Here is a 54326-nt window from a genome sequence, read left to right as displayed (position 1 = left end):
CTGCGAGGACAACCCGGTGTACGAGGCCTGCGGCCGCCGGGTCGCGCTCGACGGCGGCTCCGTCCTCCTGATGGCCACCGGGCCGTTCACGGACGCCGATCTCGGCGTGGCCTGCTACCACTCCAAGGTCGGCGCGGTGGAACTGTGCCTGAACCACCTGGTCGACGGCCCGGACGAGTACGTGGTCGTCGACATGACGGCGGGTTCCGACTCCTTCGCCTCCGGCATGTTCACCCGCTTCGACATGACCTTCCTGGTCGCCGAGCCGACCCGCAAGGGCGTGTCCGTCTACCGCCAGTACAAGGAGTACGCGCGGGACTTCGGCGTCGCCCTGAAGGTCGTGGGGAACAAAGTGCAGGGCGAGGACGACCTCGAATTCCTGCGCGCGGAGGTCGGCGAGGACCTGCTGGTGACGGTCGGGCACTCCGACTGGGTGCGGGCGATGGAGAAGGGCCGGCCGGCCGACTTCGACCTGCTGGAGGCCGCCAACCGGCTCGCCCTCCAGACCCTCCAGGACACGGTGGACGACTCCCACGCGCGGCGCGACTGGGCCCGCTACACCGAGCAGATGGTGCACTTCCACCTCAGGAACGCGGAGAGCTGGGGGAACGCGAAGACCGGGGCCGACCTGGCGGGGCAGGTCGATCCCGGTTTCGTGCTGCACGAGGAGCTGGGAACGGTCAGCCCTCCTCGGTCTGCTCCCCGCTCTGCTCCGCGGACTGCTCCGACGCCTGCTCCTCAGCCTGCTTGACGGCCGCGGGGGCCGACGGCTGGACGGCGGGGCCCTTCGTCAGGAACTTCGCCCAGCCCTCCTTCGGCGCCTCGCCGACGTCGAGGGTGCGCATCCACGCCAGGACCTTCGGGTCCTGGACGTCCAGCCAGTCGGCCAGCTCCCGGAACGGCACGCAGCGCACGTCCTTCTGGGTGCAGACGCCCTTGATGGTCTCCTCGACGGCGCGCATGTAGGTGCCGCCGTTCCAGGACTCGAAGTGGTTGCCGATGATCAGGGGCGCGCGGTTGCCCTGGTAGGCCCGGTCGAAGGCCTTGAGCAGTCCGTCACGCATCTGGTCGCCCCAGTACCGGTGCTGCGAGGGGTCGCCCTGTGAGGTAGTCCCGGACTGGTTGACCATGTAGTTGTAGTCCATGCTCAGCGTTTCGAAGGCGCGCCCGGGCAGGGGGACGAGCTGCAGCGGCAGGTCCCACAGGCCGTCGGTCCGCTTCGGCCAGATCTGCTTGCTGATGCCGCTGGAGTCGTAGCGGAAGCCCATCTGCTTCGCGGCGAGCATGAAGTTCTTCTGGCCTTCGAGGCACGGGGTGCGGGCGCCGATGAGCTCCTTGTCGTAGTCGAAGGGCAGCGCCTTCTCCGTCTTGAGCCCGGAGTTGGTCTTCCAGTTCTTGACGAAGGACTTCGCCTGGATGATCTCGCTCTTCCACTCGTCGACGGACCAGGTCCCGACGCCGCCCTCGGGTCCGCAGAAGTGGCCGTTGAAGTGGGTGCCGACCTCGTTGCCGTCGAGCCAGGCGCCGCGCAGGTGGGCCGCGGTCTGCTTGATGCCTTCGAGGTCCCCGAAGCCGATGTCGGAGCGTCCGGCCGCGTGCTGGGGCGGGTCGTAGAGGTGCCGCTTCTCCTCGGGGAGCATGTACACGCCGCTGAGGAAGTACGTCATGCGGGCGTTGTACTTCTTGCCGACCTCGCGGAAGTGCGAGAAGAGCTGCTGGCTGTCCTCGCCGGCGCCGTCCCAGGAGAAGACGACGAACTGCGGCGGCTTCTCGCCGGGCGCGAGCTTCCTGACGGGTACGACGTTCGGCTGGGAGCCGGTGTACGAGGTCGAGCCGTCACCGATCAGCTGGAGCACGCTGCCGGGCGCGGGGGCGGCCGGGGCGCCCTTGAGCGGGGCATCGGGCTTCCCTGCACCGGGCCGCCCGCCGGGGGCCTCCTGACTCGAACAGCCCGCTGCGGCCATGACGAGTGCCGTGGCGACCAGGCCACCGGCGATCTTCTTCGAGGCGGCCATCATCCGCCCACCCTCTTCCTTGCAGGTCGTCCGCGTGAGTTCCGCCGGTCAGGCGGGCCGCTGCAACGTCGCACGAGGGTGCGATCGGAATTGGCATGACAAGCCGGAAAAGATGCTTATTCACACGCGAGGGTGACTATCTAAGCCATTTGCACGCTTTGTCCCACTACCGTCTTTACTCTGCATTACGATCCATTTACCGAGTGTTGAGAATCCCGCCGCTTCACCCCCTTCCCCGGAGGAGACGGGAACCATGTCCACACGCATCGACCGCTCGCCACGGGCCGCGGACCTCTCCGCGTCCATCGCCGTGTTCCTGATCGCGCTGCCACTGTCACTCGGCATCGCGCTGGCCACCGGAGCCCCGCTCCAGGCGGGGCTGGTGGCCGCGGCCGTCGGCGGAATCGTCGCCGGCCGGCTGGGCGGCGCACCGCTCCAGGTCAGCGGCCCGGCAGCCGGACTGACCGTCGTCACCGCCGAGTTGATCCAGCGGTACGGCTGGCGCACCACCTGCGCCATCACCGTGCTCGCCGGCGTCGCCCAGCTCGGCCTGGCCCTGCTGCGCACGGCCCGGTCCGCCCTGATGGTCAGCCCCGCGATCGTGCACGGAATGCTCGCGGGCATCGGCGTGACGATCGCCCTCGCCCAGCTGCACATCGTGCTCGGCGGCAACCCCCAGAGCTCCTCGATCGCCAACGTGATGGGCCTGCCGGCCCAGTTGGCCGACCTCCACCCGGTGGCGCTCGGCACCAGCCTGCTCACCCTTCTGGTGTTCCTGGCCTGGCCGCGGCTGCCCGGACGGGCCGGAGAGGCACTGCGCAAGATCCCCGCCGCGCTGGCCGCGGTGGCCTCCGCCACGGCCGTCGCCGCGCTCGCCGGACTCAGCCTGCCCCGGGTGGACCTGCCCTCCTGGAGCAGCCACGCCTTTCCGGAGATGCCCGAAGGCCCCGTGCTGGGCCTCATCGCCGCCGTACTGACCATCACCCTGGTCGGCAGCGTGGAGTCGCTGCTGTCCGCGGTCGCCACCGACAAGCTGATCGCCTCCGAGCGCGGCACCGACCGACCGCCGCGCGCCGACCTCAACCGCGAACTGCGCGGCCAGGGGGCGGCCAACATCGTCTCCGGCGCCCTCGGCGGGCTCCCGATCACCGGCGTCGCCGTGCGCAGCGTGGCGAACGTCAAGTCCGGTGCGGTCAGCCGCCGGTCGACGATGCTGCACGGCACATGGGTGCTGCTCGCAGCCGGACTGCTGGTGCCCGTACTGGACCTGATCCCGCTGGCCTCGCTCGCCGCGCTGGTGATGGCCGTGGGCGTGCAGATGGTGAACATCACCCACATGCGCAGCGTCACGCGCCACCGCGAGGTGCTGGTGTACGTGACGACCACGGTGGCCGTGGTGCTGGTGGGCGTCCTGGAAGGCGTGGCGGTCGGCATCGCGGTGGCGGTCGCGGTCGCCCTGCACCGGCTGACCCGGACCCGGATCACCGAGGAGGTCCACGACGGCGTCCACCACGTACACGTGCGCGGGCAGTTGACGTTCCTGGCGGTGCCCCGGCTGAGCCGGGCGCTGGGCCAGCTCCCGTCGGACGCGGCCGTGACGGTGGAGCTGGACGGCTCCTTCATGGACCACGCGGCGTTCGAGACGCTCCAGGACTGGCAGAACTCCCATACGGCGCAAGGCGGCACGGTCGAGGTCACCGGGCGTTCCGGGACGCGGCTGGCCGAGCCTGGCCGGGGGCCGCGCGGGGCCCATCCGTGCTGCCGGCCGTGGACGCCGTGGCAGAACCACTGCGACCACCGGCGGATTCCGGCGGCCGCCACCGCGCCGCGGCGCGGGGCGGGCCAACTGGCCAGCGGGATCAGCGCATTCCAGCGGGACACGGCGCCGCACGTGCGGGACGAGCTGGCCCGGCTGGCGCGCGATGGGCAGCGACCCTCGCAGCTCTTCCTGACCTGCGCCGATTCCCGGCTGGTCACCAGCATGATCACGGCGAGCGGGCCGGGGGACCTCTTCACGGTGCGCAACGTCGGCAATCTGGTGCCGCTGCCCGGCGCGGAGTCGACCGACGACTCGGTCGCGGCCGCGATCGAGTACGCCGTGGACGTCCTCCAGGTCGACAGCATCACGGTCTGCGGCCACTCCGGCTGCGGGGCGATGCAGGCGCTGCTGAACACCGTGCCCGGGCTGCCGACGACCCCGCTGCGCCGCTGGCTGCGGCACGGGCTGCCCAGCCTGGAGCGGATGGCCGGCGGGAAGCAGCCGTGGGCGCGGATCTCGGGACGGCTGCCGGCCGATGCGGTCGAGCAGCTCTGCCTGACCAACGTCGTCCAGCAGCTGGAGCACCTGAAGGCGCACGAGTCGGTGGCCAGGCGGCTCGCCGAGGGCACGCTCGAACTGCACGGGATGTACTTCCACGTCGGCGAGGCCCAGGCGTACCTGCTCACCGAAGGTGACGGCTTCTTCGACAACCACGTCTTCGCTCAGGTCCAGCCGGAGGCCGGGCACGCCGCGGCCGGTTCCGGCGCGGCCTCCGTCCTCAGCCGGCCGGAGCAGGCGGGACCGTCGGGATTGCGCCAATCTGAGCTGGAAGAAGCCCCTGCCTGAACCAGAGCCGCCCCCGGCTCGTGAGACCGTATGGCCCCTTCCCGCACCCTGCAGCGGGGAGGGGCCGTCCGCGTGTGCGGACTCCCGCCGGACCGCCCGCGGTCCACGCAGGACCACATAGGTCTAAACCAATTTCCGGTTACCCCTTGTCACCTGGGCATCTGACTGATGAGCTATGCCCGGGACACAACGGACACCCTGGGAAAGGGAGATGTCGTGAGCAACGAAAGCCTGGCCAATCTGCTCAAGGAAGAGCGGCGGTTCGCACCGCCCGCCGATCTGGCCGCCAACGCCAACGTGACGGCGGAGGCATACACCCAGGCCGAGGCGGACCGGCTGGGCTTCTGGGCCGAGCAGGCCCGACGGCTGACCTGGGCCACCGAGCCGACGGAGACGCTCGACTGGACCAACCCGCCCTTCGCGAAGTGGTTCGCGGACGGCAAGCTGAACGTCGCGTACAACTGCGTCGACCGCCACGTCGAGGCCGGCCACGGCGACCGCGTCGCCATCCACTTCGAGGGCGAGCCCGGCGACAGCCGCGCGATCACCTACGCCGAGCTCAAGGACGAGGTCTCCAAGGCCGCCAACGCCCTCACCGAGCTGGGCGTGCAGGCCGGCGACCGGGTCGCGGTCTACCTGCCGATGATCCCCGAGGCGGTCGTGGCCATGCTGGCTTGTGCCCGTGTGGGCGCCGCGCACTCCGTGGTCTTCGGCGGCTTCTCCGCCGACGCCGTCGCCTCCCGCATCCAGGACGCCGACGCCAAGCTCGTCATCACCGCCGACGGCGGCTACCGCCGCGGCAAGCCGAGCGCCCTCAAGCCCGCGATCGACGAGGCCGTGGCCAAGTGTCCGCAGGTCAAGAACGTCCTCGTGGTCCAGCGCACCGGCCAGGAAACGGCCTTCACCACCGGCCGCGACGTCTGGTGGCACGAGCTGGTCGGCCGCCAGTCCGCGGAGCACACCCCGCAGGCCTTCGACGCCGAGCACCCGCTGTTCATCCTGTACACCTCGGGGACGACGGGTAAGCCCAAGGGCATCCTGCACACCTCCGGCGGCTACCTCACCCAGGCCGCGTACACCCACCACGCGGTCTTCGACCTCAAGCCGGAGAGCGACGTCTACTGGTGCACCGCCGACATCGGCTGGGTCACCGGGCACTCGTACATCGTCTACGGACCGCTGGCCAACGGCGCCACGCAGGTCATGTACGAGGGCACCCCCGACACCCCGCACCAGGGCCGCTTCTGGGAGGTCGTGCAGAAGTACGGCGTCACGATCCTCTACACCGCGCCGACGGCCATCCGGACGTTCATGAAGTGGGGCGACGACATCCCCGCCAAGTTCGACCTGTCGAGCCTGCGCGTCCTCGGCTCGGTCGGCGAGCCCATCAACCCCGAGGCCTGGGTCTGGTACCGCGAGCACATCGGCGGCGGCCGCTGCCCGATCGTCGACACCTGGTGGCAGACCGAGACCGGGGCCATGATGATCTCCCCGCTGCCCGGCGTCACCGAGACCAAGCCGGGCTCGGCGCAGCGCGCGCTGCCGGGCATCTCCGCGACCGTCGTCGACGACGAGGCGCGCGAGGTCCCGGACGGCGGTGGCGGCTACCTCGTCCTCACCGAGCCGTGGCCCTCGATGCTGCGCACCATCTGGGGCGACGACCAGCGGTTCATCGACACGTACTGGTCCCGGTTCGAGGGCAAGTACTTCGCCGGCGACGGCGCGAAGAAGGACGACGACGGCGACATCTGGCTGCTCGGCCGCGTCGACGACGTGATGCTGGTGTCCGGCCACAACATCTCGACCACCGAGGTCGAGTCGGCGCTCGTCTCCCACCCGTCGGTGGCCGAGGCGGCCGTCGTCGGCGCCGCCGACGAGACCACCGGGCAGGCGATCGTCGCGTTCGTCATCCTGCGCGGTACGGCCAGCGAGACCGACGGCCTGGTCGCGGACCTGCGCAACCACGTGGGCGCCACGCTCGGCCCGATCGCCAAGCCCAAGCGGATCCTGCCGGTCCAGGAGCTCCCGAAGACCCGCTCCGGCAAGATCATGCGCCGCCTGCTGCGCGACGTCGCGGAGAACCGCGAGCTGGGCGACGTCACCACGCTCACCGACTCCTCGGTGATGGACCTGATCCAGACCAAGCTGCCGGCCGCCGCCAGCGAGGACTGACCGGCCCGGGCCCACGGCCCCGTCCACCCGTCGAGAAGGGCATCCGGCAAGCGCGCCGGATGCCCTTCTCGCGCATAAAGTGATGATCGCCGGATACATCCCTTGCGTGCACCCTGTAAAGTATTGAAAGCGTAAATAAATATCTCTGGGTGCGCCGGGAAGTCTGGTCGGCAACAGCTTTGCCATGCCATGCCGTCCAACCGCCCCGGAGGTGCCCTCACGTGGCCGCGCCCAGCCCCACCGACCCCCACGGCCGCAAGCTGCTCGGCAGGCTGTCCCTGCCGGAGCGCCGGTTCGTGGCCGATGCCCTGCGCACCGAGACCGTCGGCGGCGTCCTGCTCCTCGTGGCCGCGATCGCCGCCCTCCTGTGGGCCAACATCCCCGCGGTCTCCGACGGCTACAACACCGTCAAGGACTTCCACCTCGGGCCCGGCTTCCTCGGCCTGAACCTCTCGGTCCAGCACTGGGCGGCCGACGGCCTGCTCGCGATCTTCTTCTTCGTCGCCGGCATCGAGCTCAAGCGCGAGCTGGTCGCGGGCGACCTGCGCGACCGCAAGGCCGCCGCCCTCCCGGTCATCGCCGCCGTCTGCGGCATGGCCGTCCCCGCCCTCGTCTACGTGACCGTCAACTCGCTGGGCAACGGCTCGATGGACGGCTGGGCCGTCCCCACCGCCACCGACATCGCCTTCGCGCTCGCCGTCCTCGCGGTCATCGGGACCTCGCTGCCCTCCGCCCTGCGCGCCTTCCTGCTGACCCTCGCCGTGGTCGACGACCTCTTCGCGATCCTGATCATCGCGGTGTTCTTCACCAGCGAGATCCACTTCCCGCAGCTGGGCGGCGCGGTCCTCGGCCTGGTCCTCTTCTGGTTCCTGCTCCGCAAGGGCGTCCGCGGCTGGTACGTCTACGTCCCGCTCTCCCTGGTGATCTGGGGCCTGATGTACAACAGCGGCGTCCACGCCACCATCGCCGGCGTGGCCATGGGCCTGATGCTCCGCTGCACCCGCAGGGACGGCGAGGAGCACTCCCCCGGCGAGCACATCGAACACCTCGTACGGCCCGTCTCGGCAGCACTCGCCGTCCCGCTCTTCGCCCTCTTCTCCGCGGGGGTCCCGCTCTCCGGCGACGCCGTCGGACAGGTCTTCACCCGGCCCGAGACCCTCGGTGTCGTCCTCGGACTCGTCGTCGGCAAGACCCTGGGCATCTTCGGCGGCACCTGGCTGGCAGCCCGCTTCACCAAGGCTGAGCTGAACGAGGACCTCGCCTGGCCCGACGTACTGGCCGTCGCCTCCCTCGCCGGCATCGGCTTCACCGTCTCGCTGCTCATCGGCGAACTCGCCTTCGCCGAGGACCCGGTCCTGACCGGCGAGGTCAAGGCAGCCGTCCTGATCGGCTCGCTGATCGCCGCGATCGTCGCCTGCGTCATGCTCAAGCTCCGCGACCGCCGGTACCGGGCCCTCACCGAGGCCGAGGACCGCGACGACGACCGCGACGGCATTCCGGACATCTACGAGGAGCACAACCCCGAGTACCACCTCCGGATGGCCAGGATCCACGAGGAAAAGGCCGCGGAGCACCGCAGGAAGGCCGAAGTGGCGGCCGGGGCCAGCGGTGACGGCGACAGTCCGGCATGATCTGACGACAGGGGGTGCTCCCCCGGGTGAACGCCCGGCAGCACACCCGCCGACGTACCGACGGACTGACGGTCAGCCGAACAGAGGGAGAGAGCGATGAGCGCAGTGGACCAAGGGGTGCAAGGGGCCGAGCGAACCCTCGGCCAACTGGTCGCCTCGGCCACCGCCGAGATGTCCGCCCTGGTGCACGACGAAATCGCCCTGGCCAAGGCCGAGCTGCGGCAGGACGTCAAGCGCGTGGGCATCGGCGGCACCGCATTCGTCATCGCCGGCGTGCTCGCGCTCTTCTCCCTGCCCGTGCTGAGCTTCGCCGCCGCGTACGGCATCCACAACCTCGGGCTCGGGCTCGCCTGGTCCTTCCTGATCGTGGGCGTGGCGTTCCTGCTCATCGCCGGCCTGCTGGCGATGATCGCCGTGTCGAAGTTCAAGAAGGTCAAGCCGCCGGAGCGGTCGATCGCCTCGGTCAAGCAGACCGCGGCACTGGTCGGGACCGTCAAGCCGCACCCGCGGCCGGTCAGTGACAAGGCTGTGGGTGTGGCACGCTCGTCTTCATGACAGCGCCCACCCCGGAATCCGGTACTCCGCCCACCGCCGCCACCGCCGTACGGCTCGACGTCCCCGGCGGGAAAACGGTGACGCACCGGGACGTGGCGGCCAACGGCGCGCGCTTCCACGTGGCGGAGATGGGCGACGGTCCGCTGGTGCTGCTGCTGCACGGCTTCCCTCAGTTCTGGTGGACGTGGCGGCACCAGCTGACCGCCCTCGCCGACGCGGGCTACCGCGCGGTCGCCATGGACCTGCGCGGGGTCGGCGGCAGCGACCGCACCCCCCGCGGCTACGACCCGGCCAACCTGGCGCTCGACGTCACCGGTGTCATCCGCTCCCTCGGCGAGCCGGACGCCGCGCTCGTCGGCCACGACCTGGGTGGTTACCTCGCGTGGACCGCGGCCGTCATGCGGCCCAAGCTGGTCCGCCGCCTCGTGGTCTCGTCCATGCCGCACCCCCGCCGCTGGCGCTCGGCGATGCTGTCGGACTTCGCCCAGAGCCGGGCCGGATCGTACGTGTGGGGCTTCCAGCGGCCCTGGCTGCCCGAGCGGCGGCTGGTCGCGGACGACGGCGCCCTGGTCGGCGAGCTGATCCGCGAGTGGTCCGGCCCGCGGGCCCCGGAGGAGGACGACATCGACGTATACCGGCGCGCGATGTGCATCCCCTCCACGGCGCACTGCTCGATCGAGCCGTACCGCTGGATGGTGCGCTCCATGGCCCGCCCGGACGGCATGCAGTTCAACCGGCGGATGAAGCGGCCGGTCCGGGTGCCCACACTGCACCTGCACGGTTCACTGGATCCGGTGATGCGGACCCGCAGCGCGGCCGGCTCGGGCGAGTACGTCGAAGCGCCGTACCGCTGGCGCCTGTTCGACGGTCTGGGCCACTTCCCGCACGAGGAGGACCCGGTCGCGTTCTCGACCGAGCTCGTGAACTGGCTGAAGGACCCGGAACCCGACCGCTGAGCGGCCCCTGACGGAGCGTCGCCCCAGGAGAAGCTCCGGGAACGCTTGTCCTACGAACATTCAAATGCCTGGCGCATAGGCCAATTGGCCCGCTCCGGGGCGGTTACCGACCTTGGGGCACGGGCAGACGTCGGAGTATGGGCTGGACGCACGACTACGGTGACTCCGCACGCACTCCCCGCTCGACGGCTTCGCCGGGCGGCCACGAGAGGTCAGGCCGCTCGCACCACGGCGACGACCACCGACTCGGAATCCCGCACATCCTCCGCCGCAGGGCCCGCTGGGTCTCGGCCCGGCTGCGGCATCCGCGTACCTAGGCCCGCCACGCCGGACCGCACGCGGGGCGCGCCGCCCGTTCTAGAGGGCGCAGCCCTGCGTGTTGACCCGGCCCGTGGCGTCCTTGCCGATCCGGATGTCGTCGCGGACCTCGTCCACCGTCAGGGCGTACCCGGTGTTCGGGTCGTCCAGGGACTTGGCGAACACCACGCCGATGACCTTGCCGTCGGGCGTCAGCAGCGGGCCGCCGCTGTTGCCCTGGCGGACCGTCGCGAACAGGGAGTACACGTCCCTGCGCACGGTGCCGCGGTGGTAGATGTCCGGGCCGTTGGCGTTGATCCGGCCGCGCACGCGCGCGGCCCGTACGTCGTACGCGCCGTTCTCCGGGAAGCCGGCCACGATCGCGCCGCCGCCGCTGCGGGCGTCGTCCTGCGCGAACTGGAGCGCGGGTGCCTTGAGCTTGGGCACGTCCAGGACCGCGATGTCGCGCTCCCAGTCGTAGAGGACGACCTTGGCGTCGTAGAGCCTGCCCTCGCCGCCTATCTGGACGGTGGGCTCCTGCACGCCTCCGACGACGTGGGCGTTGGTCATGACCTTGCCCGGGGCGAAGACGAAGCCGGTGCCCTCCAGGACCTTGCTGCAGCTGGGGGCGGTGCCGACCACCTTCACGATGGAGCGTTTGGCGCGCTCGGCGACCGGGCTGGCGGCCAGAGCGGGGTCGGGCGGCTGGACCTCGGTGATGGGTTCGTTGGAGAACGGGCTGAAGACCTGCGGGAAGCCGTTCTGCGCCAGTACGGAACTGAAGTCCGCGAACCAGGTGTTGGCCTGGTCGGGCAGGACCCGCGACACGCCGAGGAGCACCTTGGAGTTGCGGACCTCCTTGCCCAGGGTGGGCAGGGACGTGCCGGCCAGTGCAGAACCGATCAGCCAGGCCACCAGCAGCATCGCGACGACGTTGACCAGGGCGCCGCCCGTGGCGTCGAGGGCGCGGGCGGGCGACCAGGTGATGTGCCGCCGCAGCTTGCTGCCGAGATGGGTGGTGAAGGCCTGGCCGACCGAGGCGCAGACGATGACGATGACCACCGCCACGACGATGGCCGTGGTGGACACGTCGGCCTTGTCGGTCAGCTGATCCCAGATCAGGGGGAGCAGGGACACGGCGATGAGGCCACCGCCCAGGAAGCCGATCACCGACAGGATGCCGACGACGAAGCCCTGGCGGTAGCCGACGATCGCAAACCAGACGGCGGCGACCAGCAACAGGATGTCCAGCACGTTCACGTGGGCCACCGTCTCATGCGCGCAGGTCGAGCGGGACCTGCCGGGCCCGGTCCCAGGGCCTCTCCCAGCCGGCGAAGTGCAGTAGCCGGTCGATCACTCCGGCCGTAAAACCCCAGACCAGAGCCGATTCGACCAGAAATGCGGGGCCTTGGTGGCCGCTCGGGTGGACGGCGGTGGCCCGGTGCGCGGGATCCGTGAGATCCGCCACGGGAACCGTGAAGACGCGGGCCGTCTCGGCGGGGTCGACTACCCCGATCGGGCTGGGCTCCCGCCACCAGCCCAGGACCGGGGTCACGACGAACTCGCTGACCGGGATGTAGAGCCGCGGCAGCACGCCGAAGAGCTGCACCCCGGCGGGGTCGAGCCCGGTCTCCTCCTCCGCCTCGCGCAGGGCGGCCCGCAGCGGGCCGGTGGTCTGCGGGTCCCCGTCCTCCGGGTCGAGCGCGCCGCCCGGGAACGACGGCTGGCCCGGATGCGAGCGCAGGGTCCCGGCCCGCTCCATCAGGAGCAGCTCGGGGCCCCGGGGGCCCTCGCCGAAGAGGATCAGCACGGCGGACTGGCGGCCGGCGCCGCTCTCGGGCGGCAGGAACCGGCTCAGCTGGCGCGGCTCGACCGTGCGGACGGCATGCACGACCGGGTCGAGCCACCGGGGCAGGCCGCGGGTGGTGACGGGGATCGCACCGTCCCCGGCTCCGGGCGAGTCGCAGGCCGCCGAGGACACGTCGTACGCGGCTTCGGGTACGACGTACGCGGCGACGGGCGCGGGGCCGTACGCGGCCTCGGGCGGGCCTTTCCGCGCCGTGTCGTCGGCGGCCGTGGTCTCGTCCGGCGTCGCCCGGGTCATACGCACCCCTGTTCCTGTCTCCCCCACACCGCCTCAACGCGGTCCGGGGCCGGATTCGTTCCTCCCGCGACCGCGCCTCAGCCGCCGCTCAGCGGAGACGCAGGCAGGCCGGGATAGTCGGCCGGCGGGCTCAGCCGCTGCCCCGGCTGGCCCCCCTTTTCGTACTTGAGCAGCTTCTGCGCCTTCTCGGGGTCCGTTTCGCCCTCGCCGTACGCGGGGCACAGCGGGGCGATGGGGCAGGCTCCGCAGGCGGGCTTGCGGGCGTGGCAGATCCGGCGGCCGTGGAAGACGACGCGGTGTGAGAGCATCGTCCACTCGCTCTTGGGGAAGATCGCGCAGATCTCCGCCTCGACCTTCTCGGGATCGTCCTGCTCGGTCCACTTCCAGCGGCGCACCAGGCGGCCGAAGTGGGTGTCGACGGTGATCCCCGGCACCCCGAACGCATTGCCGAGGACGACGTTGGCCGTCTTGCGGCCGACACCGGGCAGTGTGACCAGGTCCTCGATCCGGCCGGGGACGTTGCCTCCGAAGTTGTCCCTCAGGGCCGCGGAGAGGCCGAGGAGGGACTTCGCCTTCGCCCGGAAGAAGCCGGTCGGCCGGATGATCTCCTCGATGTCCTCGGGAGCCGCGGCGGCCATGTCCTCGGGGGTCGGATAGGCGGCGAAGAGGGCCGGGGTGGTCTGGTTCACCCGCAGGTCCGTGGTCTGGGCCGAAAGGACCGTGGCGACCAGGAGCTCGAAGGGGTTCCGGAAGTCCAGCTCCGGATGGGCGTACGGATAGACCTCAGCGAGCTCGCGGTTGATCCGGCGGGCGCGGCGGACCATCGCCACGCGAGACTCGGCCTTGGCGGCCTTGGCGGCCTTGGGGGCTTTTGCGGGCCCCGCCGACTTGGCCGAAGCTTTGCCAGCGGCCCCCACTGGGGCTTTTGCGGCTTTTGCGGCCTTCTTCGCGGGACGGGCGGAGGCGTCCGTCGACGCCTGTTCGCCCACAGCAGAATCGGGGGCCGCGGTCACTGTCGCGGGCCCTTTGGCCTGTGCTCTCACCGGCTTATTGGACACTCGGCCAGCCTAAGGGCACCCACTGACACGCTGCCCGGACCTCAGGTAACACCACCCCGATGGGCCCCGGACAGCACAGCACACCCGTACGTCCGGCATCCTTGTGACTGATCGCACTGTTTGTTGCGTCCGGCAAAATGGGGACTACGGTCCCCTGAGCAGGTCGACATAGGAGAGAGACTCGTGGACGACGTTCTGCGGCGCGCCCCGCTCTTCGCGGCGCTCGATGACGAGCAGGCCGCGGAGCTCCGCGCCTCCATGGGCGAGGTGACCCTCGCACGCGGTGACGCCCTGTTCCACGAGGGCGACCCCGGTGACCGGCTGTACGTCGTCACCGAGGGCAAGGTGAAGCTCCACCGCACCTCCCCCGACGGCCGCGAGAACATGCTCGCCGTCCTGGGCCCCGGTGAGCTGATCGGCGAGCTGTCGCTGTTCGACCCGGGTCCGCGCACCGCGACCGCCACCGCGCTGACCGAGGTCAAGCTGCTGGGGCTCGGCCACGGTGACCTCCAGCCGTGGCTGAACGCACGGCCCGAGGTGGCCACGGCCCTGCTGCGCGCCGTCGCCCGCCGCCTGCGCAAGACCAACGACCAGATGTCCGACCTGGTCTTCTCCGACGTGCCGGGCCGTGTCGCCCGCGCCCTCCTCGACCTGTCGCGCCGCTTCGGCGTGCAGTCCGAGGAAGGCATCCACGTCGTGCACGACCTCACGCAGGAAGAGCTGGCCCAGCTGGTCGGCGCCTCGCGCGAGACGGTGAACAAGGCCCTGGCCGACTTCGCCGGCCGCGGCTGGCTGCGACTCGAGGCCCGTGCGGTGATCCTGCTGGACGTCGAGCGGCTGGCCAAGCGCTCCCGCTGACGGCACCGCCGACGGCACCACAGCGTCGCGAAGGGGTTCCGCCCGCCCGGGGTGGGACCCCTTCGCCGTCCCGGACGCCCGGGCGGGCGTCCGCAGGCCGCCGGTCAGGCGACCGGACCGCGCGGGGCCGCGGGCAGCGCCCCCGCCCGGCCGCACAGTGGCCCCATGGATCACTCCGCAGGGCACCCGGGGTTCGTCGAGCGCGAAGGCGGCCTCGGGCGCCTGGCACCCGAGTCCCGGCCCGCGGTCGCCGCCGCCCGCACCCTGATCTCCGAGGCCTTCGGCGCCCGTCTGCACAGCGCGTACCTCTACGGCCCCGTCCCCCTCGGCCGGCCCGCCCCGCTCAGCCTGCTCCTCGCCCTCCGGGAGGAGCCCGGCCCGCAGGACCACGCGACCGGCCAGGCCCTGGCCGACACCCTCGGCGAGGGCGCCACCCCTGGTGAGGGCGCCACGCCCGGCGGGGGCACTACGCCCGGCGGTAGCGCGACCGTCCTGCTGCACGGCCGGCAGACCCTGCTCGACGAGGACGAGCGCGACGGGCTGGGCTGGTTCGTGGCCTGCCAGTGCACGCCCCTGCTCGGCTCCGACCTCGCCGAGGACCTCCCCCGCTACCGCGCCGACGCCGGACTCGGCCCGGCGGAAATGGCCCGCTGGCGCGAGCAGCCACCCACCCCCGAGCTGTCCCGCAGCTGCGCCCGCAGACTCGTCCGGGCGGCCTTCACGCTGGTCATGCCCCGCTGGGGCACGTGGACCGGGGACCTGTGGGAGGCCGCCGAGGCCTTCGCCCGCTTCCACCCCGAGCGGGCCGCGCAGGTACGTGCGGCGGCAGCCGTGGCACGGGACCCCGCGGGCGACCCGGCGGCCCTGCGCACGTACACCGAGGACCTCGGGCCCTGGCTCGCCGCCGCGCACGCCGCGCGCTACAGCTCCAGCGCCTCCACGGCCTTCTTGGCCTCGCTCAGGCCGGCCCCGGTCAGCCGCCGGTAGACCCGGATGGCCTCGATCTCCTTGCCCTGCCGGACCAGCTCCCGGACCTCCCCCAGGCCGGCCGGCTCGGGCTCCTCGATGCCGAAGTGGTCGAGCAGCAGGCCGAGGCGGCGGTCCAGGCGGTCCACTTTGCGCTCCACGGCGCGGATCTTGGTCGTGAAGGCGCCCGTGATCGAGCTGACCGCGATGACGACGACGAGAAGTCCGATAATCCCCATGGGGCGAGGGTAATCGCCGCTAGAACCCTTGATCACCAGGAATCAGGCCGTGCTCGCGCAGGTACTCCAGCTGAGCCCGCACCGACCACTCGGCGGCCGGCCACAGCGAGCGGTCCACGTCCGCGTACACGTGCGCCACGACCTCCTGCGGCGTCGCGAACCCGTTCTCCACCGCCGTCTCCACCTGGGCCAGCCGGTGCGCCCGGTGGGCGAGGTAGTACTCCACCGCGCCCTGCGCGTCGTCCAGCACCGGCCCGTGCCCCGGCAGCACCGTGTGGACCCCGTCGTCGACGGTCAGCGAGCGCAGCCGCCGCAGTGAGTCCAGGTAGTCGCCCAGCCGTCCGTCGGGGTGCGCGACGACCGTGGTGCCGCGACCCAGGATGGTGTCGCCCGTCAGCACGGCCCGGTCGGCGGGCACGTGGAAGCAGAGCGAGTCCGCGGTGTGGCCGGGGGTGGGGACCACCCGCATCTCGAGACCGCCGACCCGGATCACGTCGCCCGCGCCCAGGCCCTCGTCGCCGAGCCGCAGCGCCGGGTCGAGGGCCCGCACCTTGGTGCCGGTGAGCTCCGCGAAGCGGCCCGCCCCCTCGGCGTGGTCCGGGTGCCCGTGCGTCAGCAGGGTCAGCGCGACCCGCTTGCCGGCCTTCTCGGCCGTCGCCACGACCTCGCGCAGATGTACGTCGTCCAGCGGGCCCGGGTCGACGACCACCGCCAGCTCCGAGTCCGGCTCGGAGACGATCCAGGTGTTGGTGCCGTCCAGGGTCATCGCGGACGCGTTGGGGGCCAGGACGTTGACCGCACGGGCCGTCGCCGGGCCGGACGACACGACTCCGCGGGGCTGGCCGGGCAGGGCGGCTGCGTCGGTCATGACCGGCCTCCGTCGGTGTGGATCCGCTTGGTGAACTCGTCGTGGCCCGGCCAGCTGAGCACCAGCTCGCCGTCCTCCTTCAAGGTGGCCTGCGCGAGTACGGGGTCCAGGTCCTGCCGCTCCGCCGCGGCCAGCGCGTCGGCGGCGGTGGCGTACGGCTCGAGCGAGCGCAGGGTGGCGATGGTCGGCGGCATCATCAGCAGCTCGCCCTTGTCGTAGCCGTCGGCGGCGTCCGCGGGGCGGGTCCACACCGTGCGGTCGGCCTCGGTGGAGGCGTTCCGGGTGCGCTGGCCCTCGGGCAGGGCCGCGACGAAGAACCACGTGTCGTAGCGGCGCGGCTCGAACTCCGGCGTGATCCAGCGCGCCCACGCGCCGAGCAGGTCCGAGCGGAGCAGCAGCCCGCGCCGGTCGAGGAAGTCCGCGAAGGACAGGTCCCGGGCGACGAGCGCCTGCCGGTCGGCCTCCCAGTCGTCGCCGGTGGTGTCCCCGACGACGGCGTCCGCGGTGGGTCCGGCGAGCAGGACGCCCGCTTCCTCGTACGTCTCCCGTACGGCGGCGCACACGATGGCCTGGGCGGTCGCGGTGTCGGTGCCCAGCCGACCGGCCCAGGTCTCCAGGGGCGGACCGGCCCAGCCGACCAGGTGGTCGTCGTCGCGCGGGTCGACGCCGCCGCCCGGATACGCGTACGCGCCCCCGGCAAAAGCCATGGAGGCGCGTCTGCGCAGCATGTGGACGGCGGGACCCCCGGGGGTGTCGCGCAGCAGCATGACGGTGGCCGCCCGCTTCGCCGCCACGGGCGTGAGCGAGCCGTCCGCGAGGGCGCGGATCCGGTCGGGCCACTCCGGCGGATACCACTGGCCTCCGGGAGTGACCGCGCCCTGCCCCTGCGTGTGACCGTTCTGACCATTCGCCATGGCCGGATGCTACGGCCATCCGCCCCGATGTTCGAGGGGCCTCAGGAACCGGCCGCCACCTCGACCTGGAACTCGATCTCGACCGGCGCGTCCAGGGGCAGGACCGACACGCCCACGGCGCTGCGCGCGTGGACGCCCTTCTCGCCCAGGACCTCGCCGAGCAGCTCGCTCGCGCCGTTGACGACACCCGGCTGGCCGGTGAAGTCGGGGGCGGAGGCGACGAAGCCCACGACCTTGACGATCCGCTCGATCTTGTCGAGGTCGCCGATGACGGACTTGACGGCCGCCAGGGCGTTCAGCGCGCAGGTCGCGGCCAGCTTCTTGGCGTCTTCGGCCGAGACCTCGGCGCCGACCTTGCCGGTGAGCGGCAGCTTGCCCTGCACCATCGGCAGCTGGCCGGCGGTGAAGACGTAGGCGCCGGAGCGGACGGCCGGCTGGTACGTGGCCAGCGGCGGGACGACCGCCGGAAGGGTCAGCCCGAGCTCGGCGAGCCTGGCCTCTACGGCGCTCATGCCTTCTCCCGCTTCAGGTAGGCGACCAGCTGCTCGGGGTTGTTCGGGCCGGGCACGACCTGGACGAGCTCCCAGCCGTCCTCGCCCCAGGTGTCGAGGATCTGCTTCGTGGCGTGGACGAGCAGGGGGACAGTCGCGTATTCGAACTTCTTCATGCAGGCGAGCGTAGTACGTGCCGCACGCTCATCGAGACCTCGTGCACGCCCGGGAATCCGAGTGGTTAGGCTCGACGCGTGAGCAGGCTCCAGGTGGTCAGCGGCAAGGGCGGTACCGGTAAGACCACGGTCGCCGCAGCACTCGCGCTCGCCCTCGCGACCGAGGGCAGGCGGACCCTCCTCGTGGAGGTCGAGGGCAGGCAGGGGATCGCGCAGCTCTTCGGCGCGGAGGCGCTGCCGTACGAAGAGCGGAAGATCGCCGTGGCGCCCGGCGGCGGCGAGGTGTTCGCGCTGGCGATCGACGCCGAGCGCGCGCTGCTCGACTACCTCCAGATGTTCTACAAGCTCGGTTCGGCCGGCCGCGCCCTCAAGAAGCTCGGCGCCATCGACTTCGCCACCACCATCGCGCCGGGGCTGCGGGACGTCCTGCTGACCGGCAAGGCCTGCGAGGCCGTCCGCCGCAAGGACAAGTCGGGCGCCTTCGTCTACGACCACGTGGTGATGGACGCCCCGCCGACCGGCCGGATCACCCGGTTCCTCAATGTGAACGACGAGGTCGCGGGGCTGGCCCGGTTCGGGCCGATCCACAACCAGGCGCAGTCCGTGATGAAGGTGCTCAAGTCACCGGACTCGGCGGTGCACCTGGTGACGCTGCTGGAGGAGATGCCCGTCCAGGAGACCGCGGACGGGATCGCGGAGCTCGCGGAGGCGGGCCTTCCGGTCGGCCGGGTGATCGTCAACATGGTCCGCCCGCACCACCTCGACGAGAGCGCCCTGCAGGCGGTGGCCGGCGGGCAGCGGGCCGAGGTGGCCAAGGCGCTGTCCCGGGCCGGGCTCGGCGGCGCGCGGCGCGGCGGGCTCGCGGAGCGCCTGGTGGACCCGCTGCTGTCGGAGGCCGCCGAGCACGCGACGCGCGTCGGGCTGGAGCGCGAGCAGCGGGCCGTGCTGGAGCGGCTCGGCGTGGCCGCGTACGAACTGCCCCTGCTCGGCGGGGGCATGGACCTGGCCGGGCTCTACGAGCTGGCCACGGAGCTGCGGAAGCAGGTGGACGCCGCGTGAGCGAAGCCATGAAGGCGGTGCTGGGGCCGGACACCCCGCGGCGGCTGGAGGTGGACCGGCTGCTGGACGACCCGGCGACGCGGATCGTGGTCTGCTGCGGTTCGGGCGGGGTCGGGAAGACGACGACGGCGGCGGCGCTCGGGGTGCGGGCTGCCGAGCGCGGGCGCAGGGCGGTCGTCCTGACCATCGACCCTGCGCGGCGGCTCGCCCAGTCCATGGGCATCGACTCGCTGGACAACACCCCGCGGCGGGTCGAGGGCATCGACGGGCGCGGGGCCGGGGCCGGAGCCGGCGAGCTGCACGCCATGATGCTCGACATGAAGCGGACCTTCGACGAGATCGTCGAGGCGCACGCGGACCCCGAGCGGTCCCGGGCGATCCTGGAGAACCCGTTCTACCAGTCCCTGTCCGCCGGGTTCGCCGGCACGCAGGAGTACATGGCCATGGAGAAGCTGGGCCAGCTCCGGGCGAAGGACGACTGGGACCTGATCATCGTGGACACCCCGCCGAGCCGGTCCGCACTGGACTTCCTGGACGCGCCGAAGCGGCTGGGGTCGTTCCTGGACGGCAAGTTCATCCGGGTGCTGATGGCCCCGGCGAAGGTGGGCGGCCGGGCCGGGATGAAGTTCCTGAACGTCGGCATGTCCATGATGACGGGAACGCTGAGCAAGCTGATGGGCGGTCAGCTGCTGAAGGACGTGCAGACCTTCGTGGCCGCGATGGACACGATGTTCGGCGGGTTCCGGACCCGCGCGGACGCCACGTACCGACTGCTGCAGGCCCCGGGCACGGCGTTCCTGGTGGTGGCGGCGCCCGAGCCGGACGCGCTGCGGGAGGCCGCGTACTTCGTGGAGCGGCTGGCCGAGGAGGACATGCCGCTGGCGGGGCTCGTGCTCAACCGGGTGCACGGCAGTGGTGCCGCACATCTCTCGGCGGAGCGGGCACTGGCCGCCGCAGAGAATCTTGAAGACGGCGGCATTGTGGATCAGGAGCCCGGGAAAGCTGGACTTCGTGACTCCGCCGCTTCCGTCGCCTCCGATCCCACGGGTTCCGCAGGCGTGGAGGACGGCGCCCCTCCCGAGGACGGCTCCCCCGCCGCAGTGGACGAGCTCACGGCAGGACTGCTGCGTCTGCATGCCGAGCGCATGCAGGTGATCGCGCGCGAACAGCACACGCGGGACCGTTTCACCTCGCTGCACCCCGAGGTGGCGGTGACCGAGGTGGCCGCCCTGCCCGGCGATGTGCACGACCTCGCCGGGCTACGGGCCATCGGTGATCGACTCGCGACCGGGAGTCCGGCCGGAGTGTGAGCGGTGAGACGTGCGGTGCTGCCGCCTCCGCCTGCTGCGGCGGGCCTAGCCGACGGCGGCGTACGTCTCGTACGGAATGTCTGCGTCCGAGTCGACGTCGACGGTCAGGATGCCCGTACTGCGCTCGTACTCCGTGCGAGCGGTTTCGAGCAGCCTGCGCCAGGAGGTGACCGTGGGACGCCTGCGCAACAGCGCGCGCCGTTCCCGCTCGGTCATACCGCCCCACACGCCGAACTCGACGCGGTTGTCGAGTGCGTCGGCCAGGCATTCGGTCCGCACCGGGCAACCGGTGCACACCGCCTTGGCCCTGTTTTGCGCTGCACCTTGAACGAACAGTTCATCCGGATCGGTAGTGCGGCAGGCTGCCTGCGCACTCCAGTCGGTAACCCAGCCCATCTCGGCGCCGTCCTCTCCCGAATCGAGGCTCCCCCACGGCGGCAGCGGCATATTCACCGCTGCCAGTTGAGGACGTTACGGAAGGGATGCACAGCGCAACACCCCCGACGGGCCCAATCTTGAATGGCCCGAACGGACTATGCGTAAGCGGCAGATCACCCGACGGAGTGACCCGGCGACATGCCCGGCCTATCCGGCAATTTGGGGCATTCCACTCAACTCAGATCGGGCGCCGCATGACGGATGCGGGGGATTCGGACATGAGTCCACCCTCTTCGGGAAGGGTGAAAGTCGCATCGGGGGGTTGATGTCCGGCGGCACTGCTGTGACAGTTGAGAGCAGCTTAGGCCAAGGCATACACGTGTGTCCGGCGAATGAGAACGTAGGCTGCCCCCATGGCAAAGAAGCGCTCGGGCGGAGGGCTCACGGGGAGCCAGCAGGCCGCCAAGTTCCTCGGGGTCTCCGTTCTCTCCGGAGTCGTGCTCGCCGGCATCGCGATCCCCGGTGCGGGCGCGCTCGGCCTGGCGGCCAAGGGCACCGTCGAGGGATTCGACGAGATCCCCGCGAACCTCAAGACACCGCCGCTGAGTCAGCGCACCACCATCCTCGACGCCGAGGGCGGGCTGATCGCGACCGTCTACTCGCGCGACCGCAAGGTGGTCCCGCTCACGGCCATCTCCCCGTACATGCAGAAGGCGATCGTCGCGATCGAGGACTCGCGCTTCTACGAGCACGGCGCGATCGACCTCAAGGGCATCCTGCGCGCGGTCAACCGCAACGCGCAGGAGGGCGGCGCCGCCCAGGGCGCGTCGACGCTGACGCAGCAGTACGTGAAGAACGTCTTCGTGGAAGAGGCCGGCGACGATCCGGCCAAGGTGGCCGAAGCGCAGCAGAAGAGCCTCGGACGCAAGATCCGCGAGCTGAAGTACGCGATCCAGGTCGAGGAAGAGCTCGGCAAGAAGAAGATCCTCGAGAACTACCTCAACATCACCTTCTTCGGGCAGCAGGCGTACGGCATCGAGTCCGCGGCGCAGCGCTACTTCAGCAAGCCCGCCCGGGACCTGACCCTCGACGAGTCGGCGCTGCTCGCCGGCCTCGTCCAGTCGCCCAGCCGGTACGACCCCGTGAACGACACGGAAGAGGCCACCAAGCGACGCAACACCGTCCTGCAGCGCATGGCCGACATAAGGGACATCTCGCAGGCTGAGGCCGACAAGGCGAAGGCCGCGCCGATCAGGCTGAAGGTCACCAAGCCCAAGAACGGCTGCATCACGGCCGTCAGCGGGGCCGGCTTCTTCTGCGACTACGTCCGCGCGACCTTCCTCTCCAACCCCGTCTTCGGGAAGACGAAGGAGGAGCGGGCCAAGATCTGGAACCAGGGCGGCCTGACCATCCGGACCACCCTGGACCCGCAGTCGCAGGAATCCGTGAACGCGTCCATCAAGGACCACGTCAACCAGGACGACAAGGTCGCCACGGCCGTCACCCTGGTGCAGCCCGGCACCGGCCGGGTGATGGCGATGGGCCAGTCGCGCCCGTACGGCTTCGGCGCGAACGAAACCCAGATCAACTTCTCCGTCGACCGGAAGATGGGCGGTTCGAACTTCGGCTTCCCGACCGGTTCGACCTTCAAGCCCTTCGTGGCGGCCGCTGCCCTGGAGCGGGGCATGCCGGCGACGAAGATGTACGCGTCGCCGTTCGAGATGGACTACCCGAGCCCGGTGCAGACCTGCAGCGGCAACCCGTGGGTGAACACCAACGGCGAGCGGGTGCCCAACGAATCCGAGTCCGAGGTCGGCCCCTACGACCTGCGCGAGGCCATGGCCAAGTCGGTCAACACGTACTTCGTGGAGATGATCGGCGAGATGGGCCTGTGCCCCCTCAACGAGATGGCCAACAAGCTCCGGGTCATCCGTGCCGACGGCAAGAAGCTCCCCGAGAGCCCGGCCATCTCGCTCGGTACCGAGGGCATGTCCCCGCTGACCATGGCCAACGCCTACGCGACCTTCGCCAACCGCGGCACGTACTGCTCGCCCGTCGCCATCGAGTCGATCACCGACTCGCAGCGCAAGTCGCTCGAGGTCCCGAAGTCCACCTGCGAGCGGGTGATGTCGGAGAAGACCGCCGACACCGTGAACACGCTGCTGCTCGGCGTGGTCGACTCCGGTACCGGCCTCTCGGCCGGCCTGACCGACCGCGACAGCGCGGGCAAGACCGGAACCACCGACTCCCGCCACAACGCCTGGTACGTCGGCTACACCCCGAACATGGCGGGCGCGACCTGGGTCGGCTCCCCCGGCAACAACCAGGTCTCGATGGAGAACATCACCATCGGCGGCCAGTACTACGAGAAGGTCTACGGCGGCGGGCTGCCCGGCCCGATCTGGAAGGACGCCGTGTCCGGCGCCCTGGCCGGGCGCGAGGCGGCGGACTTCGTGACGGTCCACATCCCCAGCCCCCAGAAGCCGAACCCCGGCGGCAAGGGCAAGCCGAACAAGCGCAAGCCCGGCAAGGGCCGTGACGGGAAGCCGGGCGACGACGAGCCGGGCAACCCGGGCGGCCGCGCCGAGGGCATGACCAACGGCGGCGCGGGCGACGACCCGGAGATCCCGTTCCCGGGTCTGCCCATCGAGCCGGGGCTGCTGGGCGGCCAGGACGGCCGGTAGCCGGTAAGCCGGAAGACGGAAAGAGGGAGGGCCCCGGCCGTGTCGGCCGGGGCCCTCCCTCTTTCCGTCTTCCGGCTTACCGTGCGGCGCTACGCGAGCAGCTGCTTGACGACGGCGGCGACGCGGCCGCCCTCGGCGAGCCCGGCGACCTTCGGGTTCACGATCTTCATGACGGCGCCCATCGCCCGCGGCCCCTCGGCGCCCGCGGCCTTGGCCTCCTCGACGGCCTGCGCCACGATCGCGTGCAGCTCGTCGTCGGAGAGCTGCTTGGGCAGGTACTCGGCGAGCACCGCGCCCTCGGCGTTCTCACGCTCGGCCTGCTCGGGGCGGCCGCCCTGCGCGAAGGCGTCGGACGCCTCGCGGCGCTTCTTCGCCTCCTTGGCGATCACCTTGAGGACTTCGTCGTCGGAGAGTTCGCGGGCGGTCTTGCCGGCGACCTCCTCCTTGGTGATCGCGGCGAGGGTGAGCCGGAGCGTGGACGAGCGCAGCTCGTCGCGCGCCTTGATGGCGGTCGTGAGGTCTTCCTGGAGCTTGGCCTTGAGCGTGGTCATGCGGTCGAGTCTGCCACCTGCGGGGGCTGTGGCGCCCACCGGTTTTCGGCGTCTGCGACCATATGGGGATGCACGTGCGTTACGCAGTACCGCTGAAGGTCACCGCTGGAATCGCGGCGGCCGGGGCCGTCGGTGTGGCCTATGCCGCCGGGTTCGAGGCCCGGTCGTTCCGGCTGCGCCGGGTGACCGTACCGGTGCTGCCGCGCGGCATGCGGCCGCTGCGGGTGCTCCAGGTCTCCGACATCCACATGGTGCGCGGCCAGCACAAGAAGCGCCGCTGGCTCCAGTCGCTCGCCGGGCTGCGTCCCGATTTCGTGGTCAACACCGGGGACAACCTCTCCGACACCGAGGGCGTGCCGGACGTGCTCGACGCGCTCGGCCCGCTGATGGACTTCCCCGGTGTGTACGTCTTCGGGTCGAACGACTACTACGGCCCGCGGCTGCGCAACCCCGGCCGCTACCTGATCGAGAAGGTGCAGGGCCGGCACGGGCTGAACGGCAACAAGCCGGTCGTCGGCGCGGTGCACAACCCCTGGGAGCAGATGCGCGACGCGTTCGACGCGGCGGGCTGGCTGAACCTCACCAACACGCGCGGCCGGCTGAAGCTGCCGGGCGCCGAGCTGGCCTTCACCGGCCTGGACGACCCGCACATCAAGCGGGACCGGTTCGCCGAGGTCGCGGGCGGCCCGGAGCCGGACGCCGACTTCTCGCTCGCGGTGGTCCACGCGCCGTACCTGCGGGTCCTGGAGGCCTTCACCGCCGAGCGGTACCCGCTGATCCTCGCGGGCCACACGCACGGCGGCCAGCTGTGCATCCCCTTCTACGGGGCGCTCGTCACCAACTGCGACCTGGACACCGACCGGGTCAAGGGACTGTCCACCCACGAGGCGGCGGGATACCGCTCGTACCTGCACGTCTCGGCGGGCTGCGGCACCAACCGCTTCACCCCGGTGCGCTTCGCGTGCCCGCCGGAGGCGACCCTCCTCACCCTCGCCCCCGAGGCCTGAGCCCCGGCCCCGCCGAAAACCGGATTTCGTCTCAGCGCGAGGGTCCGCTAAAGTAATCGATGTCGCCAGGGCAGCAAGCTTCTGCAAGGGCGACATCGGGGTGTAGCGCAGCTTGGCAGCGCGCTTCGTTCGGGACGAAGAGGTCGTGGGTTCAAATCCCGCCACCCCGACTTCGTAAGACCAGGTTGGCCACCTACCGGTTTCGGTAGGTGGCCAACCTGTTTTGGTATGTGGTCCGGGCTCCTTCTGCGTACGGCGTCAGGCCGTCGTGGGGGCTATCAAGAGCTGGGTCGCCTGGGTGGCGTTTGCGGCGTCGACTGCGCGGGCCATCGCTTCGCGGGCCGCGTCCGGGGTCGTGTTCGGGGGGACCACCAGGAGTGCGAAGTGGTCCTGGTCGCCGCGGGTGATGAGGACGGTGTCGTCGCCGACCGGGTCGGAGTCGAGGTGCACGACGCGGTCTTCGACCATCAGACGGGTCGGGAGGCCGTTCCAGGCGGAGGCGTCCAGGGCGACCCGGGTGATGGGGCCGAGGTGCTTGGTCAGTGCGGTGATCAGGGCGGGAAGCTCGGTCGAGACATCGCGGGTCCGGGGCCACCACGCGCCGTCGAGCACCCCTGTGCGGGAGCGCGTGGTCTGCAGCCGCAGCAGGGCCGTGCCGGGCTTGACCGCGTGGTGGATCTCGTCCGGGAGGAGCCGGGACGGAGTGGGCTGCCTGTCGGGTTCGGACATGGTGATCCGCCCCTTCCGGGGTACGGCCGCCCGTACTGGGTACGGCGGTTGGCCGGCGCGACGCCGCCGACACCTCACGGTACTGCGCGAGGTGTCGCCCGCGCTCGCCGGAGCAGCCCCCGCCTATCTTCCGTACTGCGGAAAATACCTGGTCACAAAAGGATTCAGGGGCATTTCAGGCGTACAGTGGAAGGACCGGAAGCACTTCGCGCACCAGCGTCCACGCAGGTGTCGTTTCCGGGGAACACGAAAGCCGGGCTGCCGACGGGTGGCCCGGGGGCAGGTCCGCGTCATGACCACGACCCTTGACCGCACAGCGCCCCGCGACCTCGCCCACGAGTTTTCGGCTCGACTGTCACTGACTCCGAAGACCACGCTCGCCGGCCAGCTGGACGGCGCGTGGTGGCCCTACTCCAGGAATCTGGAAGCCGAACTTCCGCCGCTGGCAGCCGCACTCGACGAGGCCTGGGGACGCATCACACGCGTCACCGTCAACCCCACCCGCTGGCCCGCCATCCCGCACAAGGTGCCCGTAGGCGGGCACTCCGTGCACGTGGGGTGGTTCGCCGAGCAGGACCCCGACAAGCTGATCCTGCTGTCGCTCTCCGTCGGACGCTGGGACCTGCTCGTGGTTCCGCCCGAGACGGAGCCGGCCGCCGCCGCTCGGCTGATGGCTGCCGCAGCGGTGCCGGGCAGCGTCCTGACCGCCGGAGCCCTGATGGCCAACGAGACCGTGATCGGCCGCGGCATCCGGGACCGCCGGAGCCGTGAGGACACCTGGGAGACCGAAGGCGGGGCATGCATGTCGCCGTTCGGGCACCTGGTCGGGCGGCGGGCGCTGCCCGTGCCCGGGAACACCTGGAGGTGAGCAGGATGGAGACCATCGCCTTCATCGCCGTGATCGTGGTCATGATCGCCCTCGGGATGCGCCTGATCCATCTGCTCAACGCGCAGCACGATGCGCGGATCGCGGCCTACGACTTCAGCGACGCCCCTCCCTCACCGGTCGGCACCCGTCGTCGAGCCCACCGCAAGAGTGCCGACCGGTGACCTCCCCCGCTCCGAAGGGACACACCGTTGTGAAGCCCATCGAGATCCTGAACCTGCCGTCGGACGGGCACGCGGAGGTCAGGATCGTCGCGTCCTCCCCCGATGCCGCCCGCGCGGTCGCCGAGGTGCTGCGGCACTGTTTCGGCGGCACCGAGCAGCGCAGCTACCCGACCGCGGACGGCGGCACCCGGCTCCACCTCACGCTGGACACGGCCTCCGCCGCCGGACCCGCCCGCTCCTGGCTGGCTTCCAGCAGGTCTGCCGTCGGGACCGGCGTCCATGCCGACGAGGTCTGAGCCCGGCGGTCGTTCGGCCGGACGAGGAAGCGGGCCGCGGCGCAGACCGCGACGACCGGCGGATGGAGCGGACCGGGTCCCGGCGGCGACGCCTCAGGCGTCGAGCCGGTAGCCCATGCCCGGGGTGGTGATCAGGTAGCGGGGGTGGGACGGGTCCGCTTCCAGTTTGCGGCGGAGCTGGGCCATGTAGACCCGCAGGTAGTTGGTCTGGGTGCCGTACGACGCCCCCCACACCTCCTGGAGCAGGTGCTTCTGGCTCACCAGCTTTCCGCGGTTGCGGATCAGCACCTCCAGGAGGTGCCATTCGGTGGGGGTGAGGCGTACCTCGCGGTCCTGGCGGCGGGCCTTCTTGGCGCGGAGGTCGATGGTGAAGTCCTCCGTCTCCAGGACGGCCGGTTCCGCCACGGCGCTCTTCGCGGCGGCGGTCCGGCGGGAGCAGGCCCGCAGCCTGGCGAGGAGCTCGTTCATGCTGAACGGCTTGGTGATGTAGTCGTCGGCGCCCGCGTCGAGGGCTTCGACCTTCTCGTCGGAGCTGTGCCGGGCGGAGACCACCAGGATCGGCACCCGCGACCAGCCGCGCAGCCGCCGGATGGCGTCGATGCCGTCCATGTCGGGCAGCCCGAGGTCGAGCAGGATCACGTCGGGACGCCGGGCCGCCGCGGCTTCGAGCGCCGAGGCGCCGTCGTGGGCGGAGTCCACGTCGTACTGGCGGGCCTTCAGGTTGATCACCATGGCCCGTACGAGCTGCGGTTCGTCGTCGACCACCAGCACCCGGGTCATTTCGCGGTCAGCGCCTTGAGTGCGGTGTTGAGTTCGAGGACGTTGACGCGGGGCTCGCCGATGAAGCCGAGGGTGCGGCCGGTGGTGTGGTCGGCGACGAGCTTCTCGACCTGCTTGACGTCGAGGTCGTTCTTCTCGGCGACGCGGTGGACCTGGAGCTCGGCGTAGGCGGGGGAGATGTGCGGGTCGAGGCCGGAGCCGGAGGAGGTGACGGCGTCGGCGGGCACGTCCTGCGGCCTGACCTTGTAGGTGGCCGTGGAGTTGTCGGCGACGACGGCGGCCTTGGCGTCCTTGACCCAGGTGATCAGGTCGGCGTTGTCGCCGGAGCGGTTGGTGGCGCCGGAGAGGATCAGCGAGTACCGGGTGTTGACGCTGTTGGAGCCCAGGCCGTTGGAGGGGCGGGGCTGGAACCATGCGAGGTCCGGCTTCGCGGCCTCTTCCGGGTCGTTCGGGTCCTTCTTCGGCAGGTTGTAGGTCTGGCCGATGAGGGAGGAGCCGACGACCTGGCCGCTGCTGTCCTTGATCTCGGATCCGTTGGCCTTGTCGTGGAAGACGGCCTGGGCGATCCCCGTGACGGCCAGCGGGTAGAGGACCCCGCAGATCACGGTCAGAACGAGGAGGGCCCGGAGGCCCGCACCGATCAGGCGCGCGGTGTTGCCTACAGAGTTGTTCATGACGGTCAGCCGATTCCGGGGATGAGGGAGATGAGGAGGTCGATGAGCTTGATGCCGATGAACGGGGCGATGAGGCCGCCGAGTCCGTAGAGGCCGAGGTTGCGGCGGAGCATCTTGTCGGCGCTGGTGGGCTTGTACTGGACGCCCTTGAGGGCGAGCGGCACGAGCGCGATGATGATCAGCGCGTTGAAGATGACGGCGGAGAGGATCGCGGACTCCGGCGAGGCCAGGTTCATGATGTTGAGCTTGTCCAGGCCCGGGTAGACCACCGCGAACATCGCCGGGATGATCGCGAAGTACTTCGCGACGTCGTTGGCGATGGAGAACGTCGTCAGGGCTCCGCGGGTGATCAGGAGCTGCTTGCCGATCTCCACGATCTCGATGAGCTTGGTGGGGTTGGAGTCCAGGTCCACCATGTTCCCGGCCTCCTTGGCGGCCGAGGTGCCCGTGTTCATCGCCACGCCGACATCGGCCTGCGCCAGCGCCGGGGCGTCGTTCGTACCGTCACCGGTCATCGCGACCAGCTTCCCGCCCGCCTGCTCCCGCTTGATCAGGGCCATCTTGTCCTCGGGCGTGGCCTCCGCGAGGAAATCGTCCACGCCCGCCTCCTCGGCGATGGCCTTCGCGGTGAGCGGGTTGTCACCCGTGATCATGACGGTCTTGATGCCCATCCGGCGCAGCTCGTCGAACCGCTCCCGCATGCCCTCCTTGACCACGTCCTTGAGGTGGATGACACCGAGGACGCGGGCGCCCCGATCGTCATGGACGGCGACGAGGAGAGGCGTGCCACCGGCCTGGGAGATGGCATCGGCAAGGGTGCCGGCGTCGTCGGCGACCCGGCCGCCCTGTTCCCTGACCCAGGCGATGACGGAGCCGGCTGCGCCCTTGCGGGTCTTCTTGCCGTCCACGTCGACGCCGGACATGCGGGTCTGCGCGGTGAACGGGATCCACTCGGCGTGGGCGAGTTCGCCCTGGTGGCGCTCCCGCAGCCCGTACTTCTCCTTCGCCAGGACCACGATCGAGCGGCCCTCGGGGGTCTCGTCCGCGAGCGAGGACAGCTGGGCGGCGTCCGCCAGCTCGGCCTCCGTGGTGCCCTTGACCGGCACGAACTCCGATGCCTGGCGGTTGCCGAGGGTGATCGTGCCGGTCTTGTCCAGCAGCAGCGTCGAGACGTCGCCGGCCGCTTCGACCGCACGGCCCGACATGGCCAGGACGTTGCGCTGGACCAGGCGGTCCATGCCCGCGATGCCGATCGCCGAGAGCAGGGCGCCGATGGTGGTGGGGATCAGGCAGACCAGCAGCGCGGTCAGCACGATCATCGACTGCTTGGCGCCCGCGTAGATCGCGAACGGCTGGAGCGTGACCACGGCCAGAAGGAAGACGATCGTCAGCGAGGCGAGCAGGATGTTCAGCGCGATCTCGTTGGGCGTCTTCTGCCGGGCCGCGCCCTCGACCAACGCGATCATCCGGTCGATGAAGGTCTCACCGGGCTTCGTCGTGATCTTGACGACGATCCGGTCGGAGAGCACCTTCGTGCCGCCCGTGACCGCGCTGCGGTCGCCGCCGGACTCGCGGATGACGGGGGCGGACTCGCCGGTGATCGCGGACTCGTCGACCGATGCGACGCCTTCGACCACGTCGCCGTCGCCGGGGATCACGTCGCCGGCCTCGCAGACCACCAGGTCGCCGATCTTCAGCTCGGTGCCCGGTACGCGTTCCTCGCTCGTGCCGTCCTCGGTGAGGCGGCGGGCGACGGAGTCGGTCTTGGCCTTGCGCAGGGTGTCGGCCTGGGCCTTGCCGCGGCCCTCGGCCACGGCCTCCGCGAGGTTCGCGAAGATCGTGGTCAGCCACAGCCACGCCGTGATGGCCCAGCCGAACCAGTCCGACGGGTCCTTGACCGCCAGGACGGTGGTGACGACCGAGCCGATCAGCACCACGAACATGACCGGCGACTTGATCATGATGCGCGGGTCGAGCTTGCGTATGGCGTCCGGGAAGGACTTCACCAGCTGCTTGGGGTCGAAGAGACCACCGCCGACCCGGCCGCCGTCGCCGGGCTTCTGGCCGGTCGGGAGGTCCTGGTGGGGGGCTCGGGTGGGAGTTGCGGTGCTCATGATGCGAGCCCTTCGGCAAGCGGACCCAGCGCGAGGGCCGGGAAGTAGGTGAGGCCGGTGACGATCAGGATGGTTCCGACCAGCAGGCCGGTGAACAGGGGCTTCTCGGTCCGCAGGGTGCCCGCCGTCTCCGGGACGGGCTTCTGCTCGGCGAGCGAGCCGGCCAGCGCCAGGACGAACACCATGGGCAGGAAGCGGCCCAGCAGCATGGCGATGCCGATGGTCGAGTTGAACCACTGGGTGTCGGCGTTGAGGCCCGCGAAGGCCGAGCCGTTGTTGTTCGCGCCCGAGGTGTAGGCGTAGAGGATCTCGGAGAAACCGTGCGCGCCGGTGTTCGTCATCGAGTGGCCCGGGGTGTCCAGGGCCATCGCCACGGCGGTGAAACCGAGCACCAGCGCAGGGGTGATCAGGATGTAGCAGGCCGCGAACTTGATCTCACGGGTGCCGATCTTCTTGCCCAGGTACTCCGGCGTCCGGCCGACCATCAGCCCCGCGATGAACACCGCGATGATCGCCATGATCAGCATGCCGTAGAGGCCGGAGCCGACACCGCCGGGCGCGATCTCGCCCAACTGCATGCCCAGCAGCTGGATACCGCCGCCCAGGCCCGTGTACGAGGAGTGGAAGGAGTTCACCGCGCCCGTGGAAGTGAGCGTGGTGGCCACGGCGAAGATCGACGAGCCGCCGATGCCGAAGCGGGTCTCCTTGCCCTCCATCGCGCCGCCCGCGATCTCGAACGCCGGGCCGTTGTGGGCGAATTCGGTCCACATCATCAGCGCGGTGAAGCCCAGCCAGATCGTGGCCATCGTCGCCAGGATCGCGTAGCCCTGCTTGACGCTGCCGACCATCCGGCCGAAGGTGCGGGTCAGGGCGAAGGGGATCACCAGGATCAGGAAGATCTCGAACAGGTTCGAGACCGGATTCGGATTCTCGAAGGGGTGCGCGGAGTTGGCGTTGAAGTAGCCGCCACCGTTGGTGCCGAGCTCCTTGATGACCTCCTGCGAGGCCACCGCCCCGCCGTTCCACTGCTGCGAGCCCCCCATGAACTGGCCGACCTCGTGGATCCCGGCGAAGTTCTGGATCGCCCCGCACGCCACCAGAACGACCGCGCCGACCACCGAGAGCGGCAGCAGGATCCGGACGGTGCCGCGCACCAGGTCGGACCAGAAGTTCCCCAGCTCACCGGTACGGGAGCGCGCGAAGCCCCGTACGAGCGCCACCGCCACCGCCATGCCGACCGCCGCCGAGACGAAGTTCTGCACCGCCAGGCCACCGGTCTGCACGACGTGGCCCATGGCCTGCTCACCGGCGTACGACTGCCAGTTGGTGTTCGCCACGAACGACGCAGCAGTATTGAAGGCCTGGTCCGGGTCGATCGACGCGAAGCCCAGCGAGCCGGGCAGACTGCCCTGCAGCCGCTGCAAGCCGTACAGGAACAGCACGCCCACGGCCGAGAACGCGAGCACCCCGCGCAGGTACGCGGGCCAGCGCATCTCGGCATCCGGGTTCGCACCGATGGCCTTGTAGATCCACTTCTCCGGCCGGTAATGCCTCTCGGAGGAGTAGACCCGGGCCATGTAGTCGCCCAGCGGACGGTAAACCAGCGCCAGCACCGCCACGAGGGCGAGCAGCTGGAGCACACCGGAAAGTACGGGACTCATCGAGGCTCAGAACCTCTCCGGGTACACGAGGGCCAGCACGAGGTAGCCCAGCAGAGCGACGGCGACGACGAGGCCGACGATGTTCTCGGCAGTCACAGCTTCGCCACCCCCTTGGCGACGAGAGCCACCAGCGCGAAGACCGCGAGCGTAGTGACGACGAAGGCCAGATCGGCCATCGCGAACTCCTGAAGAGGATCAGAGGATTTTCGGACTCTTAGAGAGAACCGCCTCTTTCAGGCGTCAAGAGCGTCCTTGACGGGCCCCATACGGCCGCGGACGTGTCCTTGACGGATCCCTAACGCGATCAGAGCCAGCCGTTGCGCCGGAAGCCCCGGTAGATGACGATGCAGGCCGTCGCGATCACCGCGAGCACCGCCGGGTAGCCGTACGTCCACTTCAGCTCGGGCATGTGCTCGAAGTTCATGCCGTAGACCCCGCAGACCATGGTCGGCACGGCGACGATGGCCGCCCAGGCCGTGATCTTGCGCATGTCCTCGTTCTGCGCGACGGTCACCTGCGCCAGGTGCGCCTGGAGGATGGAGTCGAGCAGCGCGTCGTACGACGCGATCTGCTCCGTGGTGCGGGTCAGGTGGTCGGCGACGTCGCGGAAGTACGCGCGGATGTCCGGACCGATCGACGGCATGGGCTGGGTCGCCAGCTGCTGCAGGGGCCGGTCCAGCGGGGCGACCGCCCGGCGCAGCTCCAGCAGCTCGCGCTTGAGCTGGTAGATCCGGCCCGCGTCGCCGCGGCTGCCCTCCTCGCTGAAGACGGCCGTCTCGACGGCCTCCAGGTCGTTCTGCACGGCGTCCGTGACGGCGAGGTACTCGTCGACCACGTGGTCCGCTATGGCGTGCAGCACCACGGCAGGGCCCTTGGCGAGCTGCTCCGGGTCGGTCTCCAGGACCTCCCGGAGCGGGCCGAGCGAGCCGTGGCCGCCGTGCCGGATGGTGATCACGAAGTCGGCGCCGGTGAAGACCATCAGCTCGCCGGTGTCCACGACCTCGCTGGTGGCCGTCAGCTCCTCGTGCTCGACGTAGCGGACGGTCTTGAACACCGAGAAGAGCGTGTCGCCGTACCGCTCCACCTTGGGGCGCTGGTGGGCGTGGACCGCGTCCTCCACGGCCAGCGGGTGCAGGTCGAAGAGCTTCGCCAGCCCGGCGAACTCCTCCTGCGAGGGTTCGTGCAGGCCGATCCAGACGAAGCCGTCGCCCTCGCGGCGGACCCGTCGCAGCGCCTCTTCGGTCTCCTGGCAGCCGTCCTGCCGTACGCCGTCCAGATAGACCACGCAGTTGACCACGGCCGAGCCGAGCGGCGAGCGGGCCGGGTGGCTGAGGTCGACGGCCCGCCGGTAGCTGCGGCGGACCGCTTGGCGGAGGTGGCTGAACATCGACACTGCGGGGCTCCTTCGGCAGGTCGAGGCCAGTGTGCCAGCCCCGGCCGCCGTGACACTGTGGCCTGCACCCCATCAGCGCCCGCCGGCGCCCGCCGGCACCCGTCAACAACACCCACCCGAAAGCCGAAGCCCATGCTGGTCGCCCGTTCCGTCGCCCTGTTCGCCGTCGCCGCCCTCTTCGAGATCGGAGGCGCCTGGCTGGTGTGGCAGGGCGTCCGCGAGCACCGCGGCTGGGTGTGGATCGGCGCGGGCGTGATCGCCCTGGGCCTCTACGGCGTCGTGGCGACGTTCCAGAGCGACGAGAACTTCGGCCGGATCCTCGCCGCGTACGGCGGGGTGTTCGTGGCGGGCTCGATCGCCTGGGGCATGGTCGCCGACGGCTACCGGCCCGACCGGTACGACGTGCTCGGCGCGCTCGTGTGCCTGGCCGGCATGGCCGTGATCATGTACGCCCCGCGCGGCCACTGAGCGGCCGGGGAGCCTCCTGTCGGCGCTGCGCCGTTCAGCGGTGCTCCGGGTTCGGGAAGTCGAAGCGGCAGCCCGCGTCCCACAGCGAGCGCTGGTTGCCGTGGGCGGGGATGCCGCCGGTGCGCCGGAGCAGGGCCGCCAGGTGCATGAGGTTCCAGCTCATGAAGGCGGTGTTGCGGTTGGTGAAGTCGTTCTCCGGTCCGCCCGAGCCCTCGTCGAGGTACGACGGACCGGGCCCGGCCTCGCCGATCCAGCCCGCATCGGCCTGCGGCGGGATGACGTACCCCAGGTGCTGGAGGCTGTAGAGGACGTTCATCGCGCAGTGCTTGACGCCGTCCTCGTTGCCCGTGATCAGGCAGCCGCCGACCCGGCCGTAGTACGCGTACTGGCCCTGCTCGTTGAGGATGCTGGAGCAGGCGTACAGCCGCTCGATGACCGTCTTCATCACCGAGCTGTTGTCGCCGAGCCAGATCGGGCCGCACAGGACCAGGATGTCCGCCGCCATGATCTGCGAGTACAGCACCGGCCAGTCGTCGCTCTCCCAGCCGTGCTCGGTCATGTCCGGCCAGACGCCGGTGGCGATGTCACGGTCGACCGCGCGGACCAGCTCGGTCGCGACGCCGTTCGCCTCCATGACGGCACGGCTCTTGTCGATCAGGCCGTCGGTGTTGCTGACCTCCGGCGAGCGCTTGAGGGTGCAGTTCACGTAGACCGCGCGCAGGCGCAGGTCCTCGTACCGGTACTCCGGGGGCGTGGCGGGTGTCGGGGGCACGCGACCAGCGTGCGGGCCACCGGGGGGCGCCGCCACCCCGGTGGCCCGTCCGGGCCGGTTACGCGTCCGCAGCCGCGCCGGACTCCGCGTCCGCCTGCGCCGACAGCTCCTGCGCGATGGCCGCCAGCAGCTGCCGGGCGGTGCCGGACTGCGCCTCGTCCGGGGTGAAGCCCTCGGCGCGGATGCCCGGGACCGACAGCGTGGGCTCGACGGTCTTCAGGCCCAGGCGGTCCACGACCGGCCGCAGCATCTCGATGGCCGGGGCGCCGCCGGTCGGGCCGGCGGTGTAGCTGACCAGGCCGAGCGGCTTGCCCTTCCACTCGTGGTAGAGCGTGTCGAGGGCGTTCTTGACGGGCGCGGTGAAGCCGCCGTTGTACATCGGCATGACGATGACGATCGCCTCGGCCGAGGAGATCAGCGCGCTCCAGTCCTTGGTGTGCTGGTGCACGTAGGTGCCGGTCGCGGGCAGTTCGGGCTCGTCCTGCAGCGGAAGGCCGATCTTGCCGAGGTCGGCCTCGGTCACGTCGAAGCCGCCTGCCTCCTGCGCGAGTTCGGCGATCCACCGGGCGACGGGACGGCCGGCCGTGGTGGGGCGGGTGCTGGCGGCGATGACAAGCAGGCGGCGCATCGGTGAGTACCTTCCGCAAATGAGCTGGTAGTTGACGTCCCGCACATTCAACACGAGCCGGGCGAAAGACTGTCGGCCGCCCTCGGGTGCGGCGGAGGGGGCTACTTCAGGCGCCAGTGGGCGCCTTCCCGGGCGTCGCGCGCGCGGACGAAGTCCACCTGCTCGGGCGGCTCTCCGGGCCAGTCCAGCCGGGTGGCCGGGTACGGCGTCTCGGCGAGCACCCGGCCGCGCGCGACCACGTACCGCGGGCGCACCTGGCGCCGGACCGCGTCGAAGGGCGAGTCGGCGGGCAGCAGGACGAAGTCGGCGGGGCGGCCGGGTGCGATCCCGTACTCCTCCCCCAGGCCCAGCACCCGCGCGGCCCGGTCCGTGACCATCGAGAACGCGGTGGCGACCTCGTCCGCCCCGGTCAGCTGGGCGGCGTAGACGCCGGTCAGTGCGGTCTGGAGCGGGTTGCCGGTGCCGAGGGCGTTCCACGGGTCCATCACATCGTCGTGCCCGAAGGCGACGTTGACCCCGGCGGCCAGCATCTCCTTGACCTGGGTGAGCCCGCGCCGCCGCGGATAGGCGTCGAAGCGGCCCTGGAGGTTGAGGTTCGCGAAGGGGTTGCAGACCAGGTGGATCCCCGAACGCGCCAGCAGCCGCTGGAGTTTGAAGCTGTACGCGCCGTTGTACGAGCCCATGGCGGTGGTGTGCGAGGCGGTGACCCGCTCCCCCAGGCCCGAGCGCAGCGCCAGCGCCGCCACGACCTCCACGAACCGCGACTGCTCGTCGTCGATCTCGTCGCAGTGCGCGTCGATCCGCAGCCCGTGCCGCTCGGCCAGCTCGAAGGCCGTGTGCAGGGAGGCCACGCCGTCCTCGCGGGTGTCCTCGAAGTGCGGGATGGCGCCCACCACGTCGGCACCCCGGGCCACCGCTTCGGCCAGCAGCCGCGCCCCCTCCGGGAAGGAGTGGATCCCCTCCTGGGGGAAGGCCACGATCTGGAGGCCGACGACGTCGCGGACCCGTTCGCGGACCTCGACCAGCGCGTGGAGGGCGGTGAGCCGGCTGTCGGTGACGTCGCAGTGCGTGCGGACGTGCAGAACGCCCTGTGCGGCCTGCCAGCGCAGCACTTCCGTGGCGCGGCCGATCACGTCCTCGCGGGTCAGGGTCTGTTTGCGCTCGCTCCAGCAGGCGATGCCCTCCCAGAGGGTGCCGGAGGCGTTCCAGCGGGGTTCGCCCGCGGTCAGCGCGGTGTCGAGGTGGATGTGCGGCTCGACGAAGGGCGCGGTGAGCAGGGCTCCGTGCGCATCGATGACCGTGCCCGTCTCCGGGGGCTCCTTCTGGTCGTCGTACGGGAGTACGCGCGAGATCCGGCCGTTCTCGCACTCCACGTCGGACAGTCCGCTCGCCACCCGGCCGTCGCCGGTGTACAGCCGGGCCCCGCGCACGATCATCTGCATGCCGTTCAGCCTACGGAGCACACCCGGTCGGCTGTTTCACGTGAAACAGCCGACCGGGTGACCGGTGAAGAGATCCCGCCACGGCCCTGGCCGTGCGCTCCCTAGCCGCGCTTGGCCTGGGCCTTCTGCTGCATGCCCCGCGTCTTCGCCGCGGACGAGTGCGGGTCCTTGAATGCCGCCTTGGCGTGGGCCTCGGCCGCAGCGTTCTTGGCGCGCGCTGCTTCGTCGCCGGACTTGCCGGTACGGGCTTTCTTGGCCATGACACTCCTCCTTGGAGCTTCCGGAGAGGCATACGCCCTCCACTGTCACCCCGGATGGCCCAATCGGCATCCGGAAGGCGGACAGAATGGGCACATGACCGATGACACCAGCCAGTCCGGGACGCCCGGGATGCCCGACTGGGAGAAGCGCTTCCGGGCCCCGCGGGTCGGCCTGCCGGAGTGGGCCGAGGACGCCCCGGACCGCTCCCTCTTCGTCTCGAACGCCACCGGCACCTACGAGCTCTACGCCTGGGACCGGACCACCGGCGAGCGCCGCCAGGCCACCGACCGGCCCAACGGCACCACCGACGGAACCCTCTCCCCCGACGGCGAGTGGATCTGGTGGTTCTCCGACACCGACGGCGACGAGTTCGGTGTCTGGGTGCGCCAGCCGTTCGCGGGCGGCGACGACGTGCCCGCCGCCCCGGGCCTCGAGGCGTCGTACCCGGCCGGTCTGGCCATCGGCCGGGACGGTACGGCCGTGGTGGGCCGGTCCACGGACGAGGACGGCTCGACCGTGCACGTGGTCCGTCCCGGCGCCGCGCCCGTGGAGATCTACCGGCACCGCGAGTCCGCGGGCGTCGGCGACCTCTCCCACGACGGCACCCTCCTCGCCATCGAGCACACCGAGCACGGGGACGCGATGCACTCCGCGCTGCGGGTGCTGTCGCTGGACGGCTCGACCGTCGCCGAGCTCGACGACACCAAGGGCGGCACGGTCGAGCTGGGCCTCGAGGTGCTGGGCTTCGCTCCCGTGGCCGGGGACACCCGCCTGCTGATCGGACACCAGCGGCGCGGCCGCTGGGAGCCGATGATCTGGGACGTGGCGACGGGCACGGAGAGCGACCTCGCCGTCGGGCTGCCGGGCGACGTCGCCGCCGAGTGGTATCCGGACGGCTCCGCCCTGCTGATCGAGCACAGCTTCGAGGCCCGCAGCGAGCTGTGGCGCCACGACCTGGCGACGCGCGAGCTGGTCCGGGTCGACACACCGCCCGGCACGGTCTCGGGGGCCACGGCCCGCCCCGACGGGACGGTGGAGTACCTGTGGTCCTCCGCCGCCGAGCCGTCCTCCGTGCGCTCGACCGCGGGCGGGGTGGTGCTGGAGGCACCCGGCATGAAGGCGCCGGGCTCGGTGCCCGTCGAGGACGTCTGGGTGGAGGGCCCCGGCGGCCGCATCCACGCGCTGGCGCAGCGCCCGGCGACGGGCGAGGGCCCCTTCCCGACGGTCTTCGAGATCCACGGCGGGCCGGCCTGGCACGACAGCGATGCGTTCGCGGCGGCTCCGGCGGCCTGGCTGGACCACGGCTTCGCGGTGGTCCGGGTCAACTACCGCGGCTCCACCGGCTACGGCCGGGAGTGGACGGACGCCCTCAAGCACCGGGTCGGCCTGATCGAGCTGGAGGACATCGCGGCCGTACGCGAATGGGCCGTGTCCTCGGGTCTCTCCGACCCCGCCCGCCTGGTGCTCTCGGGCGGCTCGTGGGGCGGGTACCTCACCCTCCTCGGCCTGGGCACCCAGCCGGACGTGTGGGCGGCCGGCCTGGCCGCGGTGCCCGTCGCCGACTACGTGACGGCGTACCACGACGAGATGGAGGCGCTGAAGGCGCTGGACCGGACGCTGTTCGGCGGCACCCCGGAGGAGGTCCCGGAGCGTTTCGAGGCCTCGTCGCCGCTGACGTACGTCGACGCCGTGCGCGCTCCGGTGCACATCGCCGCCGGCCTCAACGACCCGCGGTGCCCGATCCGCCAGATCGACAACTACGTCGACCGGCTGGCCGCGCGCGGAGCGGTCCACGACGTCTACCGCTACGACGCCGGGCACGGCTCACTGGTGGTGGAGGAGCGGATCAAGCAGGTCCGGATGGAGCTGGAGTTCGTGCTCAGGCACGTGCGGCCGTAGCGGGCTCGGGCTCGGCGTCCGGGACGAGGCCCAGCTCCGCGTCCCGGATCGCCTCCGCCTCGCGGCGGTAGAGCCGGTACCACATGAAGATCACGAAAGCGGCGAAGACGAACCACTCGCCGGTGTAGCCGAGGTTCTGGAAGGCCTTCAGGTCGAGGCCGGTGTTCGTGGGCGCCGCCGCGGGCACCGGCTGCATCCCGGCGACGCCCGCCGGCGCCTCCGGCAGCGTCAGCCACGCGTCGTACAGCGGGTACGGGACCAGGTTGACCAAGGAGGCCGCGCCGATCACGCCGAGCTGTCCGGCGGGCAGGCCGCCCTGGGAGTGCACGCCCTTGGTGGAGGAGTTCTCGGAGGCCTGGAGCGCGCCGGTGACCTCGACCCGCCCGGCCGGCGGCGCGGGGGCCTTCGCCTGGTCCGGGGTGCCGGGGAGCCAGCCGCGGACCACCGGGACGGCCTTGCCGCCGTCGGTCTTCAGCAGCGTCAGGACGTAGTACCCGGCCCGGCCGTCGAGCGTGCGCTCGGGCACCAGCAGCTGGTCGGCGTAGGTGCCGGAGACCTTCGCGAGCCGTCCCGAGGTCTTCTTGTCGACCGGCAGCAGCGCCTCCAGCGGCTGCGCCGAGCGCTCCGACACGGGCCGCTCCGCCGTGGCCTCGCGGTGGGTGTCGACGCGGTCCTCGAACCGGCCGAGCTGCCACGACCCCATGAAAAGACAGAAGGGGACGGCCAGCACGACGAAGACGTTGATCCCCCACCACCGCGGGGTCAGCAGGAAGCGGTGCACCCCTCCACGGTACGGGCCCCGCCCCCGGCCCCGGGACGCGGCCCCGTCGGGGACCGCGGGCACCGGCCCGCGGGCGGCCCGGGACCTCCCCGGGACCTCCCCGACTTCCTAGACGACGGGCCCGGTCGGGAGCAGTCCGGTGCGGTAGAGCGTGCCGGAGCAGGCGTTCGGGATGACGGTGTGGGCCGTCGGCGCGCCCGGCTGCGCGGTGTGCGTGATCTCGATGCTCGCGCCGTCGGCGGCCGAGCCCTCCTCGGTGGTGTCGCCGCCCGTGTCGGAGCCGCCGCCGAGCGGGTCGGAGCCGTCCAGGCCGCCGTCGCCGTCGGCGCCGCCCGGGCCCGGCTCGCCGGTGGCCGTGCCCGCGTCGGTGCCGGCGCTCGTACTACCGCCCTGGGAGCCGTCCTGCGAGGGCGTGGGGCCCGGGTCGGTCGCGGTGGGGCAGGCCTGCGCAGGGACCCAGGCGAACTGGATCTCGTAGGCCTCGTTCGGCTGGAGGACCAGGCTGGTCGGCTCGGTGCCGCCGGGGAGGCCGGTCGCCGGGTCGCCCGCCGCGTGGTCGGCCACGGTGATCTTCGCCGGGTCGGCCCCCTCGCCGGACGGGGTGGCCGTCATGCTGCCCTTGCCGGAGACGGTGCACTCGCCCTGCGAGACGTTGGTGATCCGGAAGGTGCCGTAGACCTTGCCGTCGGCGTCCGGGGTACGGGTGTCCTGGAGCGCGACGCCGAGCTGGTCGGCGTGGCAGGCGGGCGCGTCCGCGGCCGTGGCGGGCGGGTTGGGGCCCGTGCCCCCGCCGGTCTCGCCGGTGCCGCCGCTGGTCTCCCGCTGCTTGCCGCCGCCCTTGCCCTGCGGGTCGCCCTTGTCGCCCTTGCCGCGGTCCTTGCCGCCCCCGGCCGTGGGGCGCGCAGCGGGGGTCGGCAGACCGGGCCAGGTGAGGTCCGGGTCGCTGACGCCGCTGACGCCTCCCTGGGCCTGCTCGCCGTGGCCGGCGATGGCGGGCCGGTCGGTCGAGCCGTCGGGGCTCTTGGCGACCTTCACGAACGCCGGGATGGAGATGCCGATCAGCAGGGCCGCCGCGACCGCGCCCACCATGGCCTGGCGCTTGCGGGCCCGGCGGGCGGGTACGGCGTACCGCAACCGCTCCAGCGCGCCGTCGGAGGGTTCGAGGTCCGCGACCGCGCCCTGGAGCAGGCTCCTCAGGGCCAGTTCGCCGTCAGGACCGGGACTGCTGTTCACGGCGCTGCTTTCGCTCGGGTTCGGTTCGTCGCGGTGGTCGCGTCCGTCGCGGTGACCGCGTCCGTCGCGTTCACCCCGTGCGTGTGTGTCGCTCATCGCCCCGCCTCCATGGCCTTCCGCAGCGCCGCGATCCCGCGGGATCCGTACGCCTTCACCGACCCCAGCGATATCCCGAGCGTCTCGGCCACCTGGGCCTCCGTCATGTCGGCGAAGTAGCGCAGCACCAGGACCTCCCGCTGCCGGCGCTGGATGCCCTTCATCGCCTTGATGAGGTCGTCCCGCTCCAGCTGGTCGTAAGCGCCTTCCTCGGCACTCGCCATGTCCGGCATCGGCTTCGAGAGGAGCTTGAGGCTCAGGATGCGCCGACGCAGCGCGGAGCGGGAGAGGTTGACCACGGTCTGGCGCAGGTACGCGAGGGTCTTCTCGGGGTCGCGGACCCGGCTGCGCGCCGAGTGGACCCGGATGAACGCCTCCTGGACGACGTCCTCGCAGGAGGCCGTGTCGTCGAGGAGCAGCGCGGCGAGACCGAGGAGCGAGCGGTAGTGCGCCCGGTAGGTCTCGGTGAGGTGGTCGACGGTGGTACCCGCGGCGATGGCGTCGTCGGCGCTGCCTCGCGGAGCGGGGACGCGGCCGGTGCGGGTGGAGCCCAGCGGAGCGATCACCGGCATACCGCCGGTGTTGCGGGGACGCCTGCGGGGCGGCGCGATCGCTGCGCGCGCCGGCAGGACTGCGATGTCGAGAACCTGTGCCACGCCAGTTGGACACGCGTCCCCCCGGCATGGTTGTACGCGCGGGGCATCCAGATCAATGCCGCGTCAAATACCCTCATGCGCACCCGTTCTTCCCAGTCGCCCCATTTGTCCAGGCGGCAGTCGGGCCATCACCTTGATCTCGGGATCAGACAAGATCCTACAAAGGGATGCGCGGTGGGGACTCGCCCAGGGCCACCACTCAAGCGGACGCGAACTCGCCGGCGACCAGTTCCGCGATCTGAGCGGTATTCAGGGCGGCGCCCTTGCGGAGGTTGTCGGCGCAGACGAAGAACTCCAGGGCCCGCGGATCGTCCAGCGACCGGCGCACCCGCCCCACCCAGGCGGGGTCGGTGCCGACCGCATCGGCGGGTGTGGGGAACTCCCCCTTGGCCGGGTCGTCGACGAGGACGATGCCGGGGGCGGCGGCCAGGGTCTCGTGGGCGCCCGCGACGCTGACCTCGTTCTCGAAGCGCGCCCGTACGGTCATCGAGTGCCCGGTGATCACCGGGACCCGGACACAGGTGACGGACACCGGCAGCGACGCCAGGCCCAGCACCTTGCGGGCCTCGGCCCTGATCAGCAGCTCTTCGGAGGACCAGCCGTCCTCGTGCAGCTCACCCGACCAGGGGACGACGTTGAGCGCCAGCGGCGCCGGGAAGGGGCCCGTGTCCTCGCCCACGGCCCGCCGTACGTCGCCGGGCTGCTCGCCCAGGCCGGTGCCCGCGACCAGCGACAGCTGGCGGCGCAGCGCCTCCGCCCCGGCCCGCCCGGCGCCGCCGGCGGCCTGGTACGTGGAGACCTGGAGCTCGCTGAGCCCGTACTCGGCGTGCAGCGCACCCACGGCCACGATCATCGCGAGCGTGACGGCGTCGGGGCCCGCGACGATCCCGCGCGGGCGGATCCGGGCGGCGTGCCCGTTGATCTCGGGGACGACGAGCGGGACCTCGGGGTCCATCCGGAAGGCCGCGGACCGGTCGACGACGACCGTGCCGCGCGCGGTGACGACCGGCGCCCAGTGGGCCGCGACCTGCTCGGGGGTGAGGAAGACGGCGACGTCGCGCGGTCCGAGGCCGTCGAAGGCGTCCTCGGTGAGCGCGAACACCTCGGCCTCCTCCCCGCGCACGGACAGCCTGCGGCCGGCCGAGCGCGAGGAGGCGATCAGGCGTATCTCGCCCCAGACGTCCGCCCGCTGGGACAGGATCTGGAGCAGGACCGAACCGACCGCTCCGGTCGCCCCGACCACGGCGAGCGCCGGGGCGGACCGGGTGGCGGTCATCGTCCGGTGCCTCCGTAGACGACGGCCTCGTCGCTGTCGGAGTCCAGGCCGAAGGCCGTGTGCACGGCGCGGACGGCCTCGTTGACGTCGTCCTGGCGGGTGACCACGGAGATGCGGATCTCGGAGGTGGAGATCAGCTCGATGTTCACGCCCGCGTCGGACAGCGCCTGGAAGAAGGACGCGGTGACGCCCGGGTTGGTCTTCATGCCCGCGCCGACCAGGGAGATCTTGCCGATCTGGTCGTCGTAGCGCAGCGACTCGAAGCCGATCGCGGCCTTCGCCTTCTCCAGGGCGGCGGTGGCCTTGTGGCCCTCGGCCTTGGGGAGCGTGAAGGAGATGTCCGTCAGGCCCGTGGCCGCGGCGGACACGTTCTGCACGATCATGTCGATGTTGATCTCGGCGTCCGCGATGGCGCGGAAGATCGCCGCGGCCTCGCCCGGCTTGTCCGGGACGCCGACGACGGTGATCTTCGCTTCGGAGACGTCATGAGCGACTCCGGAGATGATGGCGTGCTCCACCTGCTCGTCCCCTTGCGGCTTCTCGTTGCTGACCCAGGTGCCGCGCAGTCCGGAGAAGGACGAGCGGACGTGGATCGGGATGTTGTAACGGCGTGCGTACTCCACACAGCGGTGGAGCAGCACCTTGGAGCCGGACGCGGCCAGCTCCAGCATGTCCTCGGAGGAGATCCAGTCGATCTTCCGGGCCTTCTTCACCACGCGCGGGTCGGCGGTGAACACACCGTCGACGTCCGTGTAGATCTCGCAGACCTCCGCGTCCAGCGCGGCCGCGAGCGCGACGGCGGTGGTGTCGGACCCGCCGCGCCCCAGCGTGGTGATGTCCTTGGAGTCGGCGGAGACGCCCTGGAAACCGGCGACGATGGCGATGTTGCCCTCGTCCAGTGCGGTGCGGATCCGGCCCGGCGTGACATCGATGATGCGCGCTTTGTTGTGGACCGAGTCGGTGATGACGCCCGCCTGGCTGCCGGTGAACGACTGGGCTTTGTGCCCCAGGTTTTTGATCGCCATGGCCAGCAGGGCCATGGAGATCCGCTCTCCCGCTGTCAGCAGCATGTCGAATTCCCGGCCGGTAGGCATCGGAGACACCTGCTCGGCGAGATCGATCAGCTCGTCCGTCGTGTCGCCCATCGCGGAAACCACGACGACCACCTGGTGGCCGTTCTTCTTGGCATCGACGATCCGCTTGGCGACGCGCTTGATGCCCTCGGCATCGGCTACGGAGGAGCCTCCGTACTTCTGCACGACAAGGCCCACGTGCGCTCCTCGCTCAGTCCATTACTGCGGTCAGCTCCGCAGTCTAACGAGCGACCGCAATCCGACCTTCGCGTACCACATCATGAGACATGACCGTCATACAAAGAGACGCCGGGGCGCGCGGGGAGGTTCCCCCCGACCCCGTCAGTCGGCGAAGTCCTTCAGCTTGTCGGTCTCCAGGATGATCCCCACCGGGTCCGGGAGCTCGATCACGGCGCCGAAGGGGCGCGTGGTGATCGCCCGGTAGCGGCCGCCTTCGGGCTCGGCGTGCACGACCACGGACCCCTTCTCCCGGTCGACGAGGAGGCACACGGGGATTCGGGCGCTCGCGTAGCCCGCCGGCTTCTCCACCCGGTCACGGGCGTTGGTGTCCCGGTCGCGAGACGTGACCTCGACGGCCATGAGCACACCAGCGGGATCGGCCCATTCCCCCTGGCCCGCCAGATGCTCGGCGGGGACGAGCACGGCGTCGGCGCGCGCCCGGCCCTTCCGGTACCGCTCGGCCTTGATCCCCTGCTCCGGGTACAGCTCAAGGTCTGGCCTCTGCTGCATGCACTGCTTGAGCAGCCACATCACGATGGTCTGGTGGTTCCCGTCCGGCACCGGCTTGACCTGGACCTTTCCCTGGATGAACTCCAGGCGCACGAGCTCGGGCGCGTTGCGCGCCAGCTCCTCGAACTCGTCGATGGACATCTGCGCCGGGGCACCGGTGGGGGTCATGGCCTCGCCTCCTCCCCTCCATGGTGCCCCGGTGGGCACCTCCTGGACGCTCATACGCGCAGCTTCGGGAGGAAGCCGGCGGCCTCGCGGGCGATGTCGGCGAGGCGGTGCACCTCGTGGGGCGTGGGCGCGGCGGGCCGGAAGGTCTGGAGCCGCCTGGCCTCCTCCGTCCCGGCGTGCAGGACCTCGCAGTCCGGGCAGCCGAGTTCGGGCAGGCAGGCGGGGCAGGCGTCGCGCAGGATCGACGCGGTCAGCCCGTCCGCGTCGCAGTGCAGGCAGGCCCGGACCCTGCGGCCGACGGCGGCGGCCGCCGACGGAGCGTGGGGCTCGTCCACGCGCTCGGGCGGCATCTTGGTCTCCAGCCGGATGCGGACGAGGGCCGCGGGGTTGTGCACGGGCCGCGGCAGCCCGGCCGTGAGGGCCTGGGTGAGCTGCCGTACGTCGTACCCGCGCTCCAGCCACGCGTCGGCGAGCGGGGCGAGCCGCTCGCAGTCGTCGGCGGACAGCGCGAGCCCGGGGTCGGCGTCGCGCAGCTGCGCCAGCGCCCGGCGGCCCGCGTCCGCGGCCGGAGGCCGCTCCGGCTCGGCCTCGGGCGCGTCGCAGAACGCCTGCCACCAGTCGTCGTCCCGCGGCGTGCGCGAGAAGTAGGTACGGGTCACCCAGCGGGCGCCGCTCGGCGAGACCAGGTGCTCCTTGAACTGGCGCGCGTGCCCGGCGTCGGCCAGCCGGTGCAGCAGCCTGCGGCAGGAGATCTGCCCGAAGCCGGGCAGGACGGCGGCCAGGGTCTTGTGGTCGACCGCCGCACCCTCGGGCAGCCGGTCGAGGTACCAGGCGAGCGCCGCCTCATCCTTGCTCAGGTGTGCGAATTGCTCTGCCGTCCGGGGGAGTTGCTCGGGCGCATCGCGCTTGCCGAATCCGGGGCGCGCCATCGGATGGGCTGCGGGAGCGGGCAGGGCGGAGCCAAAATCGGCGTACGCCACGAGATCCTCCTTGGGGATCTTGCTGGTGAGACCCCGGCCGATGTCTCAACCATCGCGCCGGGGTTGTTTCGTTGCGGCGAACGCTAGAGCGCTGCGACGCAGCGTCGTGACGGCGATGCCCCGACGCCGCAGCAGATGCCGGATCGCTCGGCTGGAGTAGGCCTTGTCGCCCAGGACTCGGGTCGGTTTCGTGCGTGGGCGGCCGGTGTCGGCTCGCGGAACGCGGATCCCGTCGAGGACCTGACCGAATGCGGTGGCGTCGTTGACGTTGCCGGGCGTGAGCACGATGGACAGCGGCAGTCCCCGGCCGTCGACAGCGAGGTGGACCTTGGTGGTCAGCCCGCCTCGGGACCGGCCGAGGGCCTGGCGCGTCTGCGAGCCGACCGGATCTTCCAGTTCGTCCCCGTCCGCAGCCCCCTTTTACGTGCGCCGGCGGCGTGCTGGTGAGCACGGTTGATCGTGGAGTCGACGGCGACGGTCCACTCCACCCGGCCCTCCGTGGCGTCGCGGACCTGCACATGCTCCAACAGCCTTGCCCACGTGCCGTCCGCCTCCCAGCGGGAAACCGCTCATGGACGGTCTGCCACGGCCCAGACCGCTCGGGCAGGTCACGCCACGGAGCCCCGGTCCGCAACCGCCACAGCACACCATTGACCACCTGCCGGTGATCACGCCACGGCCGACCACGCCCATCCACCTGCGGCAACAAGGGCTCTATCCACCCCCACGCCGCCTCCGTCAACTCACCTCGACCTGCCACAAGATCAATTGTCAGACCAGGCCTTAGCATGGGCACGCCATCCCCCGTGCCGTGTCCAGCCGACGGAAGACACCCATGCGCCTCCAGCGGATATCCGCCGCGACCGCGACCCTCGCCGCGCTCACCACCCTCGCCACCGCCTGCGAGGACCCCCAGAAGAACGGCACGCCGGCCCAGAGCCCCGCCGCGGCCGCCACGGCCTCCGGCCAGGCCTCCCCGCCGGCCGCCGGCCCCGCGCCCGCCACGCTGGCCGGGGCGCAGGCCCACGTACAGAAGTACACGTCCTGCGAGAACCTGAGCACCGACCCGAACGACCGCCGGGTGCCGCTCAGCGGGTTCATCGGCGCCGGGGACTGGAGCATCACGGAACGCGGTGTCTGCACGGACAAGAAGGCGCGGGGCGAGATCGTCCTCTTCCTGACGCCGGACATGAAGGCCTTCCAGCAGGCCGCCAAGGACAACGCCGCGAAGCTGATCGCCGAGGGCCGCGTCGAAACCGACCGCGCCAGCCGCACGGTCGTGGGCCCGACCTTCGCGCTGACCGCGCTCAAGACCGCCACCGCCGTGTCCCTGGTCGACCCGCCCAACTCCGACCTGCGCATCCTGAGCTGCAACCCCGACCTCTACGTACCGGAGGGCTTCAAGAAGGAGAAGGCCCTGGTCGAGGGGTGCTTCCTCACCGACTACGTCAACAGCCCCGACGGCCAGGGCAGCCCCCACCGCGGGGCGGTCCGCGACCCCTCCACCGAGGGCAGCGCGGAGCCGGGCCGGCCGGGCGCCGGGAGCCAGGGGCTGCCGAGCGCGGGCAGCCTCGACGAGCTGAAGAAGATGGTCAGCCCGCACACGGTCGACTGCACGAAGATGACCGTCACCGACGAACCGGTCCAGTCGATCGACTACATGCCGGTCGTCGACGGCAGCCCGCGCTCCTGGGGCGTCAAGCAGCGGGCCGTCTGCGGCGAGCTCGGCGGGGAGCGGCGCGCGCACAACCTGAACTGGCTGGACACCGTCTCCGACATGAAGACCCTCCAGATCAAGGCCAAGGCGGCGCAGCTGGCCGACCTGAAGGACGACGGACGGCTCAAGGCCACCGCGAGCAAGCTGCTGGTCGGCACGAACATCGCCGTCGAGACCAACAACGAGAGCATCCGCCGCGGGCTGTACCAGCTCCAGTTCCTCTACCTGAACTGCGAGACCGGTTTCACCGCGCCGGCCGGCTACCGGCTGGAGAAGGCCCAGGTCGAGGGCTGCGTCCTGACCAACTACGAGCGCCCGAGCTGACACACGGCCGTCCGGGGCGTGCGCGGCGCGCCCTGGGGGTATCGACTGGTGTGTTCCGCCATCCGCGCACCAGAAGCACCAGGAGCACCAAGAGCCGCCACGTCACTCTTCATCCCGGATTCGACGACTCCGTGGTCGTCCGCGGCGGCGTACGACCAGACGGTCTGCCACGGCCCATACCGCTCGGGCAGGTCACGCCACGGAGCCCCGGTCCGCAACCGCCACAGCACACCATTGACCACCTGCCGGTGATCACGCCACGGCCGACCACGCCCATCCACCTGCGGCAACAAGGGCTCTATCCACCCCCACGCCGCCTCCGTCAACTCACCTCGACCTGCCACAAGATCAATTATCAGACAGGCCTTAGCAGACAGCGGCCTGCGCTGCCAGTGAGGTCGGCTCGTAGGCGGTGATGATTCCTTGGGGATTCACCGACGGCCTCGCACCGAGGGGACCCGGGTTGGTCACCACCTTGAACTCGGACTTCGGAGGACAGGCGGGACGGATGTCTTGGTAAATGCGCTCCCCGGGGAAGTTGGACGTGACCGTGCCGCCCCAGATGGTGCGGTTTATCTTCTTGTCGAAGGTGGCGTTCCAGCGTCCTCGCTCGACCAAGTGCCGGAAGCCCCCCCGTTCTTCGTCCCGCAGCGCAGGTAGACCTTGGCCGGGCCGCGGTAATAGGTCTTGGCGATGGTGGCTTGGCTCTTGTTCCTGCAGTTAGCGGCCGCTGCAGCGAGGGTCTCGGGCGGCTCCACGCCTGCCGAAGCGGGCGGTAGGAGCGGCTCCTGCCCCGTCAGCCCGAGCTCCTCGGGAGACTCGTCCCCGGACAGGACGGGGGCTCCGGCTCGTGGCCACCATCGGCGACTGCAAGCGTCTCGACGTGAGGCGTCTGCGCTACCGCGGAAGGCACGAGCACAGACACGGCCAGGGCGCCGGCGAAGGCGGCGAAGCCCAAACGGGATGATCTCAAGGTGCCTCCTGCTGTCGAGTGCGGGAAGCGAACAACACCGCCTAAGCCCCAGCGCCCGATAGCGATCACCCGTAAGCACACACATCGACCCGAACACAAATCCGAATTGGCGTGATCCGATCACCGAGGGACAGCGCAAGCGCATCCGTCCGTGGGGACGGATGCAGAGAGGACTCGCAGCTTGCTTAGAGCGCGGCCACGAAATCCGCCCAGGCTGACGCCTCGACCACGATTTCGGGCCCACCGGGCGCCTTGGAATCGCGGACGTGAACCGCCGCGGGGGCGGTGGCGACCTCGACGCAGGCATCGCCCTCCGGGCCGCTAAAGCTGGATTTGAACCACCGCAGTTCACCGCTCATCGGTCATCCACCATCCGCGTGAGGAATCGGGCGGACTCCTCGGTGCCGAGGGCCTCCATACGGATCATGCTAAGTCGCTCCGCTGCCGCGTCGACTGCTTCGGGGGCAGCGGACAGATGGCTCGCAAACTGGCCGTCTTCATAAGCGAGACGCTCCGATTCTGCGGTCCGGAGGAGGACCATCGAACCAATCAGCGCGGCTGGGACCGCTCGACTGAAAGGGAGCACCTGCAACGACACGTTGCGCAGGCGCCCCACCTCAAGGAGACGGCGCAACTGCTCCGGGTCCACGTGGGGACCACGCAGCGCAGCCTCGTAGATGACGAAGCTGAGTGTCACGGGCGGGTTTCTCGTCAGCAAGGCCTGACGCTCCATGCGCGCCTGCACCCGCGCTTCCACGGTGTCGTCGTCAAGCGGTGGAAGGAAGTTGCCGATCAAGGCTCGCGCGTACGCCTCGGTCTGGAGCAGGCCGGGAATCAGCGCCACCTCGTACCACCACAGGCTCCGCGCCTCGCGTTCGTGCGCCATGTAATCCACGGCCCGCGCGGGGAACTTCTCCCGCCTCAGGTACTCCTTCGCGGAGCTGAGCATGTCGTCAGCCTTGAACAACACATCGGCGGCGTCCAACAGTTGCGGCGTCGGCATGCGGACGCCCTGTTCCATGGCCTTGATGGTGTCCGGGGAGTAGCGGGATGCCGCCGCCAGCTCCTCGCGGGTGACACCCGCCTTCAGGCGCCACCGCTTGAGCTGGTCGCCCGCGTACCGCCAAGTCGGCGGAGGTACAGAAAGGTTCGGCACTGACACAGGGGCCACCTCCGACGGGTACACCACACCGCGTATCCGGTCAGTCACTCCCCACGGTAGCTCCGCAGGAGGAGGCTGTGCTGCATGAACAGCACAGTGCGGCCCGAATGGGTCCCCCTCCTCGGGCACCAACTGCACAGGACCGGCGTGTACTTCGACGTCGTCCGGATGCCCGGCGTGCGCGGGGAGGCCGTCGCCGAGCAGCTCGACGCGCTGACGGAGGGGCAGTCCGGGCCGGTGATCTGCGAGGCCAGCGGCTTCCGGTGGATGTACTTCCTGCTCCCGCCCGGCAGCGCCCGCGGCTACGCCTGGCCGTTGGGCGTCCAGCGGTTCGGGGCGGAACCGCGGACCGCCGCCTACATCGGCGTACCGGCGCTGGACGGCGAAACCTGGCCGCTGTCCTGGCAGTCGCCGCCGAGCAGGGCGGCCCGTTTCGTGGACCCGGACGCACTGTACGACGCACTCGTGACCGAGCCCGCGGACCGGGCCGCGGCCCGCGAGCTGCTCGCTGCGTACCAGAGCGACCGGAGCGCTACGAAAGCGCGCGGCGTCCCAGACCCAGCGGGCCGGCGAGCTCCTCGGCCATGACGGCGCCGGCCTGCTCGGCGAGGTCGTCCTCGGTGAGGTCCTCGTCGGTGTCGAGCCCGTCCAGGGCCGCGAGCGGCTGGTCCAGGCGGACGTGCGCGATCAGCGACTGGAGCGCGCGCAGGGTCGCCGAGGCCGTCGGGCCCCAGTTGGTGAAGTACGAGAACTGCCACCACCACAGCGCCTCGGTGACGCGGCCCGCCTGGTGGTGGATGAGCCCGTGCCGCAGGTCCGCGACGACGTCGGCCAGGTCGTCGGAGATCCGGTGCGCCACCGGGGCCTTGCGCGGCTCGTACGGGTCGAAGACCTCGGAGTAGACGTCCACCGGCTCCAGCATCACGGCGAAACGCTCGCGCAGGTCGTCCACATCCGGCTCCGGGCCGAGGTCCGGCTCGTAGCGCTCGTCGGGCAGGACGTCCTGGTACGCACCCAGCCGCCCGCCCGCGAGCAGCAGCTGCGAGACCTCGAGGAGGAGGAACGGCACCGCGCTGTCCGGGTCCTCGCCCTTGGCGACCTCGGTCACGGCGACGATGAAGGACTCGATCTGGTCGGCGATCTGGACGGCGAAGTCGTCCGGATCCTGGGCCAGTGCGTGCAGCGTTGCGTCAGACATCGAGAAGTCGCCTTCCTTCAAAGGCCCGCCCGAGCGTGACCTCGTCCGCGTACTCCAGATCTCCCCCGACGGGGAGCCCGCTGGCCAGGCGGGTGACCTTGAGGCCCATCGGCTTGATCATGCGGGCGAGGTAGGTGGCGGTGGCCTCGCCTTCCAGGTTCGGGTCGGTGGCGAGGATCAGCTCGGTCACCGCCCCGTCCGCCAGCCGCGCGAGCAGTTCCCGGATCCGCAGGTCGTCGGGGCCGACGCCCTCGATCGGGCTGATCGCGCCGCCGAGCACGTGGTACTTGCCGCGGAACTCGCGGGTCCGCTCGATGGCGACGACGTCCTTGGGCTCCTCGACGACGCAGATGACCGTGGCGTCGCGGCGCGGGTCACGGCAGATGCCGCACAGCTCCTCCTGGGCGACGTTGCCGCAGACCGCGCAGAACCGGACCTTGTCCTTGACCTCCAGCAGCGCGTGCGCCAGCCGGCGGACGTCCGTCGGCTCGGCCTGGAGGATGTGGAAGGCGATCCGCTGGGCGCTCTTGGGCCCGACGCCGGGCAGCCTGCCCAGTTCGTCGATCAGGTCCTGGACCACGCCTTCGTACAACGGACTGCCTTCTCTCTCTGCTACTGCTGGGTTACTGCTCGGGTACGTACGGTAGTGGCGCGGCGAGTCAGAAGGGGAGACCCGGGATGCCGGAACCGCCGCCGAGGCCCTGGGCCAGCGGGCCGAGCTTCTCCTGCTGGAGGGCCTGGGCGTTTTCGTTGGCCGCCTGCACCGCGGCCACCACCAGGTCGGCGAGGGTCTCGGTGTCCTCCGGGTCCACGGCCTTGGGGTCGATGACCAGGGCACGCAGCTCGCCGGAGCCCGTCACGGTCGCCTTGACCAGACCGCCGCCGGCCTGGCCCTCGACCTCGGTCGCGGCAAGCGCCTCCTGGGCCTCGGCAAGGTCCCGCTGCATCTTCTGGGCCTGCTGAAGCAGCTGCTGCATGTTGGGCTGGCCGCCACCAAGATTCACGATGCACACACTCCTTGTCGTTCGCTCAAACCGAGCCTACGTGCTCCCCGCGTGCCGCGCCCTACGCCGAGAGGACCAACTCTTTCGAGTGAGAGTTGCGTCCCTGCCGTACCTGATCAAGACCTCCTTGCGGGCGGAAAACAGGGGATTCTTTGCCCATGCCCCGCCGTTCGGAGGTAGGAAGGGGTGGCGCATCATTAGCGCACACGCGCACCACCACACGTCAGCGCAGGCAGAGGGAGTGCCGGGTGAGCCAGCCGGAAATGCAGCCCGAAGGGCCGCCGCGGGAGGAAGGCGGACCGGATCTGACCGGCAGGCCGTTCCCCCTCGGTGACTGGGGCGAGCCCGCGGAGCGCCTGGACGAGCTCTACCGGTGGGTCGAGGCCGACGCGCTGCGCACGGCCGAGTGGTACCTCTCCGACCGGGCCTGGAAGCGGCGCGGCGCCCGGCTGCTGCGTGCCGCGGCCGCCCTGGGCGCCGTGGCGGGCGCGACGCTGCCGCTGCTGGAGCTGACCGGCTCGCTGTCCGGCGCCGCGTCGTACGGCTACGTCGCCCTGCTGCTGGCCGCCGCCGCCCTGGCGTGCGACCGGTTCTTCGGCCTGACCTCGGGGTGGATGCGGGACGTGGCCACCGCGCAGGCGGTGCAGCGGCGCCTGCAGACGCTCCAGTTCGACTGGGCTTCGGAGAACGTCCGCGAGGTGCTCGGGCCGACCGAGGGCACGGCGAGCGAGGCCGCGGACCGGTGCCTGAACGTCCTGCGCCGCTTCTCCGAAGACGTCAGCGAGCTGGTGCGCTCCGAGACCGCGGACTGGATGGTGGAGTTCCGGGCGGGCCCGGCGCCGCTGGCGATGCAGTCGCTGAGCGCCTCGTCCTCGCGCCCGGAGCCGGGCGGGCAGCCGAGCCGCTTCCCGCTGCCCCCGGGCACCCGCCCGAACATGCCCCGCCAGCGTCCCCCCGAGCAGCCTCGCTGAACGTCGGGGGGACGGGCCGGAGGGCCCCTCTCGGCTGAAATCTCGGCTGAATCTCAGCTGAATCTCAGCTGAAGATGATCATCGAGCCCTGGCCGAGACTGCGGGTCGCGGCCGCGTGCAGGCCCAGCCAGACGTGACGCTCGCGGGCGAAGGGGCTGTCGTCGTAGGGGCCCGAGGACGCGGGCTCCTCCAGCGCGGTGGGCCGCCCCGGCGGGGCCGGTGCGGCGGGCGGGTTGTTCGGGTCGATCCCGATCACCGGGGCGACGAAGGCCAGCTCGCGGAGCAGGCCCTGCGCGGAGCCCAGCGGGCCGCCGCCCGCGAGCAGTTCCTCGTTGGCCAGCGGTGCGGCGAAGTCCACCGGCACGTAGGCCCCCGCGTGGTCGTAGTGCCACACCAGGTGCGACTGCTGCGCCGTGGCCTCGAACATCTCCAGGAGCTGTTCGTAGTCCCCGCCCAGCTCGTCCACCGGGGTCACCGGCAGGCCGCAGATGTGCAGCAGGTACGCCCGGCGCAGGAAGTGCAGGGCGTCGTAGTCGAAGCCGGCGACGGGCGCGACGTCGCCCGACAGTCCCGGCATGTACGCGAAGACGGGCACGGACGGCAGCCCGGCTTCGCCGAGCGCCCTGTCATAGGCGGAGATCTCCTCCGCGAAGGGGTTGTCGGGGCTGTGGCACAGCACGTCGACAAGGGGGACCAGCCACAGGTCACAGGCCACACGGGCTCCCATCGTTGTCCGCCGATCGGCCCAGCGTAGTGCGCCGGGCACCGTGCGCGAAGAGGTCCGCGGTCCCGGGGGGGGGGGGGAGGGGGGGGGGGGGGGGGAGGAGGGGGGGGGGGGGGGGGGGGAAGGGGGGGGGGAGGGGGGGGGGGGGGTGGGGGGGGGATGTACGCCTAGGTTCTTTC

56 protein-coding genes, 1 tRNA gene and 2 pseudogenes (1 of these 59 running past the window's edge) are annotated in these 54326 nt (G+C 71.0%); 22 read left to right on the top strand and 37 right to left on the bottom strand.

Features of this window, described 5'->3' with window-relative positions; genetic code table 11:
* Positions 1-751: the 3' portion of an ATP-binding protein gene (locus ACZ7H1_RS15995; RefSeq protein WP_470787120.1), read on the top strand. It extends 293 nt beyond the left edge of the window; the window shows 751 of its 1044 coding nt (coding positions 294-1044); the start codon falls outside the window, past its left edge; the stop codon is at positions 749-751.
* Here the strand turns inward: ACZ7H1_RS15995 and ACZ7H1_RS15990 are convergent.
* Entirely contained in the window at positions 681-2018 is a 1338-nt protein-coding gene (locus tag ACZ7H1_RS15990) for a polysaccharide deacetylase family protein (RefSeq protein ID WP_470787119.1), read from the bottom strand. The genes ACZ7H1_RS15995 and ACZ7H1_RS15990 overlap by 71 nt on opposite strands.
* Before the next feature lie 250 nt (positions 2019-2268).
* Between ACZ7H1_RS15990 and ACZ7H1_RS15985 the strand changes: the two genes are divergently transcribed.
* The 6 genes from ACZ7H1_RS15985 to ACZ7H1_RS15960 all read left to right on the top strand — a co-directional run bounded on the left by ACZ7H1_RS15985 (position 2269) and on the right by ACZ7H1_RS15960 (position 10251).
* Positions 2269-4620 (top strand): SulP family inorganic anion transporter, encoded by a 2352-nt coding sequence (locus ACZ7H1_RS15985; RefSeq protein WP_470787118.1) that lies wholly within the window; start codon positions 2269-2271, stop codon positions 4618-4620.
* Between the two features lie 216 nt (positions 4621-4836).
* On the top strand, positions 4837-6792 hold the full coding sequence (gene acs, locus ACZ7H1_RS15980; protein ID WP_470787117.1) for an acetate--CoA ligase: 1956 nt from the start codon (positions 4837-4839) through the stop codon (positions 6790-6792).
* Between the two features lie 221 nt (positions 6793-7013).
* Positions 7014-8423, top strand: coding sequence for a Na+/H+ antiporter NhaA (nhaA, locus tag ACZ7H1_RS15975; RefSeq protein ID WP_470787115.1), 1410 nt, complete (start codon positions 7014-7016; stop codon positions 8421-8423).
* 96 nt (positions 8424-8519) lie between these two features.
* A complete protein-coding gene (locus ACZ7H1_RS15970) occupies positions 8520-8978 on the top strand; it encodes a phage holin family protein (RefSeq protein WP_470787114.1) in 459 nt (152 codons plus the stop codon).
* Positions 8975-9934, top strand: coding sequence for an alpha/beta fold hydrolase (locus ACZ7H1_RS15965; protein WP_470787113.1), 960 nt, complete (start codon positions 8975-8977; stop codon positions 9932-9934). The genes ACZ7H1_RS15970 and ACZ7H1_RS15965 overlap by 4 nt, the downstream gene beginning before the upstream one ends.
* Positions 9935-10071: 137 nt before the next feature.
* The gene (locus tag ACZ7H1_RS15960; RefSeq protein WP_470787111.1) at positions 10072-10251 is read left to right on the top strand and encodes a hypothetical protein; all 180 of its coding nucleotides are present in this window, start codon (positions 10072-10074) and stop codon (positions 10249-10251) included.
* A gap of 40 nt (positions 10252-10291) precedes the next feature.
* Here ACZ7H1_RS15960 and ACZ7H1_RS15955 read toward each other — a convergent pair whose 3' ends face one another.
* The 3 genes from ACZ7H1_RS15955 to nth all read right to left on the bottom strand — a co-directional run bounded on the left by ACZ7H1_RS15955 (position 10292) and on the right by nth (position 13252).
* Entirely contained in the window at positions 10292-11491 is a 1200-nt protein-coding gene (locus ACZ7H1_RS15955) for a MarP family serine protease (RefSeq protein WP_470787110.1), read from the bottom strand.
* A 13-nt stretch (positions 11492-11504) separates the two neighbouring features.
* Entirely contained in the window at positions 11505-12335 is an 831-nt protein-coding gene (locus tag ACZ7H1_RS15950) for an NUDIX hydrolase (protein ID WP_470787108.1), read from the bottom strand.
* A 77-nt stretch (positions 12336-12412) separates the two neighbouring features.
* Positions 12413-13252, bottom strand: a complete 840-nt coding sequence (nth, locus tag ACZ7H1_RS15945) for an endonuclease III (RefSeq protein ID WP_470787106.1) — start codon at positions 13250-13252, stop codon at positions 12413-12415.
* Between the two features lie 324 nt (positions 13253-13576).
* Here nth and ACZ7H1_RS15940 point away from each other — a divergent pair, with 324 nt between their 5' ends.
* Positions 13577-14251 carry a Crp/Fnr family transcriptional regulator gene (locus ACZ7H1_RS15940; protein WP_003981529.1) on the top strand — a complete coding sequence of 225 codons (675 nt, stop codon included), beginning with the start codon at positions 13577-13579 and terminating at the stop codon, positions 14249-14251.
* A gap of 165 nt (positions 14252-14416) precedes the next feature.
* Positions 14417-15238, top strand: a complete 822-nt coding sequence (locus ACZ7H1_RS15935; protein WP_470787105.1) for a nucleotidyltransferase — start codon at positions 14417-14419, stop codon at positions 15236-15238.
* Here ACZ7H1_RS15935 and ACZ7H1_RS15930 read toward each other — a convergent pair.
* From ACZ7H1_RS15930 to ACZ7H1_RS15910, 5 genes are read right to left on the bottom strand one after another with little or no spacing between them, the layout of a single operon-like run.
* The gene (locus ACZ7H1_RS15930) at positions 15172-15456 is read right to left on the bottom strand and encodes a hypothetical protein (RefSeq protein ID WP_470787103.1); all 285 of its coding nucleotides are present in this window, start codon (positions 15454-15456) and stop codon (positions 15172-15174) included. The two genes, ACZ7H1_RS15935 and ACZ7H1_RS15930, sit on opposite strands and share 67 nt — an antisense overlap.
* Positions 15457-15475: 19 nt before the next feature.
* Entirely contained in the window at positions 15476-16324 is an 849-nt protein-coding gene (locus tag ACZ7H1_RS15925) for an MBL fold metallo-hydrolase (protein ID WP_470787101.1), read from the bottom strand.
* Positions 16321-17238 (bottom strand): NUDIX hydrolase, encoded by a 918-nt coding sequence (locus ACZ7H1_RS15920; RefSeq protein ID WP_470787100.1) that lies wholly within the window; start codon positions 17236-17238, stop codon positions 16321-16323. Before ACZ7H1_RS15920 ends, ACZ7H1_RS15925 begins: the two co-directional genes overlap by 4 nt.
* A 41-nt stretch (positions 17239-17279) precedes the next feature.
* Positions 17280-17750, bottom strand: a complete 471-nt coding sequence (locus ACZ7H1_RS15915; protein WP_470787098.1) for a RidA family protein — start codon at positions 17748-17750, stop codon at positions 17280-17282.
* Positions 17747-17905, bottom strand: a complete 159-nt coding sequence (locus ACZ7H1_RS15910; protein ID WP_226734235.1) for a DUF4177 domain-containing protein — start codon at positions 17903-17905, stop codon at positions 17747-17749. Before ACZ7H1_RS15910 ends, ACZ7H1_RS15915 begins: the two co-directional genes overlap by 4 nt.
* Positions 17906-17983: 78 nt before the next feature.
* Between ACZ7H1_RS15910 and bagA the strand changes: the two genes are divergently transcribed.
* Positions 17984-18964, top strand: coding sequence for an ATPase BagA (bagA, locus tag ACZ7H1_RS15905; protein WP_470787096.1), 981 nt, complete (start codon positions 17984-17986; stop codon positions 18962-18964).
* 8 nt (positions 18965-18972) lie between these two features.
* Positions 18973-20274, top strand: a complete 1302-nt coding sequence (gene bagB, locus ACZ7H1_RS15900) for an ATPase BagB (protein ID WP_470787313.1) — start codon at positions 18973-18975, stop codon at positions 20272-20274.
* Positions 20275-20319: 45 nt separating this feature from the next.
* Here bagB and ACZ7H1_RS15895 read toward each other — a convergent pair whose 3' ends face one another.
* Complete coding sequence (locus ACZ7H1_RS15895) at positions 20320-20670, bottom strand: WhiB family transcriptional regulator (protein ID WP_470787311.1); 351 nt, start codon at positions 20668-20670, stop codon at positions 20320-20322.
* A 395-nt stretch (positions 20671-21065) separates the two neighbouring features.
* Between ACZ7H1_RS15895 and ACZ7H1_RS15890 the strand changes: the two genes are divergently transcribed.
* Complete coding sequence (locus ACZ7H1_RS15890) at positions 21066-23336, top strand: transglycosylase domain-containing protein (RefSeq protein WP_470787095.1); 2271 nt, start codon at positions 21066-21068, stop codon at positions 23334-23336.
* Between the two features lie 89 nt (positions 23337-23425).
* On the opposite strand, the gene ACZ7H1_RS15885 is transcribed toward ACZ7H1_RS15890, so the two are convergent.
* The gene (locus tag ACZ7H1_RS15885) at positions 23426-23887 is read right to left on the bottom strand and encodes a GatB/YqeY domain-containing protein (RefSeq protein ID WP_470787094.1); all 462 of its coding nucleotides are present in this window, start codon (positions 23885-23887) and stop codon (positions 23426-23428) included.
* A gap of 68 nt (positions 23888-23955) precedes the next feature.
* Between ACZ7H1_RS15885 and ACZ7H1_RS15880 the strand changes: the two genes are divergently transcribed.
* Both ACZ7H1_RS15880 and ACZ7H1_RS15875 read left to right on the top strand, forming a co-directional pair.
* Entirely contained in the window at positions 23956-24894 is a 939-nt protein-coding gene (locus tag ACZ7H1_RS15880; RefSeq protein ID WP_470787092.1) for a metallophosphoesterase, read from the top strand.
* 96 nt (positions 24895-24990) lie between these two features.
* Positions 24991-25064: transfer RNA gene (locus tag ACZ7H1_RS15875), tRNA-Pro, on the top strand.
* 88 nt (positions 25065-25152) lie between these two features.
* On the opposite strand, the gene ACZ7H1_RS15870 is transcribed toward ACZ7H1_RS15875, so the two are convergent.
* A complete protein-coding gene (locus ACZ7H1_RS15870; RefSeq protein WP_470787091.1) occupies positions 25153-25623 on the bottom strand; it encodes a DUF5994 family protein in 471 nt (156 codons plus the stop codon).
* A gap of 292 nt (positions 25624-25915) precedes the next feature.
* On the opposite strand from ACZ7H1_RS15870, the gene ACZ7H1_RS15865 reads away from it, so the two are divergent.
* Genes ACZ7H1_RS15865 through ACZ7H1_RS15855 form a run of 3 tightly spaced genes read left to right on the top strand, consistent with a single transcriptional unit; the run spans position 25916 to position 26969 of the window.
* A complete protein-coding gene (locus ACZ7H1_RS15865; RefSeq protein ID WP_470787089.1) occupies positions 25916-26491 on the top strand; it encodes a DUF5994 family protein in 576 nt (191 codons plus the stop codon).
* 5 nt (positions 26492-26496) lie between these two features.
* Positions 26497-26673: a hypothetical protein gene (locus tag ACZ7H1_RS15860; RefSeq protein WP_470787088.1), complete on the top strand. Its 177-nt coding sequence runs from the start codon at positions 26497-26499 to the stop codon at positions 26671-26673.
* Positions 26674-26702: 29 nt separating this feature from the next.
* Complete coding sequence (locus ACZ7H1_RS15855) at positions 26703-26969, top strand: hypothetical protein (RefSeq protein ID WP_470787086.1); 267 nt, start codon at positions 26703-26705, stop codon at positions 26967-26969.
* Positions 26970-27062: 93 nt separating this feature from the next.
* Here ACZ7H1_RS15855 and ACZ7H1_RS15850 read toward each other — a convergent pair whose 3' ends face one another.
* The 6 genes from ACZ7H1_RS15850 to corA form a co-directional block, all read right to left on the bottom strand.
* Entirely contained in the window at positions 27063-27749 is a 687-nt protein-coding gene (locus ACZ7H1_RS15850; protein ID WP_470787085.1) for a response regulator, read from the bottom strand.
* Positions 27746-28423 (bottom strand): potassium-transporting ATPase subunit C, encoded by a 678-nt coding sequence (locus ACZ7H1_RS15845; protein WP_470787084.1) that lies wholly within the window; start codon positions 28421-28423, stop codon positions 27746-27748. The genes ACZ7H1_RS15850 and ACZ7H1_RS15845 overlap by 4 nt, the downstream gene beginning before the upstream one ends.
* A 5-nt stretch (positions 28424-28428) precedes the next feature.
* The gene (gene kdpB / locus ACZ7H1_RS15840) at positions 28429-30537 is read right to left on the bottom strand and encodes a potassium-transporting ATPase subunit KdpB (protein ID WP_470787082.1); all 2109 of its coding nucleotides are present in this window, start codon (positions 30535-30537) and stop codon (positions 28429-28431) included.
* Positions 30534-32198, bottom strand: coding sequence for a potassium-transporting ATPase subunit KdpA (gene kdpA, locus ACZ7H1_RS15835; RefSeq protein ID WP_470787081.1), 1665 nt, complete (start codon positions 32196-32198; stop codon positions 30534-30536). The genes kdpB and kdpA overlap by 4 nt, the downstream gene beginning before the upstream one ends.
* A gap of 6 nt (positions 32199-32204) precedes the next feature.
* Positions 32205-32294, bottom strand: a complete 90-nt coding sequence (kdpF, locus tag ACZ7H1_RS15830; protein ID WP_175264873.1) for a K(+)-transporting ATPase subunit F — start codon at positions 32292-32294, stop codon at positions 32205-32207.
* A 208-nt stretch (positions 32295-32502) separates the two neighbouring features.
* Complete coding sequence (corA, locus tag ACZ7H1_RS15825; RefSeq protein ID WP_470787310.1) at positions 32503-33585, bottom strand: magnesium/cobalt transporter CorA; 1083 nt, start codon at positions 33583-33585, stop codon at positions 32503-32505.
* Positions 33586-33723: 138 nt separating this feature from the next.
* Here corA and ACZ7H1_RS15820 point away from each other — a divergent pair, with 138 nt between their 5' ends.
* Positions 33724-34059, top strand: coding sequence for a YnfA family protein (locus ACZ7H1_RS15820; RefSeq protein ID WP_470787079.1), 336 nt, complete (start codon positions 33724-33726; stop codon positions 34057-34059).
* Between the two features lie 34 nt (positions 34060-34093).
* On the opposite strand, the gene ACZ7H1_RS15815 is transcribed toward ACZ7H1_RS15820, so the two are convergent.
* The 4 genes from ACZ7H1_RS15815 to ACZ7H1_RS15800 form a co-directional block, all read right to left on the bottom strand.
* The gene (locus tag ACZ7H1_RS15815) at positions 34094-34831 is read right to left on the bottom strand and encodes a flavodoxin family protein (protein ID WP_470787077.1); all 738 of its coding nucleotides are present in this window, start codon (positions 34829-34831) and stop codon (positions 34094-34096) included.
* A 58-nt stretch (positions 34832-34889) separates the two neighbouring features.
* Positions 34890-35459 carry an NADPH-dependent FMN reductase gene (locus ACZ7H1_RS15810; RefSeq protein ID WP_470787076.1) on the bottom strand — a complete coding sequence of 190 codons (570 nt, stop codon included), beginning with the start codon at positions 35457-35459 and terminating at the stop codon, positions 34890-34892.
* A 101-nt stretch (positions 35460-35560) separates the two neighbouring features.
* Positions 35561-36901, bottom strand: a complete 1341-nt coding sequence (gene codA, locus ACZ7H1_RS15805) for a cytosine deaminase (RefSeq protein ID WP_470787075.1) — start codon at positions 36899-36901, stop codon at positions 35561-35563.
* 101 nt (positions 36902-37002) lie between these two features.
* Complete coding sequence (locus ACZ7H1_RS15800; RefSeq protein WP_470787073.1) at positions 37003-37161, bottom strand: hypothetical protein; 159 nt, start codon at positions 37159-37161, stop codon at positions 37003-37005.
* 94 nt (positions 37162-37255) lie between these two features.
* Between ACZ7H1_RS15800 and ACZ7H1_RS15795 the strand changes: the two genes are divergently transcribed.
* Positions 37256-39061 carry a S9 family peptidase gene (locus ACZ7H1_RS15795; RefSeq protein ID WP_470787072.1) on the top strand — a complete coding sequence of 602 codons (1806 nt, stop codon included), beginning with the start codon at positions 37256-37258 and terminating at the stop codon, positions 39059-39061.
* On the opposite strand, the gene ACZ7H1_RS15790 is transcribed toward ACZ7H1_RS15795, so the two are convergent.
* From ACZ7H1_RS15790 to ACZ7H1_RS15755, 8 genes and pseudogenes are all read right to left on the bottom strand, one after another.
* On the bottom strand, positions 39042-39842 hold the full coding sequence (locus ACZ7H1_RS15790) for an SURF1 family protein (RefSeq protein WP_470787071.1): 801 nt from the start codon (positions 39840-39842) through the stop codon (positions 39042-39044). The genes ACZ7H1_RS15795 and ACZ7H1_RS15790 overlap by 20 nt on opposite strands.
* Before the next feature lie 108 nt (positions 39843-39950).
* Positions 39951-41171, bottom strand: coding sequence for a hypothetical protein (locus ACZ7H1_RS15785; RefSeq protein WP_470787069.1), 1221 nt, complete (start codon positions 41169-41171; stop codon positions 39951-39953).
* Complete coding sequence (locus tag ACZ7H1_RS15780) at positions 41168-41827, bottom strand: SigE family RNA polymerase sigma factor (RefSeq protein ID WP_470787068.1); 660 nt, start codon at positions 41825-41827, stop codon at positions 41168-41170. Before ACZ7H1_RS15780 ends, ACZ7H1_RS15785 begins: the two co-directional genes overlap by 4 nt.
* Positions 41828-42026: 199 nt before the next feature.
* Positions 42027-43103, bottom strand: coding sequence for an aspartate-semialdehyde dehydrogenase (locus ACZ7H1_RS15775; protein WP_470787067.1), 1077 nt, complete (start codon positions 43101-43103; stop codon positions 42027-42029).
* Positions 43100-44374 carry an aspartate kinase gene (locus ACZ7H1_RS15770; RefSeq protein ID WP_470787065.1) on the bottom strand — a complete coding sequence of 425 codons (1275 nt, stop codon included), beginning with the start codon at positions 44372-44374 and terminating at the stop codon, positions 43100-43102. Before ACZ7H1_RS15770 ends, ACZ7H1_RS15775 begins: the two co-directional genes overlap by 4 nt.
* Before the next feature lie 144 nt (positions 44375-44518).
* On the bottom strand, positions 44519-45094 hold the full coding sequence (locus ACZ7H1_RS15765; RefSeq protein WP_470787064.1) for a Uma2 family endonuclease: 576 nt from the start codon (positions 45092-45094) through the stop codon (positions 44519-44521).
* 50 nt (positions 45095-45144) lie between these two features.
* On the bottom strand, positions 45145-46074 hold the full coding sequence (locus ACZ7H1_RS15760) for a hypothetical protein (RefSeq protein WP_470787063.1): 930 nt from the start codon (positions 46072-46074) through the stop codon (positions 45145-45147).
* Positions 46075-46164: 90 nt separating this feature from the next.
* Positions 46165-46834: pseudogene (locus tag ACZ7H1_RS15755) on the bottom strand (IS5 family transposase); the annotation flags it as partial.
* Between the two features lie 75 nt (positions 46835-46909).
* Here ACZ7H1_RS15755 and ACZ7H1_RS15750 point away from each other — a divergent pair.
* Complete coding sequence (locus ACZ7H1_RS15750; RefSeq protein WP_470787061.1) at positions 46910-48115, top strand: hypothetical protein; 1206 nt, start codon at positions 46910-46912, stop codon at positions 48113-48115.
* A 155-nt stretch (positions 48116-48270) separates the two neighbouring features.
* On the opposite strand, the pseudogene ACZ7H1_RS15745 reads toward ACZ7H1_RS15750, so the two are convergent.
* From ACZ7H1_RS15745 to ACZ7H1_RS15735, 3 genes and pseudogenes are all read right to left on the bottom strand, one after another.
* Positions 48271-48459, bottom strand: a pseudogene (locus ACZ7H1_RS15745) (transposase); the annotation flags it as partial.
* 814 nt (positions 48460-49273) lie between these two features.
* On the bottom strand, positions 49274-49447 hold the full coding sequence (locus ACZ7H1_RS15740) for a DUF397 domain-containing protein (protein WP_470787060.1): 174 nt from the start codon (positions 49445-49447) through the stop codon (positions 49274-49276).
* Entirely contained in the window at positions 49444-50250 is an 807-nt protein-coding gene (locus ACZ7H1_RS15735; RefSeq protein WP_470787058.1) for a helix-turn-helix domain-containing protein, read from the bottom strand. Before ACZ7H1_RS15735 ends, ACZ7H1_RS15740 begins: the two co-directional genes overlap by 4 nt.
* Before the next feature lie 84 nt (positions 50251-50334).
* On the opposite strand from ACZ7H1_RS15735, the gene ACZ7H1_RS15730 reads away from it, so the two are divergent.
* A complete protein-coding gene (locus tag ACZ7H1_RS15730; protein ID WP_470787056.1) occupies positions 50335-50838 on the top strand; it encodes a hypothetical protein in 504 nt (167 codons plus the stop codon).
* Here the strand turns inward: ACZ7H1_RS15730 and ACZ7H1_RS15725 are convergent.
* From ACZ7H1_RS15725 to ACZ7H1_RS15715, 3 genes are all read right to left on the bottom strand, one after another.
* Positions 50783-51448 (bottom strand): DUF5063 domain-containing protein, encoded by a 666-nt coding sequence (locus ACZ7H1_RS15725; protein WP_470787054.1) that lies wholly within the window; start codon positions 51446-51448, stop codon positions 50783-50785. The genes ACZ7H1_RS15730 and ACZ7H1_RS15725 overlap by 56 nt on opposite strands.
* Positions 51441-52040: a recombination mediator RecR gene (gene recR / locus ACZ7H1_RS15720; protein WP_470787053.1), complete on the bottom strand. Its 600-nt coding sequence runs from the start codon at positions 52038-52040 to the stop codon at positions 51441-51443. Before recR ends, ACZ7H1_RS15725 begins: the two co-directional genes overlap by 8 nt.
* A gap of 67 nt (positions 52041-52107) precedes the next feature.
* Positions 52108-52452, bottom strand: coding sequence for a YbaB/EbfC family nucleoid-associated protein (locus tag ACZ7H1_RS15715; protein WP_470787051.1), 345 nt, complete (start codon positions 52450-52452; stop codon positions 52108-52110).
* A 248-nt stretch (positions 52453-52700) separates the two neighbouring features.
* Here ACZ7H1_RS15715 and ACZ7H1_RS15710 point away from each other — a divergent pair, with 248 nt between their 5' ends.
* Positions 52701-53423 carry an SLATT domain-containing protein gene (locus ACZ7H1_RS15710; protein WP_470787050.1) on the top strand — a complete coding sequence of 241 codons (723 nt, stop codon included), beginning with the start codon at positions 52701-52703 and terminating at the stop codon, positions 53421-53423.
* 64 nt (positions 53424-53487) lie between these two features.
* Here the strand turns inward: ACZ7H1_RS15710 and ACZ7H1_RS15705 are convergent, their stop codons facing one another.
* Positions 53488-54138, bottom strand: coding sequence for a hypothetical protein (locus tag ACZ7H1_RS15705; protein ID WP_470787048.1), 651 nt, complete (start codon positions 54136-54138; stop codon positions 53488-53490).
* Positions 54139-54326: the final 188 nt, after the last annotated feature.

The sequence above is a fragment of the Streptomyces sp. NPDC037401 genome, assembly GCF_055602345.1.
The sequence above is the reverse complement of the archived record's forward strand: the minus strand, read 5'-3'. Positions and strand labels throughout refer to the sequence as shown.

What these genes read in the sequence shown, in the direction of transcription:
- ACZ7H1_RS15990 (WP_470787119.1), bottom strand. Translation starts at nt 2,018, where the DNA reads ATGATGGCCGCCTCGAAGAAGATCGCCGGTGGCCTGGTCGCCACGGCA.
- ACZ7H1_RS15985 (WP_470787118.1), top strand. Translation starts at nt 2,269, where the DNA reads ATGTCCACACGCATCGACCGCTCGCCACGGGCCGCGGACCTCTCCGCG.
- ACZ7H1_RS15970 (WP_470787114.1), top strand. Translation starts at nt 8,520, where the DNA reads ATGAGCGCAGTGGACCAAGGGGTGCAAGGGGCCGAGCGAACCCTCGGC.
- ACZ7H1_RS15965 (WP_470787113.1), top strand. Translation starts at nt 8,975, where the DNA reads ATGACAGCGCCCACCCCGGAATCCGGTACTCCGCCCACCGCCGCCACC.
- ACZ7H1_RS15960 (WP_470787111.1), top strand. Translation starts at nt 10,072, where the DNA reads ATGGGCTGGACGCACGACTACGGTGACTCCGCACGCACTCCCCGCTCG.
- ACZ7H1_RS15950 (WP_470787108.1), bottom strand. Translation starts at nt 12,335, where the DNA reads ATGACCCGGGCGACGCCGGACGAGACCACGGCCGCCGACGACACGGCG.
- ACZ7H1_RS15935 (WP_470787105.1), top strand. Translation starts at nt 14,417, where the DNA reads ATGGATCACTCCGCAGGGCACCCGGGGTTCGTCGAGCGCGAAGGCGGC.
- ACZ7H1_RS15930 (WP_470787103.1), bottom strand. Translation starts at nt 15,456, where the DNA reads ATGGGGATTATCGGACTTCTCGTCGTCGTCATCGCGGTCAGCTCGATC.
- ACZ7H1_RS15925 (WP_470787101.1), bottom strand. Translation starts at nt 16,324, where the DNA reads ATGACCGACGCAGCCGCCCTGCCCGGCCAGCCCCGCGGAGTCGTGTCG.
- ACZ7H1_RS15920 (WP_470787100.1), bottom strand. Translation starts at nt 17,238, where the DNA reads ATGGCGAATGGTCAGAACGGTCACACGCAGGGGCAGGGCGCGGTCACT.
- ACZ7H1_RS15915 (WP_470787098.1), bottom strand. Translation starts at nt 17,750, where the DNA reads ATGAGCGCCGTAGAGGCCAGGCTCGCCGAGCTCGGGCTGACCCTTCCG.
- ACZ7H1_RS15910 (WP_226734235.1), bottom strand. Translation starts at nt 17,905, where the DNA reads ATGAAGAAGTTCGAATACGCGACTGTCCCCCTGCTCGTCCACGCCACG.
- bagB (WP_470787313.1), top strand. Translation starts at nt 18,973, where the DNA reads ATGAAGGCGGTGCTGGGGCCGGACACCCCGCGGCGGCTGGAGGTGGAC.
- ACZ7H1_RS15895 (WP_470787311.1), bottom strand. Translation starts at nt 20,670, where the DNA reads ATGGGCTGGGTTACCGACTGGAGTGCGCAGGCAGCCTGCCGCACTACC.
- ACZ7H1_RS15890 (WP_470787095.1), top strand. Translation starts at nt 21,066, where the DNA reads ATGGCAAAGAAGCGCTCGGGCGGAGGGCTCACGGGGAGCCAGCAGGCC.
- ACZ7H1_RS15885 (WP_470787094.1), bottom strand. Translation starts at nt 23,887, where the DNA reads ATGACCACGCTCAAGGCCAAGCTCCAGGAAGACCTCACGACCGCCATC.
- ACZ7H1_RS15880 (WP_470787092.1), top strand. Translation starts at nt 23,956, where the DNA reads ATGCACGTGCGTTACGCAGTACCGCTGAAGGTCACCGCTGGAATCGCG.
- ACZ7H1_RS15870 (WP_470787091.1), bottom strand. Translation starts at nt 25,623, where the DNA reads ATGTCCGAACCCGACAGGCAGCCCACTCCGTCCCGGCTCCTCCCGGAC.
- ACZ7H1_RS15865 (WP_470787089.1), top strand. Translation starts at nt 25,916, where the DNA reads ATGACCACGACCCTTGACCGCACAGCGCCCCGCGACCTCGCCCACGAG.
- ACZ7H1_RS15860 (WP_470787088.1), top strand. Translation starts at nt 26,497, where the DNA reads ATGGAGACCATCGCCTTCATCGCCGTGATCGTGGTCATGATCGCCCTC.
- ACZ7H1_RS15850 (WP_470787085.1), bottom strand. Translation starts at nt 27,749, where the DNA reads ATGACCCGGGTGCTGGTGGTCGACGACGAACCGCAGCTCGTACGGGCC.
- ACZ7H1_RS15845 (WP_470787084.1), bottom strand. Translation starts at nt 28,423, where the DNA reads ATGAACAACTCTGTAGGCAACACCGCGCGCCTGATCGGTGCGGGCCTC.
- kdpB (WP_470787082.1), bottom strand. Translation starts at nt 30,537, where the DNA reads ATGAGCACCGCAACTCCCACCCGAGCCCCCCACCAGGACCTCCCGACC.
- kdpA (WP_470787081.1), bottom strand. Translation starts at nt 32,198, where the DNA reads ATGAGTCCCGTACTTTCCGGTGTGCTCCAGCTGCTCGCCCTCGTGGCG.
- corA (WP_470787310.1), bottom strand. Translation starts at nt 33,585, where the DNA reads ATGTTCAGCCACCTCCGCCAAGCGGTCCGCCGCAGCTACCGGCGGGCC.
- ACZ7H1_RS15820 (WP_470787079.1), top strand. Translation starts at nt 33,724, where the DNA reads ATGCTGGTCGCCCGTTCCGTCGCCCTGTTCGCCGTCGCCGCCCTCTTC.
- ACZ7H1_RS15810 (WP_470787076.1), bottom strand. Translation starts at nt 35,459, where the DNA reads ATGCGCCGCCTGCTTGTCATCGCCGCCAGCACCCGCCCCACCACGGCC.
- codA (WP_470787075.1), bottom strand. Translation starts at nt 36,901, where the DNA reads ATGCAGATGATCGTGCGCGGGGCCCGGCTGTACACCGGCGACGGCCGG.
- ACZ7H1_RS15800 (WP_470787073.1), bottom strand. Translation starts at nt 37,161, where the DNA reads ATGGCCAAGAAAGCCCGTACCGGCAAGTCCGGCGACGAAGCAGCGCGC.
- ACZ7H1_RS15795 (WP_470787072.1), top strand. Translation starts at nt 37,256, where the DNA reads ATGACCGATGACACCAGCCAGTCCGGGACGCCCGGGATGCCCGACTGG.
- ACZ7H1_RS15785 (WP_470787069.1), bottom strand. Translation starts at nt 41,171, where the DNA reads ATGAGCGACACACACGCACGGGGTGAACGCGACGGACGCGGTCACCGC.
- ACZ7H1_RS15775 (WP_470787067.1), bottom strand. Translation starts at nt 43,103, where the DNA reads ATGACCGCCACCCGGTCCGCCCCGGCGCTCGCCGTGGTCGGGGCGACC.
- ACZ7H1_RS15765 (WP_470787064.1), bottom strand. Translation starts at nt 45,094, where the DNA reads ATGACCCCCACCGGTGCCCCGGCGCAGATGTCCATCGACGAGTTCGAG.
- ACZ7H1_RS15750 (WP_470787061.1), top strand. Translation starts at nt 46,910, where the DNA reads ATGCGCCTCCAGCGGATATCCGCCGCGACCGCGACCCTCGCCGCGCTC.
- ACZ7H1_RS15740 (WP_470787060.1), bottom strand. Translation starts at nt 49,447, where the DNA reads ATGAGCGGTGAACTGCGGTGGTTCAAATCCAGCTTTAGCGGCCCGGAG.
- ACZ7H1_RS15730 (WP_470787056.1), top strand. Translation starts at nt 50,335, where the DNA reads ATGAACAGCACAGTGCGGCCCGAATGGGTCCCCCTCCTCGGGCACCAA.
- ACZ7H1_RS15725 (WP_470787054.1), bottom strand. Translation starts at nt 51,448, where the DNA reads ATGTCTGACGCAACGCTGCACGCACTGGCCCAGGATCCGGACGACTTC.